Raw genomic sequence first — 53,473 nt, 5'->3', positions numbered from 1 at the left:
GCCGAGCACGGGCCGGCGGTACTGGAGTTCGAGCGCGCGAACCGCGCGTACTTCGCGGCGTCGGTGCCCGACCGCGGGGACGCCTACTTCGCGGAGTTCGAGGAGCGCCAGCGCGGGCTGCTGGCGGAGCAGGCGGCGGGCGTGTGCCTGTTCCACGTCCTCGTGGACGGCGGCGGGCAGGTCCTGGGACGGGTCAACCTGGTCGACGTGGAACACGGGGAGGCCGAGCTCGGCTACCGGATCGCGCGCGAGGCCACCGGGCAGGGGCTGGCGACGGCGGCCGTGCGGGAGGTGCTGCGGCGGGCCCGGACGGAGTACGGACTGCGGCGGGTCCGGGCCAGGACGACCCTGGACAACGCCGGGTCGCGGGCCGTGCTGGCGCGCACCGGCTTCGCGGAGACGGCGGAGCTGGAGGTGGGCGGGCGGCCGGGGCTGGCGTTCGTACGGGACTTGGGGCCCGCGGCCGCCGAATGACGTGCCGGCCGAAGCCCCCCGCGCCCCCTCGGCCGGACCGCAGCGCCCCCGCCCCCGCGCCCCCTCAGCCGGACCGCACCGCCTCCGCGTGGAGGGCCGTGGTGGTCAGCGCGTCGTGGTCGTCCCCGTCGAACGAGGACCACAGGGCCCCGGCCACCAGCAGCAGCGCGCCGAAGGCGAGGTAGACCGGGCGGCCGCCGAGGTGGTCGAACAGGAAGCCGGTGGCCAGGATGGCGGCGGCGCTGACGATCCGGATGACCGCGTCGACGAGACCGTGCCAGGTACCGAGCAGGGCCGCGGGTGCGCGCAGTTGGACGAGGAGCCCGGCCGAGCGCAGGTAGACCGTGAAGCCGAGGCCGAAGACGATGAGGCCGGCGGCGAGGACGGGCTGGAAGCGGCCGCACAGCGCCACGGTCAGGGTGCCGAGGCCGGCGAGGACCGGCGCCCAGCGCAGGCTGGTCCGGATCCCCTCGGGACCGCCCTTCGCCACCAGCAGGCCGCCCAGGACGGCGCCGATGGTGGAGAACGCCAGGAAGGCGCCGGCGCGGGAGGGAGACATGTCCAGCGTCTGCCGCATCAGGGACAGCAGCGACAGGATGACCGTGGAGAGGGCGAGCACGGTCAGGCCGTGGAAGAGCACGAAACGCCGCCACGCGGAGTGGGTGACGAGGGTCCCGGCGACGGTGCGGCGGGACACGGGCGGGAGGTCGGCGCCCGCTGCGGACTCCGTCGTGGACCCCGGCCGGTCCGCGGCCGGATGGCGGGCGACGACGGCGACGAGCGCGGCGAAGACGGCGAGCGCGAGCACCTGCAGGGCCGCGGCGGCCAGCAGGGCCTTGGAGCCCGGCAGCATCGCGATGGCGAGGCCGGCCACCACCGGGGAGAGGAGCTCGCAGGCCGACCGGACCGTTCCCCCGATGCCCTGGACGCGGACGAGGGTCGTGGGGTCGAGGATCCTCGGCAGGAGGACGAACAGGGCCATCTCGCCGAGGTGGTGGACGAGGTCGACCGTGGCGGCGGCGAGGACGATCGCCCAGAGGTGGGAGGAGAGGAACGCCGAGCCGAGTCCGATGACCCCGAAGACCGCGATCTTGACGAGGTACGAGGTGACGAGCACGGCCTTCGGGCTCCCCCGGTCCAGCAGCGGGCCGGCCGCGACCGACGCGACGACCTCGACCCCGTACCCGACGCAGTAGACCAGGCCCACCGTGCTGACGAGGCCGGAGAGGTCGAGGGCGAGGTTGGCGAAGGCGATGTCGTAGATGCCCTCGCTGAGCGAGCGGGCCAGCACGAGGGCGGCGAAGACGGCGAGCAGCAGGGTGAGCCAGCGCGCCTGCCCGACGGCGGAACCAGGTCCGAGGGCGGAACCGGATCCGACGGCGGAACCGGATCCGACGGTGCCGTCGGCGTCGCCGGTTCCCTTGGTGCCGTCGGTGCCGTCGGCGTCGCCGGTGGTCTGCTGAGTGGTGGTGGTCACTGGTAGGCCAGCTCTCGTACGACGTCCTCGGGCAGCGTGCGGCCCGGGGCTTCGAAGGTGGGCGGTAACGCGTCGCCGGGGACGGGGACGAACAGTTCGGGCAGGCCCGAGCGGGCGTCGTGCACCTCGTACTCGACTCGGTAGTGGAGGGTGCCGGCGCCGCGGGCGCGCAGCAGCACGCCGGGCGCGACGGTGACGACGGCCCGGGGGTCACGGGGGAACGGGAGGACCTGGGCGGCCCCGAAGGTCGGGGAGTCCGCGCGCCGGTCGACGAGCTGCAGTTCCACCTCGGGATTGTCGTACAGCAGGGGCGACAGCTTCAGGGTGAGATGGGGATGGGCGCTGAAATCCAGCGGCCATGCGTCCGAAAGGTCGCACACCATGGTGTCGGCGAGACCGTTTCCGACGTTGGCCCCGATGCCGTACGAGTCGTCGCGGATGGACTGGTACGAACCCGCCTCGACGGTGACGGTGGCCAGTTCGGACACCGGCAGCTCCGGCCGGTCGCCGGTCAGGTCCCGGTCGATGAAGTAGCGGCGGCGCTCGCCGGCTATCTCGGCCGTCGCGACCACACCCTGCTCGGTGGCCCCGCCCCGCCAGCTGCGCGACACGGCCTTGGCGACCAGGAACTGTGCGGCCGAGGGCAGTTCGGTGGTGTTGGCGGTGACGGCCGGCCGGGACCGGCGCATCTCCTCGACGGGGTGGGTGGCGTTGTCGTCGAGGGGGTTCCAGGGCGTGGCCGGGTCGGCCGGGGCGTGGAGGGAGTAGTCGTTGCGGGTCGTGACACCGCCGAGGTGCTCGAACCAGTGGGCGTAGCCGGGCGGGACGGCCAGCACGCACGAGCCGTCGGCCGGGACGTCGACCTCGAGCTTGCGGTCGTACTCCGGGGAGTCCGCGCGGCAGTCGTACAGGTGCACGGTGACCGGGCGGGCGCCGGCCGGGCCGTAGAAGGAGAGCCGGTCGTACTGCCCGAGGTGGATCGCGTACTCCTCGTAGGCGAAGTGGGGGCTGTGGACCATGTAGTGGTACGGCCGGTCGTTCCGCGTGGTGCGGATGCGCCGGGCGCCCGGGAGGCCGGAGCCGACCGGGGTGGTGCGGGTCCTGCTCATGATCAGCTGGGGTTTCGGCAGTGCGGTCATCGGCCGCCTTCCTTCCTGGAGTCGCCCGGGGCGGGTGCACCGTGGGTGCACCCGCCCCGCGCGGCCGTCCGGCCCGGCTCAGGCCGTTCGACCCGACTCAGGCCGTGCACGCGACCCGGCTCGGGCCGGGCGGCCCGGCTCAGAGAGTGGTGACGACGACGCCCTCGGGCAGGGCGGCCTTGAGCTCCTCGATGTCGCCGAAGGCGCGGGAGGTGATCTCCTCCTCGGTGTCCGCGTCGATCATGGCGGAGGCGATCTTGCCGAGGATGCTCTGGAAGTACTCCGGGGTCTCGAAGTACGGCTCCAGCGCGGAGGTCAGGCTCTCCAGGGCGGCGCGGGCGGCCGGGTCGGTGACGTCGCCCGACATCGCGGCGAGCTCGTTCTTCCAGGCGGTGGTCTCTGCGGTGGTGATGGACATGGCATTTCCTCTCAGTGGGTGAGTGACATCGCCTTGGCCTCCATGCGCGCCAGCGCGTGGAGAGCCGGGCCGGGCAGGTAGCGGTCGCCGTCCTGCTCGGGCCTGCTGGGGCCGGCTTCGCCGGGGTCCGCCGTGGTCAGGTCGCGAACGAGGGGGTGGTCCAGGTTCCACGGGGACAGGTCCAGGAGCTCCATCTCGGAGCGGACCCAGATGCGGCCGGTACCGGTGAACCGGTACCAGGTGCCGGGAGGGATGCGGACGCCGATGGTGGGGTCGCCGAGGCGTACGACGCGGTGCTCGCCGTCCGCCGTCACGACCTCGATGTCGGCCTCCTCGCTGCCCGCCATCCAGGTGACGGTGCGGCGGGAGTAGGCGTGCCGGGTGAACCGGCCGTCCTGGCCGTCGAGGGCGACCTCGAGCACGTCCGAGGTGCAGCTGTCGGTGGACGGCACGACGGTGAAGGACTCGGGTCCGGTGAGCACGAAGTTGTTGCGCCGCACCAGCCCGTGGTCGTCGGACTGCGGCTCGGCGGCGCGCCAGTCGGGGCGGATCGTCGCGTACGTCGTCCGGCCGCCCACGGAGACCCGGAAGCGGGCGGCGTAGGCGCCCCGGACCTCGGAGTTGGTCCGCTGGGACATGCGCGAGAGCAACAGGTGGGCGGCGACCGGGAGGCGGTGGCGGTTGGTGCGCACCACCGGGGCGCGCTCGGCCGTGCGCAGGAAGGACACCAGGTCGTTGTCCGGCTCCCAGTCGGGGTTGCGGTCGGCGTACCAGACCGGCTCGTCCCGGGTGACCACGCCGCCGAGTCCGTCGAGGGTGTGGGCGACGCCCTTGGGGATGATCAGGACGCGGTGCGGCGAGACCGCCATGTGGATGGTGATCTCGTCGCCGAGGCGCGGCGAGCCCTCCCGGCAGTCGATCAGGTGGACGGCGATGCGCTGGCCGTCGCCGAAGAAGGTGAGCCTGTCGTCCTGGCCGACGTGGATGCCGTACGTCGAGTACGTGAAGTCCTTCTGGTGGGTGACGTAGTCGGTGATGCCGGGGCCCTCGGAGATGCGGGCGACCCGGACGACGCCGGCGGTGGCGCCGCGGTCGGTCACGTGGGCGGTCTCCAGGCGCGTCCCGTCGAGCGGGAAGTCCACGGCGGTGACGTCGTCCGGCACTTCGAAGGTACCGATGTGCCGGCGGGGGGTGGAGCGGTCGAGGGCGGTGGCGGGCGGGGCCGCGTCAGCGGTCATGGGCATGGCGAAGTCCTCTCGGTGTCACGGGGTGTGGCGGCCGACGCGGCCGTGCATGGTCGGGGAGCGGAGCTCGGCGCTCGGTGCCCGAGCTCAGCGCCCAGCGCTCGGTGCGCTCGGCGCCTCGGCCCCCAGAGCTCAGGTGTCGTCGTCCGACAGGTGCCAGCCGTGCAGGCGGGGGCTCTGCCGGAGGGCGCGCAGACAGGCCTCACGACCGGCCAGGAGCGCCGTGGCCTCGCAGTCGGCGAGGAGGAACAGCACCAGGTCCACCCGCCCCGGGGCGCTGCGCGCCCACAGGTGCTCGATCCGGTCCGCGGGGGCGAAGGCGGCGGCCAGGAGTTCCTTGATGTCGGGCGGGGCCGGGCGGTCCGGCGGACGGCCGGACAGCCGATACGTGATCATGTACATGGATTCCGCGCCCACGCCGTCGACGGCGCCCCGCATCCCCCGCCGGCCTCACGCCTCCTGACGGCCGGTGCCGGTGCCGGAGGCGGTGCCGGTAGCGGCACCCGTCCCCGACCCGGGCCTCGTACCCCAGCCGTAGCCGTCGTCGTACGACGCGACCCGGACCTGCGGACCGCCCCAGCCGAACCCGTCGCCAGGGACCGCGGCGGCGCGCTGCGGGACGCCGTGTCCGCCCCCGCCGGCAGGGGCGATCGGAGCCGTGGCGCTCCGGGCGGCGGCGGTACCGGCCGTCCCCAGGGCCGCGACGAGGGCGGCGGTCGTCACCAGCAGCGCGATCCTGGGCATGGCACGGTTTCCTTTCAGGGCAAGGGATTCGAGGCGATCGACCCTCTTCCACCCGGAGTGCGGGGTGTTGTGGTCGATGCACCAAGACTGACCCGGCGCCAGGGCGGTGTCACGGGTTCCGGGGCGGCGCGAAGGCGCCTGGCGCGTTCGCGACACGGCCGCACGCCGGCCCGGAGACCTCCGCAAGAAGACGACTTGAACGCCCGCTCCGGGTGGGTGAGCCTCGTACCCACCGATGGTCCGGACCGGAGGCGGAGGTCGCACAGGATGCTGGAGTCACTCGGGCTGTCAGCCGACGCCGAGCGCGTCTACCGGGCGGCCCTCCACCACCCGGAACGCGGCGTGGTCGCCCTGACCGCCGTCACCGGGCTCGACGAACGGGCGGTGCGCACCTCGTTGGACGAACTGGCCGCCCTCGCGCTGCTGAAGCCGTCCGACGAGTTCGGCGGGCACATGCGGCCGGTGAGCCCGGAGGTGGGGCTGACCACGCTGCTGGCGAGCGCCGAGGCGGAGATCGCGGAACGCCGCGCGCAGGTGGCGACGGCCCGCGCGCAGATCGCGGCGATCGCCGCCGAGCACAGCACCACCCGCGCGTCCGACAGCGCCACCCGGCTCGAGGGCATCGACGCCGTCCGGTCCCGGCTCGAAGAGCTCCAGCGGACGACCGAGTTCGAGTGCCTGTCGCTCAACCCGGGCGGCGCCCACCGCCCCGACGCGCGCAGCGCCGCGACCCCCCTCAACGAGCAGGCCCTGCGCCGCGGCGTCACCATCCGCGCGGTCGCCCGCGACAGCTTCCGCAACGACCCCGACACGCTCGCGTACGCGCGCTGGCTCATCGAGCACGGCGGCCAGCTGCGCACCGTGCCGGTGGTGCCCGTCCAGATGATCGTCATCGACCGGCGGGTCGCCCTCCTCCCGCTCGCCCCGGAGGACCCCCGCCGCGGCGCCCTCGAGGCCCGCAGCCCGGGCGTCCTCGCCGCCCTGCACGCCCTGTTCGAGCAGTGCTGGTCGGCCGGCACCCTGGTGGGCGAGCGGCCGGCGGCCGACGACAACGGCTGCACCCCCGTGGAGCGCGCGCTGCTCGGGCTCGTCGCGGACGGCGACACCGACGAGTCGGCGGCCCGCCACCTGGGCGTGTCGCCGCGCACGGTCCAGCGCATGATGGCCAACCTCATGGAACGCCTCGACGCCGCGAGCAGGTTCCAGGCCGGGGTGATCGCCGTCCGCAGGGGCTGGCTCTGAGGGGTCAGGGGCGCGGCGCGGTGGCCGACTGCTCCCGCCAGCGGGCCCCGATGGTGCGGAGCATGTTCTCGTACACGCCGAGATAGCGGAAGGGCTTGATGCCGGCCATGTACACGTGGCCGAAGAAGCCGTTGGGCTTGACGAGTACGGCGAGCTGGCCGCGGTACCCGCCGGAGCCGTCCGGCACCCAGCCGAGGTGGAGGACGCCGTGCACGGTGCGGTTGGCGATCTCGGCCGCCCACTCGTCGTGCGTCTCGTACACGGTGTCGAAGCGGGCGTTGCGCGAGGGCGGCAGGTCCTGCGGGAGCCGGTCGCGCAGGTCCTGCGGGAGCCGGTCGCGCAGGTCCTGCGGGAGCCGGTCGCGCAGGCTGGGCACCCGGGCGCCGAGGCCGGTCTTCGGATCGTCCCAGCCGAACAGCGCCCCGAGCTTCCAGCGGATCGCGAACAGCGCCCGGGCGACCGGCGAGGTGATGAAGCCGTCCTCCGGGGAGCCCGGCTCGGCGGCTCCCGCCCCGGCGGAGCCGCCCTCGGCGGCACCGCCCCCGCCCGTGAACAGGCCGACCAGCCGCGGGAAGTCGTCGGGGCCGCCCGGGGTGGGCACGGCCCACACGTCCTCGAGCCGGAAGTCGGGTGCGATGGCGTGGATGCGCCAGGGCCGGGAAGTGTGCGCCGTGCTGGGAAGCCTCATGGCCGAGCCCCTGTCTATACGGTGGCGTATAGATCTACGATACGACTGTTATACGGCAACGTCTATACGGGTCCGTATGTCTGGTGGATCACAAGGAGGGACGGCATGGGCGTGACCCGTACGCCGCGCGGCGCGTGGATCGAGCAGGGGCTGGAGGCGCTGGCCGCGGCCGGGCCGGAGGCGGTGCGCATCGAGGTGCTCGCGCAGGCGCTCGGCGTGAGCAAGGGCGGCTTCTACGGGTACTTCCGCAACCGGGACGCCCTGCTCACCGAGATGCTCGACACCTGGGAGCGGGAGGCCGCCGAGGCGGTCATCGAGGAGGTCGAGGGGACCGGCGGGGACGCCCGGACCCGACTGGACCGGCTGTTCACCATCACGGCCGCGCCCGAGGGGCCGGCCCGGGGCGTGGAGGTCGAGCTGGCCGTCCGCGACTGGGCGCGCCGGGACGAGTCCGTGGCCGAACGGCTGCGCCGGGTCGACAACCGGCGGATGGAGTACCTGCGTTCGCTGTTCGGATCGTTCTGCGCGAGCGCGGAGGAGGTCGAGCTGCGCTGCATGCTGACCTTCGCCCTCCGCCTCGGCGGCCACCTGATCGCCGCGGACCACGCCGGCTTCAGCCGCGTGGAGGTGATGGAGCTGGCCCGCAGACGGCTGCTGGCGTAGCCGCGGGCGGGGAGCGGAGCGGGGCCGGCGGTCAGCCCTTGGCGGGGCGGTAGGTGGAGACCTGGACCCCCTGCGGGGAGGTGGTCGTGGAGACCAGCTCCAGGGTGCGCAGGCCGCCGTCCGCGGGGAAGATCGACTTGCCGCCGCCCAGCAGGACCGGCATGTGCATGAGGCGCAGTTCGTCCACCAGGCCTTCGGCGAGCAGGGTGCGCACGAGGCTGGGGCTGCCCATGACCAGGAGGTCGCCGCCCTCGGTGCCGTGCAGCTCGCGGAGGCGGGCGACGGCGTCGGCGGCCGGGATCAGGCTGGTGTTCCAGGTCAGGTCCGAGTCGGCGAGGGTGCCGGAGACCACGTACTTGGGCAGGGCGTTCATCCGGTCCGCGAAGGGGTCGCCGGCGCGGCCGGGCCAGGCGCCGGCCATGGTCTGCCAGGTGCGGCGGCCGAAGAGGAGGGCGTCGGCCTTGAACGCGGCCTCGGCGAAGGCGCCGCCGACCACCTCCGGGTCGAAGAAGGGGTGGGTCCAGCCGCCGTGGGCGAAGCCGCCGTCGACGTCCTCGTCGGGGCCGCCGGGGGCCTGCACGACGCCGTCCAGGCTGATGAACTCGCTGATGACGATGCGCATGTCGGTACGTCCTCTTCCGTTGCCGTGGCCTCGCGGCCCGTCCGCCCCGTTGCCGTTACACCTCTGTAGACCGGCGGAGGGTACGAGAATCATCGCCCGGCAGCGGATCCCCCTGTGTGAGGTGGGTCACATGCACGTGGAGCCCCCCGCGGGTGCGGCGCGGGGGGCTCCGGGTGCGCCCGTCAGGGCGCGGTCGGCGGTCCGTCCTGGCCCACGGGGGCGGGCAGGCCGTCCAGACCGGCGGGGGTGTGGGCCAGGCCGCTGGGGGCGAGCCAGTCGAACGGGGCGTAGACCGCGGGACCGAGGCCGATGCCCTCGGCGATCTGCTCGCGCAGGCGGTTGGAGGCGAAGCTGCCGATGACGTGCATCTGGGCGTCCCGGTAGTGGCGTTCGACCTCGTGGCCGGGGGTCAGGCCGGTGGCGCCGTGGATCTGGACGGCACGGCCGGTCACCTCGACCGCCATCTCGGTGGCGTAGACCTTGAGCATGCCGATGAGGTCGCGGGCCGAGCGGCCGGCGGCACGCTCGCTCGTGCAGCGGACGGCGAGCAGCCGCGCGGCGTCGATCTGGGCTCGGGAATCGGCGAGTTGGGCCTGTACGCCTTCCATGTGGGCCAGCGGGCGGCCGAAGGAGACGCGCTGCTGGGCGTGGCGCACGGAAGCCGCGAGGGCGTTCTCGGCGAGGGCGACGGCGCCGATCGAGTTCTTCAGCCAGCCCCAGGCCATGCCCTCGGAGAGTTCCTCGAAGGGGACCGGCAGCACGTCGGCGGCGGCCACGTGCGCGTCGTTGAAGACCATGCCGCCCCAGGGCATGGCGCGCAGGCCCATGCGCGGGATGTCGTAGCGGTGCACGCCGGGCTGGTGCAGGTCGACGAAGGCCAGGCACCACTCGGGGCCGTCGTCGCCCAGCGGCCGCTCCCGGCGGGACAGGACGACCGCCACGTCGGCGTCGGGGGCGTTGGTGATGCGGGACTTCTCGCCGGTGATGACGAAGCCGCCGTCGGACCGGCCGGGGGCCGGGCGGACGGTGGTGCGGAAGGTGCCGGCGTCGCTGCCCGCGGCGTTCTCGACGACGCCGAACGCGGCGAGCTTCTCGCCGGAGAGCAGCGCGGCGAGGAGCGGGGCGTGGGCGCCGCGGGGGTCGCCGTAGGTGGTGATCAGCTTGCCGCAGAGCAGGGCGGAGACGCTGGCGGCCCAGTAGGTGCCGGGGCAGGCCCGGGCCAGGGCCTCCATGGCGGCGGCCATGGCGGGGCCGTCGGCGCCGGTGCCGCCGAGCTCCGGAGGGTGGAACAGGCGGAGGTACCCGCTGGCGACCAGGTCCTGCCAGTTCTCGGCGGGTATGCGGCCGGTGGCGTCGGTGGCCGCGGCGCGGGCTGCGATGCCGGGGAAGGCGGCCGTCCTGGTGGTGCCGGTGGTGGTGAGGGTGCCATCGATGAGGGTGCTGTCGGTTCTGTCGGTGCCGTTGGTGCCGTTGGTTCCGTCGGTGCCGTCGGTGCCGGTCGCGGCCTCGTGTGCCGCGCCGTTCACGTACGTGGTGGTGGCGGTCATGGGCGTGGTCCTGTCAGCCGAGTCCGAGGAGGGAAGCCGCGATCACGGGGCGGAGCACCTCGGTGCCGCCGCCGGTGCCGGCGAAGAACAGCGCGTCGCGGTGGGCCCGTTCGATGAGCCGGTCGCCGTCGTCGGCGAGCGGGCCGGCCAGCCGGGCCGCGCCCTCGGCGACGGTACGGGCGGCCGCGGCCACGAACAGGCGGGCGGCCGCGGCGTCCTGGGGCGACGGGCGGCCGCCGGCGTCGAACTGCGCGGCGGCCCGGTAGAGCAGGCCTTCGGCCAGCTCGCAGCGGGTGGCCAGGTCCGCGAGGGTGAAGCGGGCGGACTGGGCGTGGGCCAGCGGCCGGCCGAACAGCTCCCGCTCGCGGGCGGTGTCGACGGCGTCGCGGGTCAGGGCGCGCATGACGCCCAGCCAGGGCGCGCTGGTGAAGACCCAGTCGAGGGCGGCCAGCAGCGGCTCGACCTCGGCGGCCGCGCCGCCGGGGGTGCCGAGCACGGCCGCGGACGGCGCGAGGCAGTCGGTGAGGACGAGGCGGCCCCAGGGGCAGGTGGGCATGGCGGCCGGGGCGTCCGCCTCGACGTGCAGGCCGGGCGTGGCGCGGTCGAGCACGAAGGCGGTGCGGCGGCCGTCCTGGTGGGCGGCGAGCACGAGGAAGTGGTGGGCCCGGGGGCCGAGGGCGACCAGGTCGAGGGTGCCGGAGAGAAGCCAGCCGTCGCGGGCGTGCGGGGCCGGCCAGGCGGTGACGGCCGGGGCGAGGGAGGTGCCCTGGGTCTGCCGCAGGGAGAGGCCGCCGAGCCACTCGCCGGAGGCCATGCGGGGCAGGTAGCGCTCGCGCTGCTCGGGGCTGCCGAAGGCCCGCAGGGGCACGGTGGCCAGGACGGCGTGCACGCCGAGGGCGAGGGCGAGGCCCGGGTCGCGGGCGCCTTCGCCCAGACCGTGCAGCAGGGCGCAGGTCTCGGAGGCGGACAGGCCCGCACCGCCGAGGGACGCCGGGACGAGGGCCCCGGCGGGCGGCGGTACGACGGCGGGGGCGTCCGGACCGGCACCCGCGGCCGGGCCGCCGCCCACCGCCGCACCGGCGACCACGGCCCGACCGCCCGCCGTCGCGGCGGCCAGGTCGGCGAACAGCCGGGCGTCCCACCGGCCCTCGCGGTCGCGGTCGGCGGCGGTGGGGCGGGCCACCCGGTCGGCGAGCTCCCGGGCCGCCTCGGCCGGCGACGGCCGGCCGGAGTCGGGGGAATGCGGAAACACCGTCGGGCCTCCTCTCTCTCCCTTTCGGGTCCGTTCCGTGGCCACCGCGGACGTGCGGTGGACCACCCCGAGGATTTCGAGAAAGGGGAATACGGCAAAGTGAATTCGCACAGCCGCACGGAGAATTCACACGGCTCACCGTGACTCACATTTCCGCACAGTCCTTGACAGTCTTCTGACATGCCAGCCGTTGTCCCGTCACCGCAGGTCACAGCAAGATGTGTGACGGCTCGCTCCGGATGAAGGAGAGAAGGCAATGGCATTAGCAGAGCACGGGGGCGGCATTCCGAAAATGCTTCCCCACCTGTCCGACGCGACCTTGCGGGACTCCGCCCACATGGCCGGCGTGGAGTTCGGCCCCCGGGACGCCGCCGTCATCGCCGACCTGCTGGTGAAGACCGGGATCGACCTGGTCGAGGTGGGCATGGTGTCCGGCCCGGGCTCGAAGGACGCCGACCTGATCGAGGCGGTCCACGAGACCGTGGGCCCCGAGCGGAGCATGACCCTGGTCGTCGTGCGCGACCGCCAGCAGGTCGCCACGGCCCTCGACGAGGCCGAGCGGCTGGGCGTGCGCCACGTCATGTACTCCATCCCCACCTCCGAGCAGCACGCGAAGCTCAAGCTCGGCTCGCCGAGCGCGAAGTTCCTGGAGGCGCTGGCCCGCTCCGCGATCGGGCAGGCCAAGGACCGCGGCTTCCACGTCACGTTCAGCGGCGAGGACGGCGCGCGCACGCCCAGGGAGCGCCTGGTCCCCTACGTGACCGCGGGCTTCGCGGCGGGGGCGGACCGGTTCCGGCTCGCGGAGACCGTCGCGTACCTCTCGCCCTGGCAGATGGAGGAGGTCATCGCCGACCTCACGGCGATCGACGGCTCCGAGATCGAGATCCACTCGCACAACATGCTGGGCATGGCCGTGGCCAACTCGCTGGCCGCGCTGCGGGCCGGCGCGAAGTGGATCTCGGTGACGGTCGGCGGCATCGGCGAGCGCGGCGGCAACGCGCCACTGGCCGAGCTGCTCACCTCGCTGCGCGTGATCCACGGCGACACCCGGTTCGACCTGTCGCACCTCACCGAGCTGTCCCGGGTGGCGCTGCGCGGCGCCGGGCTCGGCGAGGCCTTCCAGTCGGGGCCGACCACCCCGCACGCCTTCGCGTACGAGCTGCCGGGACAGCTCACGCACCCCGAGGCGTACGAGACCCTGCCGGCCGAGCTGGTCGGCAACTCCCGGGAGCTGCTGGTGCGCACCCGTCTGACGCCCGCGCTCGTGAAGTGGGCGCTGGCCGACTCGGGCGTCTTCGTCGACGTCGACCTCTTCACGCCGTGGCTCGCCGAGCGGCAGGAGCGCGAGGGGCGCCCGCTGCTCGACCGGGACGCGATCCGCAAGGCCGCCATCGACTTCCAGGCCGCCTGAGCACTCCGCACCGCCTCCCGCGCCACCCTCCCCACCCCCCACGCCCGCACCTTTCGTCCCCCACCCCGCCCCCCCCCTTCCCCGCCCCGCCCGCCGCACCGCCCTTCCCGCACGTCCGCACAGCCCTTCCCCACCCCGCACGTCCGTACCGCCTTCCCCACCCCCCACCCCTTCCGACATCGCCGTACGACAAACGGAGTTGCCACATGTCCACCGCCACCCTCACCGGCGTCTGCCCCGAGTGCGAGACCGACCTGACCGTCCCCCCGGTCGTCCAGGGCGAGACGTTCGCCTGCCCCGAGTGCATGCTCACGCTCCGCGTCGAGGACGTCGAGGACGGCCGGCTGAGCCTGTCCATGGTCGAGGTCCAGCTGCGTGACTGGGGCCAGTGAGATGGCCGAGACCGCCAAGAAGGTCAGAAAGGTCGCCATCGTCGCGGACCGGATCGCCTGGGAGGAGCGCGAGCTGATCCGGTCCGGCCCCGAGCACGGGCTGGACGTCGAGTGGGTCAACGACGAGTCCCTGTGCCTGGGCCACCCGGACGCCCCGTCCGTCAAGGACTACGACGCCCTGCTGGTCCGCAGCCGCAGTTACACCCGCGGCGGCCTGATCGCCTCGCTCGCCGAGGCGTCCGGGGCCCTGGTGCTCAACACCGCAGGCGCCATCCAGGCCTGCGAGAACAAGGCGGCGCTGCGCACCGTCCTGCGCAGCGCCGGGGTACCCGTGCCGGACTTCCGGCTGGTGCTGTCCCGCAAGGACTTCACCGAGGCGCTCGGCGAGATGCCCGTGCCGGTCGTCCTCAAGCCGGTCTTCGGCGGCATGGGCAAGCGGGTCACCCTGATCCGCGACACCGACACCGCCCAGTCCGTGTACGACTACGTCGAGGACCTCGGGCACGCCTTCGAGCAGGCCTGCCTCGTGGAGCCGTACCTGGGCGGCGGCACCTCGGTGCGCTGCCTGGTCGTCGGCCGCGAGCTGGTCGGGGCCGCCGAGTTCGCCAGCGGCGGCACCGACTGGCGCAACAACGCCGCGCTCGGCAACAGCAGCCGCGCCGTCGCGCACGACCCCGACGTCGTCAAGATCGTCGACGGGGTGGTGGACGTCCTGGGCCCCGGCATCTACGGGGTCGACCTCTTCCGCACGCCCGAGGGCTTCGTGGTCAACGAGGTCAACCACGCGCCCGGCTTCCGGGCCGTGGCCTCGGCCACCGGCGCGGACGTCCCGACGGCCGTCGTCCGCCACGTCCAGGAGCTGCTCGCATGATCCGTGCCGGAATCGTCGGCGCCTCCGGGCTCGCCGGCGGCGAACTCATCAGGCTGATCACCCAGCATCCCGACCTGGAGCTGACCTTCCTCGGCGGCTCCTCCAACATCGGCCGCCGGGTCTCCGAGATGCACCCCGGCCTGCGGCTGGACTTCGGGGGCCTGACGGTCCGGCCGGTCACGGAGGAGACCGCCGACGCGGTCGCCGACCAGGTCGACGTCCTGTTCCTGTCCACCCCGGCGCCGGTCTCGGCGGAGCTGGCGGCGCTGTTCGCCGACCGGGTGCCCGCGGTCATCGACCTCAGCGGCGCGTTCCGGATCCGCACCCCGGAACTGCACGACCGCTGGTACCCGAAGGTCAGCCGGCGTCCCGACCTCGTCGACCGCTTCGTGTACGGCGTACCGGAGCTGGTCGGCGACCGCTTCTCCGGCGCCCCGCTGATCTCACTGCCCGGCTGCTACGCCACCTCCATGACCCTGGGGCTGGCGCCCCTGACCCTGGGCCTGGGGCTGGACCTCAGGACCGTCGTGGTGGACGGCAAGTCCGGCTCCAGCGGCGGCGGCCTGAGCCTGCGCACGGCGGACCTGCACCCGCTCCGCAACGGGGCGATCGCCCCGTACGCGCCGACCGGGCACCGGCACGCCGGTGAGGTCCGCGACTTCCTGGAGCGCGGCAGGCCGGGTTCGATCGGGACGCTGAGCATGTCGGCGTACGGCGTCTCGCACGTCCGCGGCCTGATGACCAGCAGCTACGTGTTCACCGACGACCGGGTCGAGCTGCGCGAGCTGCAGCGCGCGTACCTGCGCTTCTACAAGAACAACCGGTTCGTGCGGGTGCGCCGCAACACCGAGACGCTCATCCCGGTGCCCGACCCGCAGGCGGTGCTGGGCTCCAACTACTGCGACGTGACGGTCCTGTACGACGAGGAGGACGGCCGCATCGTCGTGCTGTCCGCCCTCGACAACCTGGTCAAGGGAGCCGCGGGGCAGGCCGTGCAGGCCGCCAACCTGCGGTTCGAGCTGCCCGAGGAGACGGGCCTGACGATGCAGCCGGTGATGCCCGTATGAGCGAGACCCTGACCCGCCCCGACACGACCCTGGCGACGCTGGAGCGGACCGCCCCGACCGTGGTCAAGCTCGGCGGCAGCTGCCTCGACGCCCTCGCCGACACGTGGTGGGACGACCTGGCCCGGCACGGGCACGAGCAGCCGCTCGTCCTCGTGCACGGCTGGTCCAAGCCGCTCAAGCGGCTCCACCCGCGCTACAGCGAGCCGTCCGCCGTCCTGCGCGACCGGTACGGCAACCAGAGCCGGTGGACCACGCCCGAGGTCATCGCGGACATCAAGACCGTCAGCGCCGGCATGGCCGAGGACGTCTTCGCACGGCTGGAGCGGCGCGGCATCGCGGCCGAGCGGCTGCTGGGCAGCGAGGGCCTGGTGTTCGCCGGCGAGGGCGAGCGCTGGTGGTGGCGCGACAAGCAGCTGGTCGAGCTGGAGAACCTGGTCGGCCCGATCACCGCCGTGGACCCGACGGCGCTGAAGAACACCCAGCCCGGGCACGCCTACCTCGTCACCCCGCTCGCCAGGAACGCCGTCGGCCAGGAGGTCAACACCGACGCGGACCGGGCCGCGGCCGCCCTCGCCGGGGCCACCGGCGCCCGGGACCTCGTCCTGGTCACGGACGTGGCCCACCTGCTCATCGACGGCGAGCCGGTGCGCGAGATCACCGCCGAGGCGGCGGCCGCGTTCCGCGACAAGGGCGCCACCGGCGGCATGCGCAAGAAGCTGCGCGCCGCGGGCGAGGCCCTGGAGCGGGGCGTGGAGCGGGTGGTCATCGGCAGCGCGCCCGTCTCGGACCTGCTCGCCGGCCGCACCGGCACCGTCATCACGCGAAGCTGAGGAGTGGAGAGACCGTGGCGAAACCCCGTGTACTCGTCGTCAACAACGGGACCCTGTCCCTGAAGCAGCTGCGCACCCGCTTCGAGGAGCTGGGCTCGGACACCGACGCGGTCGACGCGGCGTCCGTACCGGCCTCGCTCGACGGCCGCTACCAGGCGATCGTGCTGAGCGGCACCAAGGTGCGGGCCTTCGACACCGACTACTACCGGCCGCTGATCGACCTGGTCATGGGCTCCGACGTGCCGGTGTACGGCATCTGCGGCGGCATGCAGATCATCGCGGTGGCCAACGGCGGCCGGCTGGCGGAGGGGCCGCAGCGGGTGGGCGGCTACGACGCCGAGGTCGACAAGACCGAGCCGCTGTTCACGTACGTCAAACCGACGGTGACCCTCTTCCACCGGCACACCCTGTACCTGCAGGAGGCCCCGGCGGGCTTCCGCTCCATCGGCCGCTCCGAGCACGCGCCAGTCGAGTTCCTGAGCTCGGACGACGGCCGGATCCTCGGCTCCCAGGCGCACGTGGAGTTCCGCCGGGACGGCCTGGAGGTCCTGCGCGGCTTCGCCCAGCTCTACCAGTGACCGCCGGCCGCCACACCCACACACGTACACACGTACCGAAGGACTTGACCATGAGTGCAGTGGAAGACACGCACGAGCCCGCGTTCACCGTGCACCTGAACGGCAGCGGCGGGCCCCTCAAGGGCTGGGTGGTGGTCGACTCGCTCGTCGACGGCCTGGCCATGGGCGGTACGCGCATGACCACGGCCGTCTCCGAGGAGGAGGTGGCCGGCCTGGCGCACGACATGACGCAGAAGTTCACCCTGGCGGGGCTGCGCATCGGCGGCGCCAAGGCCGGCATCGTGGCCGACGCCTCCAACTCCGAGGGCGCGGACCGGGTGGAGACGTTCCGCACCTTCGGCCGCACCGTCAAGCCGCTGCTGCACGGCGGCATCCACCTGGGCATCGACATGGGCGTCACCCCGGCCGACCGGGCGGTGTTCTTCGACACGGCCGGCTACGACCCGCGGTTCCGGCGCGGCGCCCCCGACATGCCGATCGACTGGCGCACGTACTACGAGCCCCTGATCGACTGCACCGGCCACGGCGTCGGGGTGGCCGCGCTCACCGCCCTGGAGGCGGGCGGCCGGGGCGGCCCGGCCCGGGTCGTGGTGCAGGGCTTCGGCGCGGTGGGCCGGGCGGTGGCCCGGTTCCTGGAGGACCGCGGGCACGTGATCGTCGGCGTCGCCGACGTGCAGGGCACCCTGCGCGCCGACCGGCTGCCGGTGGCCGACCTGGTCGCCATCACCGACGGCTTCGGCCGCATCGACCACTCCCGCCTCCCCGACGGCGTCACGGTCTCCACCGAGCCGGACGCCTGGCTGGACGTGGACGCCGACCTGCTGGTGCTGGCCGCGCAGAAGCACGCGCTGACCGCCGAGAACGCGCACCGGCTCAAGGCCGGCCTGGTGGTGGAGGGCGCGAACATCGCCTCCACCGAGGAGGCCAAGGAGAAGGCGGCCGCCGCCGGGATCGCCCTGGTCCCGGGCGTCATCGCCAACATCGGCGGGGCCGCCTCGGCCGCCCTGGCGGTCACCCGGGTGGTGCCCTTCGAGCTGGCGGCGCAGGCCCGCAAGGCCTGGGTGTTCGACTGGGTCGGCGACAAGGTCCGGCAGAACACCCGCGCCCTGCTGGAGATCGCCGCGGCCACGGCCGGCAACCCGCTGCCCGAACTGCTCGCGACCCGTCGTGGGGAACTGCTGCGATGACCACGACGACGACCTCCATCCTGGCCTCCTCCTCGGCCGCCGACCGCATGGCCGAGTACCGGCGGCGCGGCTGGTGGCGCGACGGGACGTTCCTCGACGACCTGCGCCGGCAGTCCCGCGAGCGGCCCCGCAAGCTGGCCATCGCCGGGCGGCGCCTGGACGAGGCCCGCACCGACACCCTCGACTACGCCGAACTGGCCCGGCTCACCGACCGGTTCGCCGGAGCGCTGCTGGAGCTGGACGTGCAGCGGGGCGACGTGGTCGCCGTCCAGCTGCCCAACCGGTGGGAGATGGTGCCGCTGATGTTCGCCTGCATGGCGGTCGGCGCCGTGATCTGCCCGATCGCGCCGGTCTGCCAGGAGGACGAGCTGCGCCACCGGCTCTCCCTCACCGGGGCGAAGGTGTGCGTCACCGTGCCGGAGTGGGAGGGCTACCCGCTGGCCGAGACGGTCGCCGGGCTGCGCGACGACCTGCCGCTCGAGCACCTGGTGGTGCTCGACGGCCAGGCGCCCGAGGGCGCGGTCGACTTCCAGCAGCACTTCGTCTCGGTGCACTGGGAGAAGACCCGGGCGGCGGACCTGGAGGGCCGGCAGCTGCGGCCCGACGAGCCGTTCGTGGTGCTGTTCACCTCGGGCACGACGGGCTTCTCCAAGGGCGTGGTGCACAGCCAGAACACCGTGCACTCGGGGGTGCGCGGCTACGTCGACACCTTCCTGCTCCGCGAGGACCTCGTGGTCGCCGTCACCACCCCCCTGGTGCACTACTCCGGCTTCGGCCAGGGAGTGCTCGCCGGGGTGATGCTCGGCGGCACGGTCGCCTTCCAGGACGGCCCCGACTTCGCGGGCCTGCTGGACCTGATCGAGCGGTACGGCGCCACGCTGCTCTACGGGCCCCCGCCGACCCTGTCGGGCGTGGCGCAGGCGCAGCAGGTCGACCCGCACGACGTCTCCAGCCTGCGGCACACCGTCACGGGCGCGGCACCCGTCCTCCAGGAGCTGGTGGACGAACTGCGCACGACCTTCGGCGCCCGCACGTACTCGGTGTGGGGCATGTCGGAGTTCGGGCCGGTCACCATCAGCCGGCTGGACTACAACCAGGACTGGGCGGCGCACAGCCACGGCCGGCCGATCGACTCCATGGAGATCCGCATCGACGTGTGCCACGACCCCACCAAGCGGGCCCCGGTGGGCCGGCTGCGGGCGCGCGGCGCGTCGCAGGCGCTCGGCTACTTCAAGCAGCAGGAGGCCTTCGACTCCGAGCTGACCGAGGACGGCTGGTTCGACACCGGCGACGTGGCGCGCGAGGACGGCCGCGGCGGCATCCGGATCCTGGGGCGGTCCCGGGACACGGTCCTGCGCGACGGGATCGTGGTCCCGATGGCCGAGCTGGAGGCGATCATCTCCCGGCACCCGAAGGTCACCGAGGCCGCGCTGGTCGGGCCGACCGGGCAGGTGGACGACCCCATCCTGGCCGTGGCCGTGCCGCGCGGCGGGCGCCGGCCCTCGCTCCAGGAGATCCGGGCGCACCTGCGCGACCACGGGCAGGACCCGCGGTTCTTCCCGGAGCGGCTCGAGGTCGTGGACGCGCTGCCCAAGACCCTGACGGGCAAGGTCCGCAAGGTCGAACTCAGGGAGCTGTACGCGGGCTGAGCCCGGCCCCGCTCCGGGTGCCGCGCCCTCGTGGCGCGGGCCCGCCCGGGAGCGGCCCGCGGCCGGCCCGGCCCTCCCCGCGGGAGCGGCCGGCCTCCGCGGGGCCGCTCCCGCACCCCAGACACCGGGGGGTGTTCCTCCCCCGTCCGCCCCCCGGTTCTCCCTTCCGTCCCTTCCCCGCCCCGATCCCGCCCCGATCCCGCCCCGATCCCGCCCCGATCCCGCCCCGCTGGAGGCCCGCAATGTCCACACCCGCGCCGGTGACCATGTCGGCGACCCTCGCCGCCGACGAGGAGCTGGAGCGTCGGCGCCGTGCCGGGGAGCGGGTCCTGTCGCTCGCCAGCGGCGAGATCGGGCTGCCGGTGCTGCCGGAGCTGCGGGCCCGGCTCGGCGCGGCGGCCGACCGCAACGCGTACGGTCCCGTCGCCGGCAGCCCGGAGCTGCGGGCGGCCGCGGCGGGCTACTGGGGGCGGCGCGGCCTGCCCGTCGACCCCTCCCTCGTGGTCTGCGGGCCGGGCACGAAACCGCTGCTGTTCGCGCTGATGCTGGCGGTCGGCGGCGACGTGGTGGTCCCGGTGCCCAGCTGGGTCAGCTACGCGGCGCAGGCCGCACTGGCCGGGGGCCGGGCGCTGCCGGTGCCGGTCCGGCCGGGCGAGGGCGGCGTACCGGACCCGGACCAGCTGCGGGCGGCGGTGGCGCGGGCCCGGGCGGCCGGGCGGCATCCGCGCAGCGTGGTGGTGACCCTGCCCGACAATCCGACCGGCACCGTCGCCGGGCCCGGCACCGTACAGCGGCTGGCCGAGGCGGCGCGGGAGCTGAACCTGCTCGTGATCTCCGACGAGATCTACTGCGACCTGGCCTTCGACCCGGCCGACCGGGCGGTCTCCCCCGCCGTGTTCGCGCCCGAGCGGACCGTGGTGACCACCGGGCTGACCAAGAACCTGGGCCTGGGCGGCTGGCGCATGGGAGTGGCCCGGCTCCCCGACAGCCCGCTCGGCCGCGAGACCCGCACCCGGCTGACCGGGATCGCCAGCCAGGTGTGGTCGAGCACCGCGGCGCCCGTCCAGGCGGCCGCCGCGTACGCGTTCGGCGAGCCGCCCGAGGTGGTCGAGCGGGTGGCCGCCTCGGTTCGGCTGCACGCGGCGGTGGCGCGGGCGGTGGCCGAGCGGTTCACGGCCGTCGGCGCGCTCCTCGCCCCGGTCGTGGCGACCTGCTACCTCTACCCCGACTTCGAGCCGCTGCGCGAGCGGCTGGCCCGGGTCCACGGGGTGCACTGCGGCGGGCAGCTGGCCGCCCTGTTCGCCGAGCGGTACGGGGTGGGGCTGCTGCCCGGCAGCGCCTTCGGCGAGGCGTCGGAGTCGCTGCGCGTCCGGGCCGCCACCAGCCGGCTGTACGGCGACACGGAGGCCGAGCGGACCGCCGCGCTGGCCGCGCCCGACCCGCTCGCCCTGCCCTGGATCAGGGCGTCCGTGGAGCGCGTCGGCGAGGTGCTGGCCGACCTCACGGCCGCCCCGTAGCGGCCGGTCCGTACCCCTGCCGCGCCCTGCGCCGCGTCCGCAGGCCCTCAGATCTTCACGTCCCCCTTTCGTCCCCGACCCAGGAGGTCCGGCCCGTGTCCACCATCCTCTTCGAATGCGAGTACCGGGGCCGCCGGTACGCCGGCCTCGGCATGCCGGTCCCCGGTGAGAGCACGACCTTGTACGCCGTGTCCGACGGGCAGTTGCGCGCCGCGCTGGTCGCCGGCCAGGGGCCCGAGGCGCTGGCCGCCGCGGTGACCGCCGTCACCGAGACGGTCACCGTGACCGCGGGCGACCCCGAGCTGCGGTTCCTGCCGCCGCTGCTGCCCACGGAGACGAACGACGCGCTGCTGACGGGCTTCATGGGCACGCACCGCTCCAAGTTCCCGGAGCCGCCGGCGCCGGACGAGGAGTTCAACGCCCCGAACTGGCTCATCAAGGGCTTCGGCTCCTGGCTGCGCGTACGGGGCGAGGAGCTGACCGTGCCCGCGCAGGCCGTGGCGCTGCTGGAGGAGCCGGAGGTGGCCCTCGTCTTCGTCAACGACGAGGAGGGCTACCCGCGCTACGCCGGCTACTCCTTCGGCAACGACCTCAACGACATCGGGCTGCACCAGCGGAACCCGTGGGGCTGGACGCCGTACGCGAAGCTGTGCGACACGTCCATGACGCCGTGGCTGTTCCTCGGGGAGCCGCCGCGTACGGTGACCGGGACGATCACCATCGAGCGCGACGGGGAGCCGGCCTGGCAGGGCGACTTCTCGTGCGGCGGGGACGCCGTCTTCCACCGGGTCGCGGACATGGTGAACAACCTGTTCTCCTACCCGGCGATGCGCCGGCCCGGGCTGGTGAACTACCTGCTGCTGGGCTCCGACAAGGCCAGCTGGCACGCCGGGTACCGGATCGCCGACGGCGACCGGATCGTGATCGACGTGGCCAGCCACGGGGTCGAGCTGGCCAACACCGTGCGGTTCGCCGAGCCGCTCGCGGACGTGATCGGGCCGGTGGCGGTGCCGGAGCCGGCCTCCGTCTGAGTCAGGAGGCGGCCGGCTGCCGCTGCGCCTCGCGGACGGCGTCGAGGTAGCCGGAGATGGCGTCCCGGTTGCGCACGAGGCACGCGATGCGCTCGTCCATCCGGTCGCGCTCGCGCTCCAGCGCGTCGACCGTCTCCTGCGCGGCGCCGGAGATCCGGATCTCGCGGGGCCGGTCGAGGCAGGGCAGCACCTGCCGGATGACCCGGGTCGGCAGCCCGGCGTCGAGGAGGCCGCGCACCTGCAGGACCCGGTCCACGCAGTCCTCGTCGTACTCGCGGTAGCCGTTCAGGGAGCGGGCGGCCCGGACGAGCCCCTGCTCCTCGTAGTAGCGCAGCAACCGGCGGGACGTACCGGTGCGTTCGGACAGCTCCCCGATGCGCATGTGACCCACTCCACACCAGAAGGTCTCTCTGAAGGTCTTGACCTTCACACTTATGTAAGGGTTTGAGCATACAGGCCATGACGACTTCACAGGAAACACTGACTGCGCCCTCCCCCAAGGGAGTTGACGACCGCAAGCTCCCCATGTCGCCGCTGCTGGCGCTGGCCACCGCGGCCTTCATGGGGATCCTCACCGAGGCGCTGCCCGCCGGCGTGCTGCCCGAGATGGCCCGTGACCTCTCGGTCAGCGAGTCCGCGACCGGGCAGATGCTGACCATCTACGCCATCGCCACCGGCCTGTCGGCGATCCCCGTGTCCGTCGCCACGGCCGGGTGGCGGCGGCGCAAGCTGCTGCTGGTCTCCGTACTGGCGTTCGCCGTGGCCAACCTGGTCACGGCCGTCTCCTCCAACTACGCGCTGACCATGGTGTTCCGCCTGGTGGCCGGTGTGGCCGCGGCGGTGGTGTGGGCCGAGCTCGTCGGGTACGCCCGGCGGCTGGCGCCGCCCCACCTGGTGGGCCGGGCCATCGCGATCACCATGGCGGGCATCCCGCTCGCACTCGCGCTGGGCATCCCCGTGGGCACGTTCCTCGGCAAGCTGCTCGGCTGGCGGCTGACCTTCGGCCTGGTCACCGCGGTGTCCGTGGCGCTGATCTTCTGGATCCTGGCGTCGGTGCCCGACGCACCGGGTCAGGAGGCCGGCAAGCGCGAACCGATCCTGAAGGCGCTGCGGCTGCCGGGCGTGGTGGCGGTGCTGTTCGTCGTCGCGGCGTACGTCCTGGCGCACAACGTCCTCTACACCTACATCGCCACGTTCCTCGACGAGTACGAACTCGGCGGCCAGCGCGACATCATCCTGCTGGTCTTCGGCCTCGCCTCGATGGTGAGCATCTTCATCACCGGTGCCCTCGTGGACCGCAAGCTGCGGTCCCTGACCATTGGCAGCACCGCCCTGTTCATCGTGGCGGCCGGCCTGCTGTGGGCGATGGCCGACAACGCGGTGGTGGTGTACGCGGCGATGATCCTGTGGGGTCTGGGCTGGGGCGGCGTGGCCACGCTGCTGCAGACCGCCGTGACCGACGCGGGCGGCGACCGCGGCCAGGCCCTGCTGGTCACCACCTGGAACTCCTTCATGGCCGGCGGCGGCGCGGTGGGCGGCATCCTGCTCGACCGGTTGGGTCCGACGTCCTTCCCGTGGAGCGTGCTGGCGCTGCTGGCGCCGGTCCTGCTGGTCGTGGTCGGGGCGCGGGCGCACGCCTTCCCGGCCAAGCGGCCGGCGACGGGCTGACACCCCTGCCCGTACCGCTCGAAGCGGCCCCCGGACGCCGGGGGCCGCTTCGCGTGCGTGTGGGGGGAGGGGGACGGGGACGGAAGGGGGCCGGGAGCGGGACGGGTCGGGGCCGGCGGGGCCGCCGCCATTCAGCCCCGGCCCATCCGGTAGCCGACGCCGCGGACGGTGATGATCCACGTGGGGGCGCCGAGCTTGGCCCGCAGGCTGCTCACGTGGGTGTCGATGGTGCGGCTGGAGTCGGCCCAACTGGTGTCCCACACCCGGGCCATGAGCTCCTTGCGGGACACCACGCCCTCGGGCCGGGAGGCGAGCAGGCACAGGAGCTCGAACTCCTTGCCGGTGAGGGCGACGGGCTCGCCGGCCAGCCGCACCTCGCGGGTCAGGACGTCGATGCGCAGCGGGTCGAGGCGGAGGAACCGGTGGGGCTGCGGGCGCGGTAGCGCCCGGCGCAGGACGGCCTCGATGCGGGCGGCCATCTCCCGGGCCCCGCAGGAGGTGACGACGCAGTCGTCGGCCCCGGCCTGGAGGGCGAGGACCCGGTCCATCTCGGTGTCGTGGGGCGTGACGGAGATGATCGGCTTGTTTCCGGTCTCCCTGATGGAGCGGCAGACCTCCAGACCGTCGATGTCGGGGAGGTCGAGGCCGAGCAGGACCAGGTCCGACTGCTCGTGCGAGCGGAGCGCCTTCGCGCCGGTGTCGACGCTGCGGGCGGCGTAGCCCTGCCGGCGCAGCTCGCGGACCCTGCTCTCGGCCGCGGTGTCGTCGTCCTCGACGACGAGGACGCGGGCACCTAATTGAGTCATTGCTCTCCCCCTTGTGCGCCAGTCGGTGCGAGGTGCGCGCGAGCGCGCCCCGAGCATGACTAAATAATAGTGTCTCTTTTTTTTTAACCGCCACCCGGTGTGGGAGGAACCTCCGCGCCGGGGGCCCGCCGAGCCGCCGGCCGCACCGCGCCGCAGGGAAGGAACATGGGGATGCAAGAGAGGGCCGCCCGGACGCGCCGGACCCTGGTCAAGGCCGCTGCCTGCGAGTTCGACCGCCACGGGTACGCCGGCTCGTCCCTGACGCGCATCGCGCGGACCGCCGGGATCTCCACGGGCGCCGTGACCTTCCACTTCCCGAACAAGGAGGAACTCGCCGAGGTGGTGCGCGCGCAGGGGCACGCGGCCACGCTGGCCGCGGTGGCCCGCGTACGGGCGTGCCAGGAGGACCCGCTGCGGTCCGTGGTCACCCTGACGCTGACCCTGGCCCGGCTGCTGGAGGACGAGGCCTCCGTCCGCGCGGCGGCCCGGCTGACGCGTGAACAGCCGGGCTGCGGGCCGCGGTGGACCGGGGCGTGGGTACCGGTGGTGCGCGAGCGGCTGCGGCCGCTGGACGAGGGTCCGGACGGCGGCGACGGGGCCACCCTGACCGCGCTGGCCGTGCACCTGGTCGCGGGGGTGGAGTGCGACGCCCGCAGCCGGGCCGGCCGCCCGGAGGTCCCGGGGGGACGGCCCGCCGCACGGCTGGCCCGGATCTGGGACCTGGTGCTGCGCGGGTACGACCGGGCGTGACCCGCGCGCCGGCGTCCGGTCAGACGGCGCTGCACCCGCCGTCCACGGGGATCGCCCCGCCGGTGACGAACGACGACTGGTCGCAGAGCAGCCAGGCCGCCGCACGGGCCACCTCCACGGGGTCGGCGAGGCGCGGCTGCACGGCCCGGGCCGTGGCTGCCTGCTCCAGCATCGGCAGCTCCCGGATCGCGTCTTCCATCAGCTCGGTGCGGGTGGCCCCCACCATCAGGGCGTTGACGCGGATGCCGTGCCGCCCGTACTCGGCCGCCGCGGCCCGGGTCAGCCCGAGGACGGCGTGCTTGGCGGCGACGTACGGGGCGCTGGCCCCGGTCGCGAACGAGCCCGCGGTGCTGGAGGTGTTGACGATCGCGCCGCCCGCCTCCTGGCCGAGCATGACCGGGATCTGCTGCTTCAGGCAGTTCCAGACACCCCGGACGTTGACGTCCATGGTCCGGTCGAAGACGGCGTCGTCCAGCTCGTGCAGCTCCGTGCCGATGGAGCCCCAACCGGCGTTGTTGAACGCCCCGTCCAGACCCCCGAACGCCTCCACCGCGCGGGCCACCGCGCGCTCGACGTCCGCCGGGGCGGTGACGTCGCCGGGCACCGCCTCGGCCCGGCCCCCGGCGGCCCGTATCCCGGCCGCGAGGTCGTCCAGCAGCTCCTTGCGGCGGGCCATCAGCACCACCGCCGCCCCTTCGGCGGCGAACAGCCGTGCGGCCGCCGCGCCGATCCCGCTGGAGGCCCCGGTGACCATGACGGTCCTGCCGCGCAGCATCCCCTGGCCGTGCTCCATCGTGTGTCCTTCCCCGTCGGCGTACCCGACTCAGATGCGAACAGGAGTTCCCGAGCGACACCGTACCGGGGCACCCTGACGGTGCCTCAGGCGCAGTCGGCCCGGGCCACGCGCCCGCGGCCCTCACCGAGCTCGATCCTCTTGACGGCACTGGGCACGGCGACGGCCTGCAACAGGCAGCTCCAGATCTCCTCGACCCGCTGCGGCAGGTCCAGGTGCCCCGACTCGACGTAGGAATGCATCTGCGCGCCGGTGCAGGCGTTCACGACGAGGCGGGCGAGTTTGCCGACGTCGGTGCCGGCGCGCAGCTCGCGCCGGGTCTGCGCCGCGCGCAGGTCCTCGAGGATGATCTCGGTCCACTGCTGGTGCGAGTTCTCCTCGGCCGGCGTGAACTGCTCCTGCTCCCACACCAGCCGCGCCCCGGCGCGCAGCACGGGGTTGTCGAGGAGCTGGTACGCCCAGGCGAGCGTGACGTCGACGGCGTGCTGGAGGCCGCGCGAGGCGTGCGGCGGGACGACGAGTTCGGGCTGCGCGGCGACGATGTGGCGGGCCAGCTCCTCCTTGTTGCGGAAGTGGAAGTACACCGCCCCCAGGGTCACGCCCGCCCGGTCGGCGACCTTCATGACGCTGGTGCCGGCGAAGCCGTTCTCCGCGAACACCTCCGCGGCGGCCTGGATCACTGCGGCACGCGTCCGCTCGGCCCGTTCCTGTTTCACAGCCCGCACGGCCATGTGTCACACCCCGCTCTTCAAGACGAGTCTTCACCAAAAGAAAAATGTTCTTTATTTTATGCCTGGGGATGAGCCGTCGGCAGGCACATCACCAGGTTCGGCACGACTTCAGCACACGGCCGGCACGTCGATCACCCGTGCTCGGCCCGTCTTCGGCACGTGATCAGGCACGACTCAAGCACGAACCCGGCACCACCCGGCGCGCACCGCAGGTTTGCGTGACCGGATCCGCACGCTCTTACAGGGGGATCGTCTTCATGTCAGCAAGTGCACGCACGAGAACGACGAGCACGCCGAACGCGGTGGGCCACACGGAAGGGACGGGCACGACGGGCGGGGCCCGGACCGGTTCCGCCGTCGCCGCCGACGCGGCGGGCGGGGGGTTACCCGGTCCAGGAGTCGAGTCGCTGGTCCGCAAGTCGCGCCGGCACGAGGCCCTGGTCTCCGGGTGGAGCGAGGTGTCGGACACCACGCGGCGCGTGACCGTCCGCTGGCCGCGCGACCACGCGTTCTACACCGTCGACGGGCGCTACAGCCCGTTGCTGTTCACCGAGAGCCTGCGCCAGGCACTGGCGCTCCTGACCCACGACGTCCACCACGTCCCGCTCGGCCACCGGCTCGGCTGGGAGCACGTCCACGCCACGGTCGACCCCGCCACCCTCGCGATCGACGCGGACCCGGGGACCGGAACTCGAGCCGGAGCCGGAGCCGGAACCGGCGTCGGCGCCCACGCGGACGCCGTCACCCTCCTCATCACCGACCTCTCCGTCCGGCGCCGCCGGATGGGCTCGGTCCACCTCGCCTCGCGCATCCACGCCTGGCGCGCCGGACGCCCCGTCGGCACCGCCGAGTTGGCGTACAGCACCCACCCGCCCGCCGTCTACGACCGGCTGCGCGGCCCGTACGCCCACGCCGGCCAGGCCTTCGCCCGGGCCCTGCCGCTGACCCCGCCGGTGGCGGCCCACCGGGTCGGCCGCAGCCACGACCGCGACGTCGTGCTCTCCCCCACGGACACCCCGTACCGGTGGCAGCTGCGCGTTGACGTCTCGCACGGCGTCCTCTTCGACCACCCGCACGACCACGTACCGGGGATGGTGCTCCTGGAGGCCGCCGTCCAGGCCGCCCACGCCTGCGCGGACGGCCCGGTGGTGGCCGTGGCGTTCGAGACGGAGTTCCACCGGTACGTCGAGTTCGACCGGCCCTGCCTGCTGGTGGCCGAGCCCGCCCTGCCCGACACGGCGGGCCGCGCCCGCGTCCGCGTCTGCGCCACCCAGGACGGCCGCCCGGTCTTCTCGGCAACGGTCTCCACGCTCCCCGTCCACTCCTGACGCGGTCCGCCCCTCCCCTGTAGGCCGGGGCGCGGGACCCGCACGGGCCCCGCGCCCCGGCCGGCCGGACCGACAAGGAAAGTTGCACAAATCCAGCTGCGCAAATCATCTTGTGCACCTACCCTATGGAGGTGACCACCGACGAACAGCACCCGCAGACACCACCGATGACGGATCCTCAGGTGCTACGGGCGATGACTCACCCGGTGCGGCTGCGCCTGTACGAACTCCTCGTGGCGGAGGGCCCGGCCACCGCGGCGCGGCTGTCGCGGTACGTGCCCGTCGCGCCCGGGTCCCTCAGCTACCACCTGCGCACGCTCGCGGCCTGCGGGTTCGTGGTGGAGGCCGAGGGGCCCGGCACGGACGGGCGCGAGCGGTGGTGGCGGGCCGTACCGGGCGGCATGCGGTTCTCGTCCGGGGACTTCGCCGGAAGCGCCGGCGGGCGCGAGGCCCTGGCCGCGGCCCAGCGCGTCCTGGCCGAGCGCCGCGCGGCGCGGCTGCGCGAGTGGGAGGCCGGCGGCCCCGCCCGCTGGGGCGAGAACTGGGCGGACGCGGCGGTCTCGTACGACGGCCTGCTGCGGCTGACCCCGGACGAGCTGCGGGAGTTCGGCACGGAACTCGACGCCCTGCTGGAGCGCTGGGGCGACCGGACCCGAGCCCGCGCCGCGGCCGGCACCACCCCCGAGCCGGACACCGAACAGGTCTTCGTCATCGCCCAGGCCTTCCCCTTCGAGGGCGGTACGGAAGGGTGAGCGCCCGTCGCGAGCGGGGGCCCGGCTTACCCGGTCCCGCCCGCTTCCTCTGCGGGCTGGGCCTCTCGCTCGCCGGGGACCAGATGTGGTTCGTGGCCCTCGGATGGACCGCCGCACGGTGGGAATCGCCCTTGCGGACCACGGCGGTGATGGCCTGTGCGTCGGTTCCGCGGGCGGTGCTGCTCCTCGTGGGCGGCACCCTGGCCGACCGCTACGGTCCGCTGCGCGTGGTCCGCGTCAGCCAACTGCTGCGCACCGCCCTCATGGCGGCCGCCGCCCTCGGCCTGTGGCTCGCCGGCGGGGCACCGCTCGCCCTGCTGGCGGCGACGGCCGTGGCGTTCGGCGTACTGGACGCCGCACACGTCCCGGCGACCTCGGCCGCACCGACCCGCCTGGTGCCCCGCGCGGAACTGCCCCGGGCCCAGGGTGCCGTCCAAGCGGTGCAGCGCACGGCCGGCGTCCTCGGCGCCCCGGCGGGCGGCGCGGTCACCGCCTTCGCCGGCCCCGCCGCGGCGACCGCGCTCGTCGCGGCGTTCTTCGCCCTGTCCCTGACCCTGCTCCGGCACGTGCGGGACCGGCCCGCGGCCCCACCGCCACGCCGGCACACCACACCGCGCGGCACGGCCGACCACACCGGCCGGCAGGCGGTCGCGGCAGGAGTCCGGTACGCGGTGCGCGAGCCGGTGGTCGGCCGAGTGCTGGTGGTGGTGGCGGTGCTGAACCTGGCGCTGGCCGCACCGCTCAACGTCGGTCTGGCCCTGCTGTCCGCCGAGCGGGGCTGGGGCCCCGCGGGCTACTCGGTCACGGTGTCGGCGTTCGCGGCGGGCGCGGTGGCGGGCGCGTTGTTCTCCGCACGGCGCGGCGGGCGCCCGCGAGCGGCCGCCGCCGGACTCGGCTGGGTGGCGGCGGGCGGGGCGTGCCTGGCCCTGTGTCCGCTCGCCCCGTCGCTCGTACCGGTGCTGGCCCTGACGGCGGCGCTGGGGTTCACCACCGGGCCCGCGACCGCCCTGCTCTTCGGTCTCGTGCAGGCCCGCACCCACGAGCACTACACCGGTCGCGTGTCGGCCCTCGCGGGCTTCGCCTCCCTCGGACTCGCGCCCGTCTCCTACGCCGCCTTCGGCTCCCTGGCCGGCGCGATCGGCCTGACCCCGGCCTTCGAGGCCTGCGCCGCCGCCACCCTCACCACCGCAGCCCTGACCTGGACGAACCGGTCCGTCCGCACCGCCACCCCGAACACCCCGGTCACACCGGGCACACCGGGCACACCGGGCACACCGGAACTCCGTGTCGTCCACGTCGAGGACGAGCGCGACTCCGTCGATCCCACCTGAAGGGTGTCGCAGGAGGTACCTCAGTCGGAGGGGTCCGCGGCGTCGTCCGGCGGGAGGTTGGGGACGTCGGCGGGGAAGAGGCTGAGGAGCAGTCCGTAGGCCTCGCCGTGGGCGGGGTCTGCGGGGTGGGGTTCCGCGGCAAGTGCGCGCAGGCGGAGGTCCAGTGCCCGCGCCTCGTCCTCGGTCAGCCAGAGGTGGCGCAGTGAGGTGTGCGAGATCCGGTCGGGGGCGTTCGGCAGCATCTCGCCGAGCGCTGCGTTGATGAGGAACTCCGGGCCGACCTCCGCCCCCCGGTCCAGCTTGAAGCTCTTGCCGGCCAGTGCGAAGTACTGCTCGGTGCCGCCGCGCACCCGACGGGTCTCCGTGAGCCGCACCAGGCCCGCCTCGCGCAGGACGCGTACGTGGTAGCCGATGGTGCCCTTGCTCATCCCCAGTGCCCCGGCGAGCTGGCGCAGTGTCGCCGGGCGCTGGCGCAACACGTTGACCATGCGTTGACGCATCGGGTGCCCCAGGGCCTTGAACTGCTCCGGCGAGCTCAGGACGAGGTGGCCCTCGTCGTCACGGCGCGCCTCGTCCTGGTCGGCGTCGTGTGCGGGCGTGGGCGGCTGGTCTTCTGCCATGCGTTGAAGTGTCTATGAATCTCGATGCTTTTGACAACTCCGGCCCGGTGCGCCAGAATCCTGCCTCAGGAAGTGGCGAGAAACCTCGCCACTTAAGTAGTGAGACTTCAGGAGTCCAATTGCCCCTCGCCACCGCCCGCGTCGCCACCACCCGCTCCGCGCGCTACATCAAGCAGCTCGTCTCGCACATGGGCCACAAGGTCACCACCACCCTCGGTCACGACGGCCGCGGCACGATCACCGTCGCCTCCGGCACCTGCACCCTCATGCCCACCCCGGACACGCTGGAGCTGACGGCCACCGCGGTCGACACCGAAGCGCTGGGCCGGGTCCAGGACGTCATCACCCGCCACCTGGTGCGCTTCGCCACCCAGGAAGAGCTCGCCGTCGAGTGGTCGGCCCCGATCGACGGCGCCGACCTGGAGCCCCTCGCCCCCGCCGTCAGCGACTACCTGTTCAGCCAGCACACCCCGGCCGACGAGGTCCTCGGCGGACTGGCCGCCGCCACCCGCGATGCCGTGGGCGAGGCCGCGCACATGCAGGTCTCCTCTGACGAGGGCGCCCTGCTCACCATGCTGACGAGGCTGACCGACGCCCACTTCGCGGTCGAGGTCGGCGTCTTCACCGGCTACTCGTCCCTCTGCATCGCCCGCGGCCTGGCCGACGGCGGCCGCCTGCTCGCCTGCGACGTCAGCGAGGAGTGGGCCGCGATCGGCCGGCCGTACTGGGAGAGGGCCGGCGTCGCCGACCGGATCGACCTCCGCATCGCCCCCGCGCTGGAGACGCTCCGCGCGCTCGGCGAGGAGCCGGTCATCGACATCGCGTTCGTCGACGCCGACAAGCCGGCCTACCCGGCGTACTACGAGGAGATCGTGCGCCGACTGCGCCCCGGCGGCCTCGTGGTGCTGGACAACGTGTTCCTCGGCGGCCGCGTCCTCGACCCCGCCTACCAGGACGAGCGCTACGTGGCCATGCGCCGCCTCAACGACCTGATCACCACCGACGACCGGGTGGACTCGGTCATGCTCCCCGTGCGCGACGGCGTCACCATCGCCCGCCGCCGCTGACGCGGCGGCCGACCGCCCACTCGGCTTCGAGGTCGAGCATGCCGGGCCGTGCTGCGCGCGGACGCGTCGGAGAAAGTTGACATGTCGGAGTTCTCCGACGCATAGTCGGGGTATGGCAGGAGTGGACGTGTTCAGTGCGCTGGCCAATCCGGCACGGCGCAAGCTGCTGGAGGCCCTGCGGGACGGACCTCGCGCGGCGGGTGACCTCGCCGGCGAGTTCGAGTTGAGCAGGCCTGCGGTGTCCGAGCACCTTGCGGTGCTCAAGAGGGCCGCCCTCGTACGGGAAGAGCCGCGCGGGCGCCACCGCTACTACCACCTCGAAGCGGCACCGCTCGCCGAAGTCGGCGCATGGCTCCACCCCTTCGAGCACTACTGGCGGGCCCGGATGGGCGCGCTGCGCGACCTGTTGGACGAGGAGAACCCGTGAGCACCGCCCCCGACCCGAACCACCCCGACACCATCCACTGCGACCAGTTCATCGCGCACCCGCCCGCGAAGGTGTGGCGCGCGCTGACCGAGCCCGAGCTGCACGCCAAGTGGTGGGCCGCGGGCGACGTGCGGCCGGTCGTGGGCCACCGCTTCACGCTGGACATGGGCCCCTGGGGCCAGCAGGCGTGCGAGGTGCTGGCCGTCGAGCCGGAGCGGCTGCTGCGCTACTCCTTCGCCCCCGGCTCGCTGGACACCACGATCACGTGGCGGCTCGAGGCGGAGGGGTCCGGCACCCGCCTGTTCCTGGAGCACGCGGGCTTCGACCTGGACTCCCCCCTCGGCAAGGCCGCCTTCGAGGGCATGGGCGACGGCTGGCCGAAGCTCCTCACCCGCATCGAGCGTGCCCTCACGGACTGAGGGGACCTCGAACCCTCGAACCTCGAACCCTCAAACCTCAAACCTCGAACCTCGAACCTCGAACCTCGAACCTCGAACCTCGAACCAGGGTGAATCCTTCCGTGCCCGCCGCGCCTCTCATGGGCGTGCGGACGAACGTGTCCGCCCCGCACCCCACCGGGAGGAACCCATGACCACCGCCGTCATCGTCGCCGCGGCCGCCGTGCTGCTGTGCGCGTGCACCGTCACGCTGCTGCGCCGCCGGAAGCGTCAGCGTGGCTGACCACCGCTGGCCCGGCGCGGTCCTGGTCGACGCGGCCCAGCGCGGCGACGTCGAGGCGCTCACCGCGCTGGTGTACGGCTCGTACCCGCACGTGCGCCGGTTCGCGCACTCGCTGTGCGCCACGCCCCAGGACGCCGAGGACGCCGCCCAGGAAGCGCTGATCATCCTCTACCGCAAGATCGGCATGCTGCGCGCCTCCGGGGCCCTGGCGTCGTGGATGTTCCGGATCGTCCGCAACGAGTGCCTGCGCCGCACCCGCTCCCTGGTCCACCCGCTCCACCCCCTCCCGGCGGACGGGCCCGGTCCCCTCGGCACGGCGGGCGGCTCCGACGCGCTCGGCGGCACCGCGCGGTCCGCCGAGGAGGACGCCCTGCTGCGCCTGGAGGCCGAGCGCGTCGCGGCGGCCGTCGCCGCCCTGCCGGACGACCAACGGCAGGTACTGGTCATGCGGGACGTCCAGGGCCTGCCCGGCCGCACCGTCGCCGACCGGCTCGGGCTGACCACCGCCGCCATGAAGTCCCGCCTGCACCGCGCCCGTTCGGCCGTGCGCGAGGCACTGCGCGACGCGCCGGCCGCCACGACGAAGGGAACCGACGTTGACGCCTGACGAGAAGACCGGGACGGCCCGCGGCGGCTTCGCCAGCCGCTCCGTCCCGCGGCATCTGGCCCGCGGGGCCCTCGGCTTCGGCGCTCTCGCCGGGTCCCTGGCCCTGCTGCCGGTCGCCGGCCCGGCGAGCCTGCTGCTCGCCCCGGTCGGCCTGGTCGCGCTGCGCGGCTGCCCGATGTGCTGGGCGATCGGCCTCGTGGAGACCGTCACGGCCGGGCGGCTGCGGCGGTCCTGCACCGGGGGCCCGGACGGCAGGTGCGAACTGACCCGCGCGGGGGCCCGGGTGACCTCGCCCTGACGGGGCGGACGGCACGGAACGCAGCACGGCAGGCCCGGCGGCACGTACGGCACGTACGGCACGTACGGCACGCAGCACGGCACTGCACGGCACGGCACGGCCCGGCACGGCGGGCGCGCGACCGGTTGAGGTCGCGCGCCCGCCGTGTGCTCCGGGCCGTTCCCCCCAGGTGGGGTGGCTTCGCGGCCGCGCCGTGGTGTGGGTCCTCTCGGTGCTTGACCCGGCAGGGCCTGCAGGCCCTGCGGCAGGCCCACCCCTGGGGCTCCGGGGCTTCGCCCTGGCCTCCGGCCACCCCAGGCCCGGGCCCGCCTCCGGACCAGCCTGCCCTACCGCCTCAAGCGCCTCCCCCACACACCACGGCGCGGCAACTCCCGCGAATGGGGGGCCACCCACCCCCGCCTGCCCTCAGGGCCGGGCGTAGGGGACCGTCATGATCTCCATGTTGTGGCCGTCGGGGTCGAGGAAGTAGGCGCCGCGGCCGCCGAAGAGGGTGTTGGGGCGGCCGGGGTCGGTGTGGGCGGGGTCGGAGTAGTAGGTGACGCCGAGGAACTCCAGGCGGGAGATCGCGGCGTCGAAGCCGTCCTCCGGGACCAGGAAGGCGTAGTGCTGCGACTGGATCGGCTCGTCGGTCTTCTCGTAGTAGTCGAGCGTGACGCCGTTGCCGAGGTCCACGGGCAGGAACGGACCGAACGGGGCGGCCACCGTCAGGCCCAGGACCGCGGCGATGAACTCGGCGGACAGGCGGCGGTCGGTCGCGTACACGGCCGTGTGGTTCAACTGGACGGCGGCCGTCGCTGCGGTCGCCGTGGCGGGGACGTGCGGGGGCTGCTGGGGAAGGGACATGTGTCGTGTGCTCCGTGCTCCGGTCTCGGATCGCTGGGTGGGGCGCCGCGGAGGGGCGCCGGGTGCGAGGACGCGGAGGGGACGGCGGGGCTCGGGCCCGCCCCGGGGTCACGCCGGGGCCGGGAACCTCACTCGTGCATGGCCCATGGCCGACCCGGCAGTCACGCGGACGAGCTTAACGATCAAGGGCGGACCGGGCAACGCCACCGGACCGCACACGGGTTCGGCGCCAGTACGACACCGCGAGGGCGACCGTGAGGGGGCCCCAGAAGAACTGGGGGAAGTACAGCAGGCCCACGACGAGGTGACCGGTGCGGGTCATGTCGGCGTGCGGGAAGGTCCACCACCACGGGAGGCCGGCCCAGAGGAACGTCAGGACGAGCCCGCCAAGCAGCGCCGGCAGGGCCGCGGCCAGGGGGCGGACGCGCCGGCCGCCGATGAACGGCAGCCAGTGCGGGACGGTTTCGCCCCACGGGCGGACCAGACCGAGGGTGAGCAGCGCGATCAGCTCCGAGCCCACGCTGAGGGAGAGCATCACGGCCTTGGCGGACGGGGTCTCGAAGGGGACGAAGCCGGCGGCGGTGTAGCCGGCGGGGAAGCCGAGGACGAGGGCGAGGCGCCACAGGCCGCCGGGCAGGACCAGGAGCGTGAGGGAGTGTGCGGCCCGGACCGCCCAGCGGGGTGCGGGCGCGGTGGTCGCGGGCGACGCGGAGCGGGTGGTGGCCGCGGGGGCGGGCTGCGTGGTCATGCGGTCATCGTGGCCGGGGCCCCGGGGTCGGTGCGTCCGGCTGGACGGTGGTCCCGGCGGTACGGGCTCCCCCGTGCGGGGGAGCCCGTACGCCCCTCCGGGAGGAGCACCGCGGCCGGACCGTCACGCCGCCGCCGCGAGGCCCACGGGGCGGGCCCGGGCGGTGCGCGGCGGCCAGGGGATCAGGGCGGGCGGCCGCAGTTCGTGCGAGACGAAGGCCGTCATCGCCCAGGGGGCGTCCTGGCGGGTCGGCTCCAGCCGCGTGTGCCCGTACCAGGGGTCGGGGCCGTGGCCGTCGATGCCGTGCAGGAACACGGAGCCGTCGGCGGGGAAGGTCAGGCCGACGTCCCCGGCCCCCTCCGTCAGGCCCCGGCCGGTGGCCTTGACCGCCGCCTCCAGGAGGGTCCACGCGTGGAAGAAGGTCTCCGGCGAGGCGGTGCGCGGCATGGCCGGGTAGACGAAGGCCAGGACGTCGAGGTTGGTGGTCTCGGGGCGGACGAGTTCGACGTCCACCCCGATGGGTCCGCTCTCGGTGGCGCCCAGCAGCAGCAGGCCGTCGGAGCGGGACCAGCTGATGTGGGTGCCGGGGTGGTCGGGCAGGTGGGGTTTGCCCGCGGGGTCGTAGTGGATGCGCAGGCCGTGCGGGTCGGTGCCGAGGCGGTCGGCGAGCAGCCGGCGGACGGCGAGCCGGGCCCGGAAGAACCGGTGCGCGGCCCGGGCGTGCACGAACTCGGCGCCGCGGCGCAGTTCGTCCTCGGTGAGGCCCTCGGGATAGTTCGCGGTGATGTCGGTGGGGGCTGTGCGGTCGAGGTCGACCAGCCAGGCGTCCATGGGGCGCCGTCCTTTCCTACAGGGTGAACGCCCTGGTGGCGGAGCGGGAGGGGTCGCCGGGGCGCAGGTGGAGCGTGCCCGCGGCGGGGTGCAGGACGGCTGCGGCGACGGTGCGCTCGGCACGGATGTCGCCGCGGTCGGGTACGCAGATCGGCGGCCGGGACAGCAGGGCGAAGTGGTCGCCGGGGACCGCGTCGGAGGGCAGCTCCGCCAGACCCTCGGTGGCGGCCTTGAGGCGGCGCAGCGAGGAGTTGCGGGCGAAGACGTTGAGTTCGTCGCGCGGGACGAAGTCCGGGTGGAGGAAGTGGTTGGTGTGGACGGCCGTCCTGGCGGCGGCAGCGCCGTCCCGCGGCGCGGCCGCCTCCGTCACCCGCAGCTCGCCGCCGAGGAGTTCGACGTACAGCGCCCGCTCCGCGTCGCACAGCATGAGCGAGCGGGAGCTGGCCAGCGGGAGGCCGGCCAGGACCTCCAGGGCCTCGGTGACGCTGCCGGCGGTGTCGAGGAGGTGCCGGATGGCGAGGTACGGGGGCACGCCCGGGCGCCAGTCGCCGCCGAGGACGAGGTTGAGGCCGACGGCCAGCCCGTCGCTGTTGACGCCCAGGTAGCCGAGGAGGCCGGCGAAGCTGAGCACCAGGGAGCGCCGGGGCGAGCCGGCCGGGGCCAGCCGCAGCACGCTGATGTGGTCGTCCAGGTCGCCGTTGAGGTCGACGGTCTGGGCGAGGACGGGCGCGCCGGTGCCGATGCGCGCGTAGGTCGTGCAGTCCCCGGCCGTGGGGATCTTGGAGTAGCCCATGATCTCGCGGCGCAGCTGGAGCAGCCAGGCCTCGTCCTCGGTGAGGCGGGCGCCGGCGGCGAGGCCGGCCACCTCCTCGGCGAGGGCGGGCAGGGCGGCCGTGATCGCGGTGCGGTACGCGGCGATGCGCGGGCGCAGCGCCTCGTACGTGAACGGGGTGGTGGTCAGGTGGTTGAGGCGGGCCAGGCCGTCGTCGAGGAATCCGCGCAGCGGGGCGGCGAGCGCCTCGCCGTGCGCGCGGCCGAGGTCGTACGGGCTGCCGGCGGCGTCGATGAAGGTGACCGGGTCCGCGCCCGCGGGGGCGGCGGCCGCCCCCGCGGCGGCGCCGGCCGCCGCGGGGGTCACCTGTGCGGTGTCGGTCATGCGTGCGCCACGGCCTGCTTCGGGCCCACGGCGAGCGCGGCCCGGACCTCGGGCCATTCGGCGCGCAGGACGCTGTAGAAGATCGCGTCGCGGCGGCGGCCGCCCGGCATGTAGTTGAAGGAGCGCAGCACGCCCTCCTCGGTGGCGCCGATGTTGCGCAGCCCCTTGCGGGCCTGGACGTTGAGGACGTCGGTCTTGAACTCGACGCGTTCGGCGTCCAGGACCTCGAAGGCGTGCGCCAGCAGCAGGGCCTTGGCCCAGTGGTTGATGCCCTTGCCGCGGAAGTCGCGGCCCAGCCAGGACCACCCGATCTCCAGGCGGCGGTCGGCCTCGACGAGGTTGCCGTAGCTCATGCTGCCGGCGATGCGGCCGGTCGCCTTGTCGACGATGGTGTACACGGCGCGGCGGCCGGCGGCGTGGTCGGCGAGGTTGGTGGCGAAGAAGGTCTCGAAGTCGGCGTCGGTCTCGACGGCGGAGACGAAGTAGCGCCAGATGTCGGGGTCCATGGCGACGGCGCGGATGCCCTCGCGGTCGGCCTCGGTGACGGGGCGGACGACGACGTGCTCGTTCTCGAGGCGGGCGGCGGCGTGGGTGGTCCAGGAGGCGGTCATGGTCAGGCTCCGGTGGTGTCGCTGTGGCGGGTGAGGGCGGCGGCGACGTGCCGCAGCGTGATCATGGCGGCGAGGTCGTGCTCGGTGAAGTGGGCGAGGTCGACGCCGGTCTCGTCGCAGACCTCGGTGAGGAAGAGGACCTTGTTCAGGGAGGTCAGTCCGTAGGCGGCGACCATGTCGGCGTCCAGGTCGAGGTCCTCGGCGGCGACCGGCGGGGTCAGGACGAGGGAGAGCTGGTCGCGGGCGGCGGCCTCGATCGCGGGGGCGACGGTGACCTCGGCGGCGGTGTCAGGCATGGATACCGGTCTCCTGGTTGAGCAGCTGGGTGGCGTAGGCGGCCCGGATCTGCGGGCGCTTGGGCTTGTACTGGGAGGTGAGGAGGTCGTTGTCGATGGTGAAGGGCTCGTCGGCGACGACCACGCGGCTGATGTGCTCGTCCGCGGCGGTGGCCGCGTTCACGGCGGCCAGGCGGGCGGCGATGGCGTCGTGGTCGGCCGGCACGGCGGCCGGCGAGACCACGGCGACCAGGTCGGTCTGGGTGGGGCTGAAGAGCACGCACTCGTCGATCGCCGGATCGGCCTTCATCAGCTCCTCGACGGGCCGCACGACGACCTTCTTGCCGTTGTCGAGCACGATGACGTCGTCGGCGCGGCCGTGGACGAAGAGGAAGCCGTCCTCGTCGAGGTGGCCGAGGTCGCCGGTGCGGACGGTGCCGTCGGGGGCGAAGACCTTCTCGGAGTCGCCCGGGCGGGCGTACAGGTAGCGGGTGTTGACGGGGTGGGTGCTGCGGACGTGGATGACCCCGTCCGGGTCGATCAGCACCTCCTTGCCGGGCAGCACCTTGCCGACGCTGCCCTCGCGGTGGGCCCCGGGGTGGTTCTTGGTGACGATGCAGGTCTCGTTCATGCCGTAGCCCTCGTAGAGGGGCAGGCCGGCCTCGGCGTAGAAGCGGTGCACGTCGCCCGAGGCGGGGGCGGAGCCGGTCCACAGGTAGCGGATCCGGTCGCCGAAGAGGACCTTCGCCGTGTCGGACACCGGCGTCCCGTCGGCGGCCCGCCGGTGCCGGGCCTCGATCTGGCGGCGGGCGGTCTCGAAGAACGCCGGTACGCCCATCACGACGGTGGGCCGGGTGCGGCGCAGCGCGGCGAACGCGGCCTCGTACGTGCTGATGGTGAGGTCGTGGCCGTGCAGGAGGGCCGAGTAGACCCAGTAGCGCTGCTGGAGCAGGGAGAGCGGCAGGAACACGAACAGGTGGTCCTCCGGCCCGTGCCCGAAGATCTGCTGCACGGCCGCCAGCGAGCTGTCGATGCTGCCCGCGGTGGCCCCGAGGCCCTTGGGCACGCCGGTGCTGCCGGAGGTGAACTTGATGGTGGTGACGTCCCCGGGCGCCCAGGTGACGGGCGGCGGACCGGCCGGCGGCGGACCGGCCTGCTGGGGCCCCTCCGGGAGCGTTCCCTCCGGCCCTCCCTCGTCCGCCCCGGGCTCGGTCAGGTCCCAGACGTCCGCGGTGGGCACCGCGCCGGGTACGCCGGCCGCGTCCTGGTCGGTGAAGAGCAGGTCGAGGTCGTACGCGTCCATGAGCGCGGCCGAGGGGGCGAACTTGCCCGGCTCCAGCCCGGCGGTCTCGGCCTTCAGCCGCAGCGCGGCGAGGTCGAGCAGCACCCACTCCAGGCTGTTGGCGGCCAGGACCCCGATCCGCGAGCCGCGGCCGACGCCGCGCTCGCGCAGCCGCACGGCGAGGCGGCCCGCGCGCTCGTACAGCTCGGTCAGCGCGATCGTGCGGGTGCCGTCGAGGCGCACGACGGTCAGGGTGCCGGCCGTCGGCGGGGTGGTGACGAGGCGTTGGACGGCGGATCCGGCGGCGGCCGGGTCGTGCGCGGCGGCCGGTGCTGCCGAAGGGTCGGAGGCCGGAAGGTCACCGGCGGCCGGGTGGGCGGTCGTGGCATCGGGCGCGGCCGCCGTGGCGGGCGCGGCGTCGATCGTGGTCATCGGGGTGTCTCCGGTGCGAGGTGGGCGGCCATGGCGCGGACCGAGTCCATCTCGGCGAACTGGTCGAGGGTGACGGTGGTGCCGAAGCGCTTGCGGGTCGCGGTGAGGATGCGGGCCGCGGCGATGGAGTCGCCGCCGAGCGAGGCGAGGGTGTCGGTGACGCCCAGGTCCGGGCGGCGCAGCACGGTCGACCAGATCTCGGCGAGCAGCTTCTCGGTCTCGGTCTCGGGCGGGACGGAGGCGGCCTCCTCCGCGGGTGCGGCGTCGGCGGTCTCGGCGCCCAGGGCGGCGAGCTTCGTACGGTCGACCTTGGCGTTCTTGGTGAGCGGCAGGGCGTCGTGCCACAGCACGACGGTCGGGATCATGTAGTCGGGCAGGTCGGCGCGCAGGGCCTGGCGCAGTTCGCCGGCGTGCGGGCGGGCCGGGCCGGCCGGGACGAGGTGGGCGACGAGCTGGTCGCCGCGCGGCCCGGGGCGGGCGGCGACCACGGCCTTGGCGACGGCGTCGAGGGCGGCGAGCCGGGTCTCGACCTCGCCGGCCTCGATGCGGTAGCCGTTGACCTTGATCTGGAAGTCGCCGCGACCGAGGATCTGGATCTCCCCGTCGGGCAGGTAGCGGCCCAGGTCGCCGGTGCGGTACAGCCGCTCGCCGCGGGTGTCGTCCCGGTAGAACTTCTCGGCGGTGCGCGCCTCGTCGCCCCAGTAGCCGCGGGCCAGGCCGGTGCCGGCCGCGACGATCTCGCCGGTGACCCAGTCGGGGCAGTCCAGCCCGTCGCGGTCGAGGACGTAGGCCCGGTTGTTGGCGTTGGGGTGGCCGTACGGGATGGACTCGGTGCCGTCCTCGTCCTCGCGGACGGGGTGCAGGATGTTCCAGATGGTGGTCTCGGTGGGCCCGCCGAGGGAGACCACCTCCAGGCCGGGGACCAGTCGGCGCAGGGCCGCGGGCAGGGCCGGCGGCAGCCGGTCGCCGCTCATCATGACCAGGCGCAGCGCGGGCGGCGCGGTGCCGTCGGCGACGGCCTGGTCGTGCATCAGGTTGACGATGGCCGGGACCGAGTTCCACACGCTGATGCCGAACTCCGCGGCCAGCTCCAGCCAGTGGCCGGGGTCCACGGCCCGGTCCCGGTCGGGCATGACCAGGGCCGCGCCGGCCGCCAGCGCCCCGAAGACGTCCCAGACGGACAGGTCGAAGTTGAAGGCGCTGATGGCCATGAACCGGTCGTCGGGGCCGATGCCGAAGCGCTCCTGGCAGTCGGCGACGACGTTGGCGACGTTGGCGTGGGTGACCATGACGCCCTTGGGGGCGCCGGTGGTGCCGGAGGTGTAGAGGACGTACGCGAGGTCCTCCGGGTCCGAGCCGGGCAGCCGGGCCGGGACCTCGGCGGGGGTCGCGCCCGGCTCGTGGGCGGTGAGGTCGAGGGCGGCGATGCCGCGCTCGGGGTCGCCCTCCTGCCAGCCGGTGTTGGTCAGCACGCAGCGGACCCGGCCGTCGGTGAGCATGTAGTCGCGGCGGGACTCCGGCAGGGCCGCGTCCACGGGCAGGTAGCCGGCGCCGGCCAGGACGGTGGCGAGGATGCCGGTGATCTGCTCGGGGCCGCGGTGCATGACCAGGCCGACCAGGTCCCCGCGGCCGACGCCGTGCGCGCGCAGCCAGGTCGCGGCGCGGGCGGCGCGGTCGAGGAGCTCCCCGTACGTCAGGACGCCCGCGGTGGTGAGGACGGCCGGCGCGTCGGGGGTGCGGCGGGCCTGCGCGGCGATGGCGTCGCCGAGCATCTCGGGGGCGCGCGCCACGGCCGTGTCGTTGGCCGCGTCGCGGCGGGCCCGCTGGGCGGGCGGCAGCAGGTCGAAGGCGTGCCGCTGCCAGGCGGTCTCGTCCGCGAGCGTCCCGAGCAGTTCCCGGTAGCCGTGCGCGAGGTCGTCGAGCAGGCCCTCGGGGAAGAGCTCGTCGAGGCCGTCGAGCTGGACGACGAGGGCGCCGCGGCGCTCCATGGCGAAGGCGTTGAGCCAGACCTGCGGGGTCTGGGAGACGGTGAACACCTCGGGGCCGAACAGCTCCAGGGCGGAGCCGTCCACCTCGGTGCTGGCGTGCCCGATGGCGCTGTTGAAGGTGAACGGCATGCGGGCGCCGGCCACCCCGCCGCGCAGCCGGGAGAGTTCGGCCATGACCTCGACACCGGAGTGGTGGCGGTGGTCGATGTCGGCGTGCAGCCGCTTCTGCAGGGCCCGGGCGCGCTCGGCGAACGGGCGGCCGCGGTCGACCTCGGCCTCCACCAGCAGGGTGTCGGAGAACTGGCCGATGGCCTCGAAGATCCGCGGGTGCACGGGGGGCCGCTGGGCGATGGTGGTGGTGAGGGTGAACCGCTCCCCCGCGCCCCAGGTCGACAGCGTCTCGGCGTAGGCGGAGAGCAGCACCGCCGAGGGGGTCAGGCCGAGTGCCGCGCCCCGCTCCTTGAGCCGGCCCCAGGCGGCGGCGTCGAGCTCGACGGTGCGCTGGCTGAACCGGGACCGGGTCAGGGCCGCGGGGCTGGTGCGCAGCGGCAGGTCCGGGTGCGGGGCCAGGTCGGGGACGCGCTCGTTCCAGTACGTCTGCGAGCGGCGGGCCGGAGCCTTGCCGCGGGCCGCCTCGCGGGCCTCGACGTACTGCGCGTACGGCAGTTCCTCGGGGAGCTCGGCGCCCGGGCTCTGGTAGGCGTGCCACCAGGCGCGGAAGAACAGGAACATGCTGATCCCGTCCATCACGAGCCCGTCGTGGCCGACGTGCAGCACCATCCGGTCGTCGGCGAGGACGGTGACGTCCACGGCGAGGAGCGGGCCGCCGTCGGCGGCCAGCAGCCGGTGGGAGCGGGCCTCGCGCAGCTCGGCGCGGGTGCGCTCCTGCTGCGCGGGGTCCTGGTCGCGCAGGTCGAGGCGGCCGATCGGGACGCGGGCGGCGGCGGCCGGGACGGTGACCTGGCGGTCGTCGGCGAGGAAGCGGGAGCGCAGCGCGCTGTGGGCGGCGACGACGGCGTCCAGGGCGGTCTGGAGGCGGTCGAGGTCCCAGTGGCCCTCGATCTCGTGGTAGACGTGGCTGGCCACGTCGCCGATCTCGAAGATGCCGGAGCGGCCGAGGTAGTAGCCGCGCTGGAGCGGGGTGAGGGGGAATCCGGGGCCGAGTTCGGCCTCGGCGGCCAGGTGCGCGACGAGGTCGGCCTTGGCGGCCTTGATGCGGCCGATGAACTCGCCGTCCATCCGCTCGCGGGGGCCCTGCAGGCGCAGGTCGCCGTCGACGAGGCTGACGGACAGGCCGCGGTCGGCGATGTCCTTCAGCACCGCGTGGTGGTCGACCGCGCCGTGGGTGTCGTGGCGGTCCATCAGTGCTGCCCTTCCGTGAGGGCGGCCACGGCGGCCGGCTCGGCGCGGTCGGCGAGGACGGCGGCCAGTTCGGCGACCGTGCCGCCGTGCAGCAGCTCGTCCATGGACAGGTCCACGTCGAGGGCGTCGAGGATCTGGTACTGGACCGTGACGGCCTGCAGGGAGCCGGCCGCCAGCTGGGTCAGGGTGCGGTCGGCGATCGGCTCGTCGCCCTCCAGGCGCAGCGCGGCGCGCACGGTGGCGGACAGCCAGTCGGTGAGCGGGGCGGTGCCGGCGTCGGCCGCGGCGGCCGTCGGGGTGAAGAAGACGGCGTCGGCGAGGGCGACCTCGGTGCCCGGGGTGAGGAGTTCGACCGTACGGGGCCACGCCGAGGGGGCGTCGCCCGTGCCGAGGGCGGCGGCGAGCCGGGCGGCGAAGCGCGGCATGACCGGGGTGGCGGCGTGTGCCAGCAGGCGGGCGGCGGCCAACTCCAGGGCGATGGCGGTGCGGTTCTCGTTCTCCCAGCCGGCGGTGTCGGTGAGCAGGCCCTCGGCGCGGGCGAAGCGGACCGTGTCGGCGACGATGCCGTCGAGTTCGGCGGCGGCCTGGTTGAGGGAGAAGGCGTCGCCGGAGAGGGCGCCGGTGACGGCCGTCAGGCGGGCGCCGAGGCGGGCCAGGAAGGCCTGGTGCTCGGGGGTCCAGTTGCCGGCGTCGGGGGCGCGGCCGCCGTGGTGCTTGGCGACGCGGGCGCCGAGGTCGTTCAGCCAGGCCTGCCAGGTGCCGATGAGGGTGTCGTCGAGGGTCTTCTCGTACGCGGCGCGCTGGAAGTTGGTGCGCAGGCCTTCGGGGCGGGTGGCGGACAGGAAGAAGCGGACGGCGTCGACGGTGTCGGGGTTCAGGATCTCCTTGCCCCAGATGGCGTGCCGGCGGCTGGTGGAGAACTTCTGGCCCTCCAGCAGGTAGAACTCGTTGACGTGGTAGTCGATGTCGGGCTGCCAGCCGGGGAACGCCAGCTTGTACAGCACCGGGTAGAGCACGGAGTGGTAGAAGCTGTTGTCGTAGCCGAAGAAGTGGACGATCTTCCAGTCGGCGGCCGGCTCGGCGGCCCGCCAGTCGCGGCCCAGCCGGCCGCCCAGGGACTGGATGCCGTGCAGGAAGCCGTAGCTCATCTCGGGCCACACCCAGATGACCTGGCCCTCGGTGTCGCCCTCGCGGGGCTCGACGCCCCACTCGGAGGGGTGGGTGATCGGGATGTCGAGGCTCGGGCGGGCGAAGAGCCGGTCGGCCAGCTCGCGCAGCCGGGCCGGGACGCGGCCCAGCTTGTGGTGGTCGCGGACCTGGCCGGAGAAGGTGTGCAGGGGCAGGGTCCAGCGGGCGGAGGTGCCGCGCACCGGGGCCGCCTGCGCGGCGGAGCGGGGCTCGGCGAGGTCGGCGACGGTGTTGGGCTCGCCGCACTCCTCGCAGATGTTGCCGGAGGTGCCGTTGCCGCAGCCGGGGCAGCCGCCCTTGACGTCGACCTCGTACAGGTAGCGGCCGGTCGCGGCGTCGAAGAGGGCGTCGTGCTCGGTGACGGACACCTCGCCGGAGGCGACGACCTTGCTGAAGAAGTCCTGCAGGCCCTCGCGGTAGGCGGGGTCCTGGTCGGTGACCGTGTACTGGTCGAGCGGGATGTCCATCAGCCGCAGCGTCTCGGCGATCTCGGCGCTGTAGTGGGCGGCGGTGTCGGCGGGGGTGCGGTCCTCGGCGCGGGCGGCGCCGACGACGTAGCTCTGGTAGTCGTCGCTGCCGGTGAGGTGGTAGGCCTCGGCACCGTTCATGCGCTGGAAGCGGGTGAAGGCGTCGGCGCCCAGGTAGGGGCCGGAGAGGTGGCCCAGGTGCAGGTCGCCGTTGGGGGTGGGCGGGGTGGAGAAGACGAAGACGGGGCGGTCGCCGAAGCCCTTGCGCTCCGCGTTGCCGGCGGAGGTCACGGCCCGCTCGGCGTCGCGCCAGTACTGGGTGAAGAAGACCAGGTCGGCCTCGCCCGTGTTGGTCAGGACGTGGGTCTCGAACGGCTCGAAGAGGATGACGGTGCCGGGGGCGGCCGGGTGGGTGGCGCCGTCGACGACGAACTCGCCGGTGCCGGAGACGACGACGAACAGCTCGGTCTCGTCGTGGTGGTGGCGCTCGGAGGTGACGCCCGGGGCGACCCGGCCCCAGCCCGCGCCGGTGCCCAGGCCCTCGACGGAGCTCATGTCGATGCCGAACGCCTGCTCCAGCACGTCGGCGTCGTAGCTGGCGATGATCATGTCGTGGCCTTTCGCTGGCGCGGGAGGGTCGGGATCAGGTCGGCGGCGCGGGCCGCGAGGGCGGGGGCGAGGCGGTACCCGGAGCCGCTGGCGGCGCCGGCGAAGACCACCCGGCCGTCGGCGAGGGGCTCGACGAGGGCCGTGTTTTCGGGGCCGTACGCGTCGCAGAACACCCGGCCGGAGACGCAGGCGGCGGCCAGCTCGGGGGCGTACCCGCCGAGCAGGGCGAGGGCCTCGTCGAGGTGGGCGGCGGAGACGGCGGGGTCGACCGCGGCCGGGTCGACGTCCCACTCCTGGCAGGTGTAGCTGAAGAGCCAGTGGCCGCGGTGGTGGAAGGGCAGCAGGAAGGCGTCCTCGTCGTGGAAGACGATCGCCCGGTCCTCGGGGGTCGGGGGTACCTCGACGTGCAGGGCGACGATCTTCTTGACGCGGGCACCCAGCGGGGCGACCAGGTCGGCCCAGGCGGGCTCGGCGAGCCAGGGGCCCGGGGCGAGCACCACGTGCCCGGCGGTCAGCTCCGCGCCGCCGGTCAGGGTGAGGCGGACCCCGTCGGGGCCGGGGTCGAGGGCGGTGACGGCCACGCCCTCGCGGAAGGCCGCGGCCGGCCGCAGCTCGGCCGCGAGGGTCTGGGTGAGGGCGTGGACGTCGGCGTACTGGCAGCCGTCGCCCTCCCACAGCCCGTACCCGGCGGGCAGGGCGGGCACCTGCGGGGGCAGGGCGTCGATCGGGCGGAGCCCGGCCTCCGGAAGGTAGGCCTCGCGGAGCGCCGGCTCGCTCGCCAGCGGCGCGAGCACGCTCATTCCCAGGGGATGGATGGGCAGCTCGGGCCGGGCGGCGTGCAGGTCGGCGTAGAACCGCTCGCTCTCGGCGGCCAGTTCCCGGGTGGTGGCGCTCGCGCCGCGCGGGAAGTGCAGGCCGGCGGAGCGGCGGGTGGCTCCGGAGCCGACGAGGTCCCGGTCCAGGAGGGTGACGGACGTGCCGGGGGCGCGGGCGAGGACCTCGCGGGCGGTGAGCACCCCGAGGATGCCCGCGCCCACGATCGCCACGTCCGTGCGCCCCGGTCCGCGCGGCGGTGCGGGAGGGGTGGCTCGGCCGGTCATGCGCTCCACCGCTCGTCGCGCGGGGCCGACTTGGAGGACCACTCGATGAAGGAGGCCAGCTGCTCGTCGCTGCGCACGCCGATCAGCCGGTCGGCGATGCGGCGGCTGCGCCAGGCGTTGAGGCTGAGGTTGGGGTCGGCGAGGCCGCGCTGGCCGCGGACGCCGTTCTGGACGAAGATCCGGCGGTCGGCGGGGCCGTCCCAGCGGACGGCGTAGTCCTCGTCGACGCGCAGCTCGTCGCCCTCGCGCTCCAGGCGGTCGGCGACCGGGGCCAGGAAGTCCATGGCGGCCGGGCGGTAGCCGGTGGCCCAGACGATGACGTCGGCCTCGAACTTCTCGAGGGAGTCGGACTCGCCGTTGTGGCGGGCGCTGACCTCCCAGCCGCCGACCGCACCGGGGCTGACGTCGAAGACGTCCCGGTCGGGGTGGAGGGCGACCAGGTCGTCGTTGTCGTCGACGAAGCGGTGGACGTAGATGGCCTGGTAGATCTCGCGCAGGGTGGACTCGGAGATGCCGTCGCTGGTGAGGATGTGGCGGGTGTTGAGGTGGTGGCGCTGCTCGCGGGGCAGTCCGTAGAAGTAGTCCGCGTGGCTCGGCATGTAGAAGTCGTTGGTGAACGGCGAGTCGTCGATCGGGAAGTAGTTCTGCCGGCGCGATATCCACGAGACCCGGCGCGGCAGTTCCGCCCCGGAGCGGGAGATCAGGTCCAGGAAGGCCTCGGCACCGGACTGGCCGCCGCCGATGACGACCACGCGCTTGCCGCCCAGGCCGTGGGCGCGCTCCAGGTAGTCGGCCACGTGGAACTGGGTGGCGCCCGGGTCGTCCGCGCCCTGCGGGGGGATCCAGGGGCGGCTGCCGATGCCGACCACCACGTTGTCGGCGGTGGCGGTGCGGCGGTCGGTACGGATGGTGAAACGATTCGCCGCATCGTCGAAGGCGACCTCCCGCACGGTCTCGCCGAAGGCGACGTTCTCGTTGCGGCGGCTGGCCCAGGCGAGGTAGTTGCGGAACTCCCGGCGCGGCACGTCGTCGAAGCGGGCGTTGAGGAAGTGGTAGACCCGGCCCTTCTCGTGCAGGTAGGAGAGGAAGGAGAAGGGGCTGCTCGGGTCGGCGAGGCTGACCAGGTCCTTGAACTGGGACACCTGGAGGGTGGTGCCCGGGATCTGCTGGCCGTCGTGCCAGGTGAAGGACTCCTTGCGGTCGATGAAGAGGTTGGGTACCTCCGGCCGGCCGTGCAGCAGCGATGCCAGGCTCAGATTGGCCGGGCCCACGCCGACGCCTATGCAGCGGTAGTGGGCCGCACTGGACCGGTTGTTCTCGTGCCCCATGGTTCGGACCTCTCATGTGGTGAAGCGGTGACGGGTGTGGGGAGGGAAGGACGGGCGTTCGTGGCTGGGGTCGTAGGGGTTCAGTGCGCGCGGGGACGTGCGGGCGGGCGGGGGGTGCGTACGGCGATCAGGCCGCAGACCGTGGCGAGCAGCGAGCAGCAGCCGACCAGCGGCCACACCAGGGCGCCGGTGGTGACGAAGAGCCAGCTGCCGACCATCGGGCCGAGGGCGGAGCCGAGGCCGAACATGAACTGGAAGCTGCCGATGTAGCGCGAGCGGAGCGCCTCGGGGCCGGCCTTGGCCGGATAGGCGAAGACGGCGGGGCCGCCGAGGATCTCGCCGAGGGACCACACGAGGGTGCCGATGACCACCGCGGCCGGGCCGATGGGCAGCCCGTAACAGGCGACTCCGGCGCCGACGAGGGCGAAGCCCAGGCCGACGGTGATCTTCAGGGGCCAGCCCTGGGAGAGCTTGGTGACCAGCAGTTCGAAGGCGATGACGATGAACCCGTTGAGCGCGACCGCGAAGGTGTACCAGAAGAGCGCCATGCCGGCGTCCTTCATGTAGAGCGGCAGCGTGGACAGGTACTGCATGTAGACGGCCGAGTGGAAGAAGGCCGCGGCGAGGTAGAGCAGGAAGCGGCGGTCGCGCAGGACGGCCGCGTAGCCGCCGGCGGCGGCCGGTGCGGCGCCGTCCCCGGCGTCCGCGGTGCGGGCCGCGGTCCGGGCCGGCAGGGTGGCCCGGGCGACCACGGCGTACAGCAGGGCGATGGCCGCCTCGCCCCAGAAGAGCAGCGTGTACGACTGCCCGCCCGCGTTGTAGAGCGCGTAGCCGACCAGGGGTGCGGCGGTGGCGCCCACGTTCAGGCCGAACCGGTACATCGCGAAGACCATGACCTGCCGGTCGCCGTCGGTCTCGTCGGCGAGCAGCGTCGCCGAGGCCGGCCGGAACAGCTGGGCACCGAGGCTGACCAGCGCGACCGCGGCCAGCAGCAGCCCGTACGAGGGCAGGTAGAGCAGGGCCGCGGTGAGCACGGCGGTGCTGCTCATGGAGACGGTGGTGGCGCCCCGGATGCCCAGCCGTTCGGCGAGGGAGCCACCGACGAGGGAGCCGGCCACCGCGCCGGCGCCGAAGACGCCGAGCGCGATGACGGTCCGGCCGTCGGAGTAGCCGCGGGCGGTGAGGAACAGGACGAGGAAGAGCTGGAGGAAGCCGCTGAGCCGGTTGACGAGCACCCCGGCGAGGACGGTCTTCACCGCGGGGCTCGAGTTCCGGAAGGTGGCCCAGACGGTGGGTCGCCCGGCAGCGGGGGCCGGGTCCTGCCGGCGGCCGCCGTCGGCGGCGGCCGGCGGGGCCGCCGGGAGCGACCCGAGCGACCCAAGCGACTCGGGTCCGCGGACGTCCTCCTCGGCCTCCGGGCCGGCCGCCGGGGCGGTGAGGTCAGCGCTCATCGTCCACCACCGGGTCGACGGTGACGGTCACGGCGGCCCGCACCCGGCGCTCCAGCTCGTCCAGTTCCGCGGGGGTCGGCGCGTCGATGAGGAACGTCACCGCCCGGTCGTCGGAGCTGGCGAGCGGCGTCAGGCGGGCGCCGGCCTCCTTGAGGACGAGCAGGGCGCGCAGCGCGCCGGGGTCGTCGGCCGCGCCGGGCACGGTCTCGGGCCACATGCCGCCGTTGCCGCCGACCCACCGGGGCGTCACGCCGGGCCAGTCGAGCGCGACGGTGCCGAGGGCGCCCTCCTCGTGCTCCAGGTAGACCTGGCGGGCGTAGCGGGCCGGGGCCGGGTAGGCGGCGGGCTCGCCGAGCGCGATGCGGACGATCTCCGGCTCCATCGGCTGCCCGGTGGCCAGGTGGTAGAGGGCGAGCAGGCCGTCGCCGGGGGTGCGGGCGGCGACTTCCATCAGGTACGGGCGGCCGTCGTCGCCGGTGCGCCACTCGGCGTGCGCGATGCCGTCGCGGAAGCCGAGGGAGGCGAGCATCCGCAGGTTGGCGGCGAGCAGCTCGGCGTGGCCGGCCGGGTCGGCGCTGGGCACCGAGTGGGCGAGCTCGACGAAGGTCCGGTCCCCGGACTCGGTGGTCTCCTTGCGGGTGACCGAGGTGAAGACCACCTCGCCCTGCTGGACCAGGGACTCGACCGAGTACTCCTGGCCGCTGACCTTCTGCTCGACGAGGATCGTCTCGTGGTCGGGGTACTCCCGCAGCAGCGCGCGCAGCGCGTCGGGCCCGTCGACGGCGATCACGCCGGAGCTGGAGTGCCGGGTGGCGGGCTTGACGACGACCGGGTAGCGCAGGGCGGCCAGGTCGGCGTCCTCGCGGGTGCCGGGTGCCAGGACGAGGGAGGCGGGGCTGAACTCGTCGAGGTACCAGCGCTGGAGGTACTTGCTGCGGCACACGCGGGTGGCCCGCAGCCCCGGGCCGGGCAGGCCGAGCGCGTCGCACAGCAGGCCGGTCTGCTCGACCAGGGTCTCGCCGACCGCGTAGGCGCCGACCAGGGTGTAGCGGCCGTGCCAGGCGCGGGCCCGGGCGATGAAGGAGGGGGTGAAGGAGCCCTCCTGGTCGAGGGAGCCGTCGACGTAGGCGATGTCGTCGATCAGGGCGGCCGGGTGGGCCGGGTCCTTGCGGGCGGCGGTGGCGGCCTCCCGGTAGCTCTCCGGGGTGATGAGCAGGATCTTCAGGCCCCGGGCGGAGAGCTCCTCGAGGTAGCGGGTGTTGCGGCAGACGACCCAGAAGGCGCCGGTGAGGACGAACGCCTCGGGGGCGGGGGCGGATATGCCGGAGTCGGAGAGCGGGGCGGGCGCGGTGCGGGTCATGCCGGGGCTCCAGATGAGGGATCGGTCGGGTGGTCGTCGAGCTGCTCGTGGACGGTGGCGCGCAGGCCGCGGTCGGCGAGGAAGGCCAGCCAGCGGCCCGTCTCGTCGGGGGACCCGGCGGCCCGCCGGAGCCCGGCGGGGAGGGCGCCGTCGAGGATCCGGGTCACGCCGTGGGCCAGCGGGAGGGAGACGCAGCGGGCCATGGCCGACTCGTCGGCCCCACCGGTGAGGTCCAGCCGGTGGCTGCCGGACCAGCGGCGGCCGTCCTCGGTGCGCAGTTCCAGCGCGACGGAGAGCACGACGCGGTCGCGGTCGTCGGCGGTGGCCGGGTAGCGGGCGGCGAGGTCGGCGGCCAGCGCGCGGACGGCCTGCTCGTCGCCGGTGGCGACGGTCTCGAAGACCGGCTTCCAGGCGGCGGACCAGCCCTGCGAGCGCATCGTGCCGCGGACGAAGGTCTCCGTCCGCCAGCCGGCCGGGAAGCCGTACTGGCCGATGAAGGGCAGGCTGTCGCGGTTGGGGTAGACCTCGAAGGGCTCGCCGTCGAGGAGGAGGGGGCGGACGGCCTCCCACGGGTGGACCGCGGTGCGCTCGGCGCCGTCGTCCACGTAGCGGGCGGGCGAGCCGAGGGCGGCCAGCACCCCGTACGGGGCCCAGCTGAAGCGGTAGCGGAACTCGTTGGGCTCGGCCGGCAGGCCGCCGCAGAAGGACGTGAAGACGGCGGTGGCGGGGGCGTCCCCGAGGGCCGCCCGGGCCCGGGCGACCAGGTCGTGCGCGTACAGGTGGTCGATGCCCGGGTCGAGTCCGGCCTCGGTGAGGACGACGGTACGGGTGGACGTCCGTGCCCGCTCGGCCAGTTCGACGAGCTCGGGGGAGGTGTAGCTGGTGCAGGCGAAGTGCGCGCCGGCGGCCAGCGCGGTGCGCAGGAGTACGGGGTGCTCGGCGGCCGGCAGCATCGAGACGAGCACGTCGCCGGCGGCCACCTCGGCGGCCAGGGCCTCGGGGTCGTAGGCCCGTACCTCGGCGCGGCCGGCCAGGCCCAGGGCGGCCAGCCGCTCGGTGGCGCGCTCGGCGGTGCGGTCCCACAGCAGGACGCGGGCGGCGCGGTCGCAGACGAGGCCGAGGCCGGAGGCGCCGGTGGACAGGCCGGTGCCTATCCAGTGGACGGTGCCGGAAGCCGGCGCGGGGGTTTCAGCGGACACGGGTGGCCTCCTCCAGGGGGGCGGTCGCGGTCTCGAACAGGCGCAGGGCGCGGGCCCAGACGGGGTCCCACCCCTCGACGGGGGCGGCGGCGTCCGTCAGGCGGGCCAGGTGCGGGGCGAGTTCGGCGGAGAAGGCGCGGCTGGCCTCCACCGGCAGCAGGGACGGCAGGTTGTCGATGGCGATCAGGTCCAGCGGGGCGGGCCCGCCGCGCAGCGCGCGGACCGGGTCGGCCCAGGTCGTGGTCTCGTCGTAGACCGGCAGGACGTTGCACTCGGAGGTGACGTCGCAGGTGACGTCGGAGACGAGGGAGAGCCGGCGGGCGGGCTCGTCCAGGTCGGCCGGGGTGAGGAAGGGCGGCACCGGACGGACCGTCAGCACGGTGTTGACCATGAGGTCGTGGGCCAGCAGCGCGGGGCGGTCCAGGTCGCGGGTCTCGGCCACGTCCCAGCGGGTGGGGTCCAGGCCGGCCCGCTCCAGTGCGTCGCAGGCACCGCGGCCGCTGCGGCCGAGCGCGCCGACCACCAGCGCGCGGGTGTCGTCGTCGGCGGCGTCGGCGGCGAGCAGCGCGTCGAGGGCCGGGCGGGCGGTGGGGACGAGCGGGGCGGTGAGCCGGCCGCGGCGGTGCAGGACGGCGAGGGCGGCGCCGATGTAGCCGGCCCAGTAGCCGAAGGCGGCCACCCGGCGGCCGTCGTCGTCGGTGAGGTACTCGAGGTCGAGCAGGGCGCCGCCGCCGGCGGTGAAGCGGCCGAGCAGCGCGTCGGCGCCGGCCTGGCCCTTGTAGGCGTGGGCGAAGTAGATGTGGCGGTGGTGCAGTGCGGCCGGCCCGTCGGGGAGTTCCTTGAGGCCGAGTACGTAGGCGTCCCCGGGGGCTCCGGTCCAGCTGCCCGCCGGCGCGGTGGCGCAGCCGGCGGCGGCGTAGTCGGCGAGGGGGAAGGCGCGCTGGTCGGAGTCCTCGACGGTGATGCGCACGCCCTGCCGGACGAGGGTGGCCGCGTCCTCGGGGACGAGGGGGGCGCGGCGTTCGGTGGGACGGGCCTCGTGGCGCATCCAGAGGTGCGGGCGGTCCGACATGAGGGGGTTTGTCCTGTCTGGAGGCATGCGGGTGGGCGGCACCCGTGCCGGGGCGGCGGCGGGCGCGGTCTGCGGAGGGCTGCGGGGAGGGGTGGTCTGCGGGGGGGGTGCGGGGGGGTGGCGCGGGGGGGGGGGGGGGGGGGGGGCCCCCCCCCCCCCCCCCCCCCCCCGGGGGGGGGGGGGGGGGGGGGGGGGGGCCGCGCCCCCCCCCCCCCCCCCCCCCCCCCCACGGGGGGGGGGGGGCGCGGCGCGCAGCGCCGGCACACGCC

Annotated in this window: 53 protein-coding genes (1 of these 53 cut by a window edge); 23 read left to right on the top strand and 30 right to left on the bottom strand. The window is 74.2% G+C overall.

Annotation, left to right across the window (positions count from 1 at the left end; all coding sequences use genetic code 11):
* Positions 1–474, top strand: partial view of a GNAT family N-acetyltransferase gene (locus ACIQCH_RS31010; RefSeq protein ID WP_402586356.1) — the 3' portion only. The gene continues 45 nt to the left of window position 1, outside the view; the window shows 474 of its 519 coding nt (coding positions 46–519); its start codon lies beyond the left edge, outside the window; it ends in the stop codon at positions 472–474.
* Between the two features lie 64 nt (positions 475–538).
* Here ACIQCH_RS31010 and ACIQCH_RS31005 read toward each other — a convergent pair whose 3' ends face one another.
* From ACIQCH_RS31005 to ACIQCH_RS30980, 6 genes are all read right to left on the bottom strand, one after another.
* Complete coding sequence (locus ACIQCH_RS31005; protein ID WP_402586354.1) at positions 539–1,951, bottom strand: MFS transporter; 1,413 nt, start codon at positions 1,949–1,951, stop codon at positions 539–541.
* Complete coding sequence (locus tag ACIQCH_RS31000) at positions 1,948–3,090, bottom strand: hypothetical protein (protein ID WP_402586352.1); 1,143 nt, start codon at positions 3,088–3,090, stop codon at positions 1,948–1,950. Before ACIQCH_RS31000 ends, ACIQCH_RS31005 begins: the two co-directional genes overlap by 4 nt.
* Before the next feature lie 139 nt (positions 3,091–3,229).
* The gene (locus ACIQCH_RS30995) at positions 3,230–3,508 is read right to left on the bottom strand and encodes a hypothetical protein (protein ID WP_030200827.1); all 279 of its coding nucleotides are present in this window, start codon (positions 3,506–3,508) and stop codon (positions 3,230–3,232) included.
* A gap of 11 nt (positions 3,509–3,519) precedes the next feature.
* A complete protein-coding gene (locus ACIQCH_RS30990) occupies positions 3,520–4,752 on the bottom strand; it encodes a hypothetical protein (protein WP_402586350.1) in 1,233 nt (410 codons plus the stop codon).
* Positions 4,753–4,884: 132 nt separating this feature from the next.
* The gene (locus ACIQCH_RS30985; RefSeq protein ID WP_402586349.1) at positions 4,885–5,148 is read right to left on the bottom strand and encodes a hypothetical protein; all 264 of its coding nucleotides are present in this window, start codon (positions 5,146–5,148) and stop codon (positions 4,885–4,887) included.
* Between the two features lie 54 nt (positions 5,149–5,202).
* Positions 5,203–5,496, bottom strand: a complete 294-nt coding sequence (locus tag ACIQCH_RS30980) for a hypothetical protein (protein WP_402586348.1) — start codon at positions 5,494–5,496, stop codon at positions 5,203–5,205.
* A gap of 267 nt (positions 5,497–5,763) precedes the next feature.
* On the opposite strand from ACIQCH_RS30980, the gene ACIQCH_RS30975 reads away from it, so the two are divergent.
* A complete protein-coding gene (locus ACIQCH_RS30975; RefSeq protein WP_402586346.1) occupies positions 5,764–6,738 on the top strand; it encodes a LuxR C-terminal-related transcriptional regulator in 975 nt (324 codons plus the stop codon).
* Between the two features lie 4 nt (positions 6,739–6,742).
* On the opposite strand, the gene ACIQCH_RS30970 is transcribed toward ACIQCH_RS30975, so the two are convergent.
* The gene (locus ACIQCH_RS30970) at positions 6,743–7,426 is read right to left on the bottom strand and encodes a DUF2867 domain-containing protein (RefSeq protein ID WP_402586345.1); all 684 of its coding nucleotides are present in this window, start codon (positions 7,424–7,426) and stop codon (positions 6,743–6,745) included.
* A 105-nt stretch (positions 7,427–7,531) separates the two neighbouring features.
* Between ACIQCH_RS30970 and ACIQCH_RS30965 the strand changes: the two genes are divergently transcribed.
* Positions 7,532–8,089 (top strand): TetR/AcrR family transcriptional regulator, encoded by a 558-nt coding sequence (locus ACIQCH_RS30965; RefSeq protein WP_402586343.1) that lies wholly within the window; start codon positions 7,532–7,534, stop codon positions 8,087–8,089.
* A 31-nt stretch (positions 8,090–8,120) separates the two neighbouring features.
* On the opposite strand, the gene ACIQCH_RS30960 is transcribed toward ACIQCH_RS30965, so the two are convergent.
* From ACIQCH_RS30960 to ACIQCH_RS30950, 3 genes are all read right to left on the bottom strand, one after another.
* A complete protein-coding gene (locus ACIQCH_RS30960) occupies positions 8,121–8,711 on the bottom strand; it encodes a dihydrofolate reductase family protein (protein ID WP_402586341.1) in 591 nt (196 codons plus the stop codon).
* Between the two features lie 182 nt (positions 8,712–8,893).
* Positions 8,894–10,258, bottom strand: a complete 1,365-nt coding sequence (locus ACIQCH_RS30955; protein WP_402586339.1) for an acyl-CoA dehydrogenase family protein — start codon at positions 10,256–10,258, stop codon at positions 8,894–8,896.
* 13 nt (positions 10,259–10,271) lie between these two features.
* A complete protein-coding gene (locus tag ACIQCH_RS30950; protein ID WP_402586337.1) occupies positions 10,272–11,510 on the bottom strand; it encodes an acyl-CoA dehydrogenase family protein in 1,239 nt (412 codons plus the stop codon).
* Positions 11,511–11,802: 292 nt separating this feature from the next.
* On the opposite strand from ACIQCH_RS30950, the gene ACIQCH_RS30945 reads away from it, so the two are divergent.
* From ACIQCH_RS30945 to ACIQCH_RS30900, 10 genes are all read left to right on the top strand, one after another.
* Positions 11,803–12,921 carry an isopropylmalate synthase gene (locus ACIQCH_RS30945; protein ID WP_402586371.1) on the top strand — a complete coding sequence of 373 codons (1,119 nt, stop codon included), beginning with the start codon at positions 11,803–11,805 and terminating at the stop codon, positions 12,919–12,921.
* A 206-nt stretch (positions 12,922–13,127) separates the two neighbouring features.
* On the top strand, positions 13,128–13,313 hold the full coding sequence (locus tag ACIQCH_RS30940; protein ID WP_402586336.1) for a lysine biosynthesis protein LysW: 186 nt from the start codon (positions 13,128–13,130) through the stop codon (positions 13,311–13,313).
* 1 nt (position 13,314) lies between these two features.
* Positions 13,315–14,184 carry a RimK family alpha-L-glutamate ligase gene (locus ACIQCH_RS30935; protein WP_402586369.1) on the top strand — a complete coding sequence of 290 codons (870 nt, stop codon included), beginning with the start codon at positions 13,315–13,317 and terminating at the stop codon, positions 14,182–14,184.
* A complete protein-coding gene (argC, locus tag ACIQCH_RS30930) occupies positions 14,181–15,251 on the top strand; it encodes an N-acetyl-gamma-glutamyl-phosphate reductase (protein WP_402586334.1) in 1,071 nt (356 codons plus the stop codon). Before ACIQCH_RS30935 ends, argC begins: the two co-directional genes overlap by 4 nt.
* The gene (locus ACIQCH_RS30925) at positions 15,248–16,081 is read left to right on the top strand and encodes an acetylglutamate kinase (protein WP_402586332.1); all 834 of its coding nucleotides are present in this window, start codon (positions 15,248–15,250) and stop codon (positions 16,079–16,081) included. The genes argC and ACIQCH_RS30925 overlap by 4 nt, the downstream gene beginning before the upstream one ends.
* 14 nt (positions 16,082–16,095) lie before the next feature.
* Complete coding sequence (locus ACIQCH_RS30920) at positions 16,096–16,659, top strand: type 1 glutamine amidotransferase (protein ID WP_402586330.1); 564 nt, start codon at positions 16,096–16,098, stop codon at positions 16,657–16,659.
* A 50-nt stretch (positions 16,660–16,709) separates the two neighbouring features.
* Complete coding sequence (locus tag ACIQCH_RS30915) at positions 16,710–17,846, top strand: Glu/Leu/Phe/Val dehydrogenase dimerization domain-containing protein (RefSeq protein WP_402586328.1); 1,137 nt, start codon at positions 16,710–16,712, stop codon at positions 17,844–17,846.
* Positions 17,843–19,495 (top strand): AMP-binding protein, encoded by a 1,653-nt coding sequence (locus ACIQCH_RS30910; protein WP_402586326.1) that lies wholly within the window; start codon positions 17,843–17,845, stop codon positions 19,493–19,495. Before ACIQCH_RS30915 ends, ACIQCH_RS30910 begins: the two co-directional genes overlap by 4 nt.
* Positions 19,496–19,737: 242 nt before the next feature.
* Complete coding sequence (locus tag ACIQCH_RS30905) at positions 19,738–21,012, top strand: pyridoxal phosphate-dependent aminotransferase (RefSeq protein WP_402586324.1); 1,275 nt, start codon at positions 19,738–19,740, stop codon at positions 21,010–21,012.
* Between the two features lie 95 nt (positions 21,013–21,107).
* Entirely contained in the window at positions 21,108–22,043 is a 936-nt protein-coding gene (locus ACIQCH_RS30900) for a fumarylacetoacetate (FAA) hydrolase (protein ID WP_402586322.1), read from the top strand.
* A 1-nt stretch (position 22,044) separates the two neighbouring features.
* Here the strand turns inward: ACIQCH_RS30900 and ACIQCH_RS30895 are convergent, their stop codons facing one another.
* Positions 22,045–22,425, bottom strand: coding sequence for a MerR family transcriptional regulator (locus ACIQCH_RS30895; RefSeq protein WP_402586320.1), 381 nt, complete (start codon positions 22,423–22,425; stop codon positions 22,045–22,047).
* A gap of 77 nt (positions 22,426–22,502) precedes the next feature.
* On the opposite strand from ACIQCH_RS30895, the gene ACIQCH_RS30890 reads away from it, so the two are divergent.
* Entirely contained in the window at positions 22,503–23,711 is a 1,209-nt protein-coding gene (locus ACIQCH_RS30890; RefSeq protein ID WP_402586318.1) for an MFS transporter, read from the top strand.
* A gap of 131 nt (positions 23,712–23,842) precedes the next feature.
* On the opposite strand, the gene ACIQCH_RS30885 is transcribed toward ACIQCH_RS30890, so the two are convergent.
* On the bottom strand, positions 23,843–24,517 hold the full coding sequence (locus tag ACIQCH_RS30885; RefSeq protein ID WP_402586316.1) for a response regulator transcription factor: 675 nt from the start codon (positions 24,515–24,517) through the stop codon (positions 23,843–23,845).
* 171 nt (positions 24,518–24,688) lie between these two features.
* Between ACIQCH_RS30885 and ACIQCH_RS30880 the strand changes: the two genes are divergently transcribed.
* Positions 24,689–25,267: a TetR family transcriptional regulator gene (locus ACIQCH_RS30880; RefSeq protein WP_402586315.1), complete on the top strand. Its 579-nt coding sequence runs from the start codon at positions 24,689–24,691 to the stop codon at positions 25,265–25,267.
* Between the two features lie 19 nt (positions 25,268–25,286).
* On the opposite strand, the gene ACIQCH_RS30875 is transcribed toward ACIQCH_RS30880, so the two are convergent.
* Both ACIQCH_RS30875 and ACIQCH_RS30870 read right to left on the bottom strand, forming a co-directional pair.
* Positions 25,287–26,021 carry an SDR family NAD(P)-dependent oxidoreductase gene (locus ACIQCH_RS30875; protein ID WP_402586367.1) on the bottom strand — a complete coding sequence of 245 codons (735 nt, stop codon included), beginning with the start codon at positions 26,019–26,021 and terminating at the stop codon, positions 25,287–25,289.
* A 125-nt stretch (positions 26,022–26,146) separates the two neighbouring features.
* Positions 26,147–26,791 carry a ScbR family autoregulator-binding transcription factor gene (locus ACIQCH_RS30870; RefSeq protein ID WP_402586313.1) on the bottom strand — a complete coding sequence of 215 codons (645 nt, stop codon included), beginning with the start codon at positions 26,789–26,791 and terminating at the stop codon, positions 26,147–26,149.
* Positions 26,792–27,048: 257 nt separating this feature from the next.
* Here ACIQCH_RS30870 and ACIQCH_RS30865 point away from each other — a divergent pair, with 257 nt between their 5' ends.
* From ACIQCH_RS30865 to ACIQCH_RS30855, 3 genes are all read left to right on the top strand, one after another.
* A complete protein-coding gene (locus tag ACIQCH_RS30865; RefSeq protein ID WP_402586311.1) occupies positions 27,049–28,119 on the top strand; it encodes a ScbA/BarX family gamma-butyrolactone biosynthesis protein in 1,071 nt (356 codons plus the stop codon).
* 131 nt (positions 28,120–28,250) lie between these two features.
* Positions 28,251–28,871 carry a helix-turn-helix domain-containing protein gene (locus ACIQCH_RS30860; protein ID WP_402586309.1) on the top strand — a complete coding sequence of 207 codons (621 nt, stop codon included), beginning with the start codon at positions 28,251–28,253 and terminating at the stop codon, positions 28,869–28,871.
* Positions 28,868–30,202, top strand: coding sequence for an MFS transporter (locus tag ACIQCH_RS30855; protein WP_402586308.1), 1,335 nt, complete (start codon positions 28,868–28,870; stop codon positions 30,200–30,202). The genes ACIQCH_RS30860 and ACIQCH_RS30855 overlap by 4 nt, the downstream gene beginning before the upstream one ends.
* A 20-nt stretch (positions 30,203–30,222) precedes the next feature.
* Here the strand turns inward: ACIQCH_RS30855 and ACIQCH_RS30850 are convergent, their stop codons facing one another.
* Complete coding sequence (locus ACIQCH_RS30850) at positions 30,223–30,822, bottom strand: ArsR/SmtB family transcription factor (RefSeq protein ID WP_402586306.1); 600 nt, start codon at positions 30,820–30,822, stop codon at positions 30,223–30,225.
* A 119-nt stretch (positions 30,823–30,941) separates the two neighbouring features.
* Here ACIQCH_RS30850 and ACIQCH_RS30845 point away from each other — a divergent pair, with 119 nt between their 5' ends.
* The 5 genes from ACIQCH_RS30845 to ACIQCH_RS30825 all read left to right on the top strand — a co-directional run bounded on the left by ACIQCH_RS30845 (position 30,942) and on the right by ACIQCH_RS30825 (position 33,902).
* The gene (locus tag ACIQCH_RS30845) at positions 30,942–31,889 is read left to right on the top strand and encodes a DUF2218 domain-containing protein (protein ID WP_402586304.1); all 948 of its coding nucleotides are present in this window, start codon (positions 30,942–30,944) and stop codon (positions 31,887–31,889) included.
* A gap of 112 nt (positions 31,890–32,001) precedes the next feature.
* The gene (locus ACIQCH_RS30840; protein ID WP_402586302.1) at positions 32,002–32,316 is read left to right on the top strand and encodes an ArsR/SmtB family transcription factor; all 315 of its coding nucleotides are present in this window, start codon (positions 32,002–32,004) and stop codon (positions 32,314–32,316) included.
* On the top strand, positions 32,313–32,735 hold the full coding sequence (locus ACIQCH_RS30835; RefSeq protein WP_402586301.1) for an SRPBCC domain-containing protein: 423 nt from the start codon (positions 32,313–32,315) through the stop codon (positions 32,733–32,735). Before ACIQCH_RS30840 ends, ACIQCH_RS30835 begins: the two co-directional genes overlap by 4 nt.
* 254 nt (positions 32,736–32,989) lie before the next feature.
* The gene (locus ACIQCH_RS30830; protein ID WP_402586300.1) at positions 32,990–33,604 is read left to right on the top strand and encodes an RNA polymerase sigma factor; all 615 of its coding nucleotides are present in this window, start codon (positions 32,990–32,992) and stop codon (positions 33,602–33,604) included.
* Complete coding sequence (locus ACIQCH_RS30825; protein WP_402586298.1) at positions 33,594–33,902, top strand: hypothetical protein; 309 nt, start codon at positions 33,594–33,596, stop codon at positions 33,900–33,902. The genes ACIQCH_RS30830 and ACIQCH_RS30825 overlap by 11 nt, the downstream gene beginning before the upstream one ends.
* A gap of 405 nt (positions 33,903–34,307) precedes the next feature.
* On the opposite strand, the gene ACIQCH_RS30820 is transcribed toward ACIQCH_RS30825, so the two are convergent.
* From ACIQCH_RS30820 to ACIQCH_RS30750, 15 genes are all read right to left on the bottom strand, one after another.
* Positions 34,308–34,745 carry a VOC family protein gene (locus tag ACIQCH_RS30820; RefSeq protein WP_402586296.1) on the bottom strand — a complete coding sequence of 146 codons (438 nt, stop codon included), beginning with the start codon at positions 34,743–34,745 and terminating at the stop codon, positions 34,308–34,310.
* A 175-nt stretch (positions 34,746–34,920) separates the two neighbouring features.
* Positions 34,921–35,493: a hypothetical protein gene (locus tag ACIQCH_RS30815; protein WP_402586294.1), complete on the bottom strand. Its 573-nt coding sequence runs from the start codon at positions 35,491–35,493 to the stop codon at positions 34,921–34,923.
* A gap of 123 nt (positions 35,494–35,616) precedes the next feature.
* The gene (locus ACIQCH_RS30810) at positions 35,617–36,324 is read right to left on the bottom strand and encodes a 4'-phosphopantetheinyl transferase family protein (protein ID WP_402586292.1); all 708 of its coding nucleotides are present in this window, start codon (positions 36,322–36,324) and stop codon (positions 35,617–35,619) included.
* A 16-nt stretch (positions 36,325–36,340) separates the two neighbouring features.
* Positions 36,341–37,480, bottom strand: a complete 1,140-nt coding sequence (locus ACIQCH_RS30805) for a C45 family autoproteolytic acyltransferase/hydolase (protein ID WP_402586291.1) — start codon at positions 37,478–37,480, stop codon at positions 36,341–36,343.
* On the bottom strand, positions 37,477–38,091 hold the full coding sequence (locus tag ACIQCH_RS30800) for a GNAT family N-acetyltransferase (RefSeq protein WP_402586289.1): 615 nt from the start codon (positions 38,089–38,091) through the stop codon (positions 37,477–37,479). The genes ACIQCH_RS30805 and ACIQCH_RS30800 overlap by 4 nt, the downstream gene beginning before the upstream one ends.
* 2 nt (positions 38,092–38,093) lie before the next feature.
* Positions 38,094–38,387, bottom strand: coding sequence for an acyl carrier protein (locus ACIQCH_RS30795; RefSeq protein ID WP_402586287.1), 294 nt, complete (start codon positions 38,385–38,387; stop codon positions 38,094–38,096).
* Positions 38,380–40,080, bottom strand: a complete 1,701-nt coding sequence (locus ACIQCH_RS30790; RefSeq protein WP_402586286.1) for an AMP-binding protein — start codon at positions 40,078–40,080, stop codon at positions 38,380–38,382. Before ACIQCH_RS30790 ends, ACIQCH_RS30795 begins: the two co-directional genes overlap by 8 nt.
* Complete coding sequence (locus ACIQCH_RS30785; protein ID WP_402586284.1) at positions 40,077–43,430, bottom strand: amino acid adenylation domain-containing protein; 3,354 nt, start codon at positions 43,428–43,430, stop codon at positions 40,077–40,079. Before ACIQCH_RS30785 ends, ACIQCH_RS30790 begins: the two co-directional genes overlap by 4 nt.
* On the bottom strand, positions 43,430–45,694 hold the full coding sequence (locus ACIQCH_RS30780) for a class I tRNA ligase family protein (RefSeq protein ID WP_402586282.1): 2,265 nt from the start codon (positions 45,692–45,694) through the stop codon (positions 43,430–43,432). Before ACIQCH_RS30780 ends, ACIQCH_RS30785 begins: the two co-directional genes overlap by 1 nt.
* Positions 45,691–46,794, bottom strand: coding sequence for an NAD(P)/FAD-dependent oxidoreductase (locus ACIQCH_RS30775; protein ID WP_402586280.1), 1,104 nt, complete (start codon positions 46,792–46,794; stop codon positions 45,691–45,693). The genes ACIQCH_RS30780 and ACIQCH_RS30775 overlap by 4 nt, the downstream gene beginning before the upstream one ends.
* Positions 46,791–48,122 carry a lysine N(6)-hydroxylase/L-ornithine N(5)-oxygenase family protein gene (locus ACIQCH_RS30770; RefSeq protein ID WP_402586278.1) on the bottom strand — a complete coding sequence of 444 codons (1,332 nt, stop codon included), beginning with the start codon at positions 48,120–48,122 and terminating at the stop codon, positions 46,791–46,793. Before ACIQCH_RS30770 ends, ACIQCH_RS30775 begins: the two co-directional genes overlap by 4 nt.
* Positions 48,123–48,202: 80 nt before the next feature.
* Positions 48,203–49,573: an MFS transporter gene (locus tag ACIQCH_RS30765; protein WP_402586277.1), complete on the bottom strand. Its 1,371-nt coding sequence runs from the start codon at positions 49,571–49,573 to the stop codon at positions 48,203–48,205.
* Complete coding sequence (locus tag ACIQCH_RS30760) at positions 49,563–50,933, bottom strand: acetyl-CoA carboxylase biotin carboxylase subunit family protein (RefSeq protein WP_402586275.1); 1,371 nt, start codon at positions 50,931–50,933, stop codon at positions 49,563–49,565. Before ACIQCH_RS30760 ends, ACIQCH_RS30765 begins: the two co-directional genes overlap by 11 nt.
* On the bottom strand, positions 50,930–52,132 hold the full coding sequence (locus ACIQCH_RS30755) for a saccharopine dehydrogenase family protein (RefSeq protein ID WP_402586273.1): 1,203 nt from the start codon (positions 52,130–52,132) through the stop codon (positions 50,930–50,932). Before ACIQCH_RS30755 ends, ACIQCH_RS30760 begins: the two co-directional genes overlap by 4 nt.
* The gene (locus tag ACIQCH_RS30750; RefSeq protein ID WP_402586271.1) at positions 52,122–53,204 is read right to left on the bottom strand and encodes a saccharopine dehydrogenase; all 1,083 of its coding nucleotides are present in this window, start codon (positions 53,202–53,204) and stop codon (positions 52,122–52,124) included. Before ACIQCH_RS30750 ends, ACIQCH_RS30755 begins: the two co-directional genes overlap by 11 nt.
* Positions 53,205–53,473: the final 269 nt, after the last annotated feature.

This window comes from Streptomyces sp. NPDC093225, from assembly GCF_044753805.1.
Lineage (GTDB): Bacteria > Actinomycetota > Actinomycetes > Streptomycetales > Streptomycetaceae > Streptomyces.
This window is presented reverse-complemented; position numbering and strand designations above follow the sequence as displayed.

What these genes read in the sequence shown, in the direction of transcription:
- ACIQCH_RS30840 (WP_402586302.1), top strand. Translation starts at nt 32,002, where the DNA reads ATGGCAGGAGTGGACGTGTTCAGTGCGCTGGCCAATCCGGCACGGCGC.
- ACIQCH_RS30875 (WP_402586367.1), bottom strand. Translation starts at nt 26,021, where the DNA reads ATGGTCACCGGGGCCTCCAGCGGGATCGGCGCGGCGGCCGCACGGCTG.
- ACIQCH_RS31000 (WP_402586352.1), bottom strand. Translation starts at nt 3,090, where the DNA reads ATGACCGCACTGCCGAAACCCCAGCTGATCATGAGCAGGACCCGCACC.
- ACIQCH_RS30780 (WP_402586282.1), bottom strand. Translation starts at nt 45,694, where the DNA reads ATGATCATCGCCAGCTACGACGCCGACGTGCTGGAGCAGGCGTTCGGC.
- ACIQCH_RS30905 (WP_402586324.1), top strand. Translation starts at nt 19,738, where the DNA reads ATGTCCACACCCGCGCCGGTGACCATGTCGGCGACCCTCGCCGCCGAC.
- ACIQCH_RS30940 (WP_402586336.1), top strand. Translation starts at nt 13,128, where the DNA reads ATGTCCACCGCCACCCTCACCGGCGTCTGCCCCGAGTGCGAGACCGAC.
- ACIQCH_RS30760 (WP_402586275.1), bottom strand. Translation starts at nt 50,933, where the DNA reads ATGACCCGCACCGCGCCCGCCCCGCTCTCCGACTCCGGCATATCCGCC.
- ACIQCH_RS30805 (WP_402586291.1), bottom strand. Translation starts at nt 37,480, where the DNA reads ATGACCGACACCGCACAGGTGACCCCCGCGGCGGCCGGCGCCGCCGCG.
- ACIQCH_RS30880 (WP_402586315.1), top strand. Translation starts at nt 24,689, where the DNA reads ATGCAAGAGAGGGCCGCCCGGACGCGCCGGACCCTGGTCAAGGCCGCT.
- ACIQCH_RS30985 (WP_402586349.1), bottom strand. Translation starts at nt 5,148, where the DNA reads ATGATCACGTATCGGCTGTCCGGCCGTCCGCCGGACCGCCCGGCCCCG.
- ACIQCH_RS30765 (WP_402586277.1), bottom strand. Translation starts at nt 49,573, where the DNA reads ATGAGCGCTGACCTCACCGCCCCGGCGGCCGGCCCGGAGGCCGAGGAG.
- ACIQCH_RS30935 (WP_402586369.1), top strand. Translation starts at nt 13,315, where the DNA reads ATGGCCGAGACCGCCAAGAAGGTCAGAAAGGTCGCCATCGTCGCGGAC.
- ACIQCH_RS30925 (WP_402586332.1), top strand. Translation starts at nt 15,248, where the DNA reads ATGAGCGAGACCCTGACCCGCCCCGACACGACCCTGGCGACGCTGGAG.
- ACIQCH_RS30960 (WP_402586341.1), bottom strand. Translation starts at nt 8,711, where the DNA reads ATGCGCATCGTCATCAGCGAGTTCATCAGCCTGGACGGCGTCGTGCAG.
- ACIQCH_RS30785 (WP_402586284.1), bottom strand. Translation starts at nt 43,430, where the DNA reads ATGGACCGCCACGACACCCACGGCGCGGTCGACCACCACGCGGTGCTG.
- ACIQCH_RS30955 (WP_402586339.1), bottom strand. Translation starts at nt 10,258, where the DNA reads ATGACCGCCACCACCACGTACGTGAACGGCGCGGCACACGAGGCCGCG.
- ACIQCH_RS30965 (WP_402586343.1), top strand. Translation starts at nt 7,532, where the DNA reads ATGGGCGTGACCCGTACGCCGCGCGGCGCGTGGATCGAGCAGGGGCTG.
- ACIQCH_RS30810 (WP_402586292.1), bottom strand. Translation starts at nt 36,324, where the DNA reads ATGGACGCCTGGCTGGTCGACCTCGACCGCACAGCCCCCACCGACATC.
- ACIQCH_RS30885 (WP_402586316.1), bottom strand. Translation starts at nt 24,517, where the DNA reads ATGACTCAATTAGGTGCCCGCGTCCTCGTCGTCGAGGACGACGACACC.
- ACIQCH_RS30790 (WP_402586286.1), bottom strand. Translation starts at nt 40,080, where the DNA reads ATGACCACGATCGACGCCGCGCCCGCCACGGCGGCCGCGCCCGATGCC.
- ACIQCH_RS30895 (WP_402586320.1), bottom strand. Translation starts at nt 22,425, where the DNA reads ATGCGCATCGGGGAGCTGTCCGAACGCACCGGTACGTCCCGCCGGTTG.
- ACIQCH_RS30865 (WP_402586311.1), top strand. Translation starts at nt 27,049, where the DNA reads ATGTCAGCAAGTGCACGCACGAGAACGACGAGCACGCCGAACGCGGTG.
- ACIQCH_RS30750 (WP_402586271.1), bottom strand. Translation starts at nt 53,204, where the DNA reads ATGTCGGACCGCCCGCACCTCTGGATGCGCCACGAGGCCCGTCCCACC.
- ACIQCH_RS30910 (WP_402586326.1), top strand. Translation starts at nt 17,843, where the DNA reads ATGACCACGACGACGACCTCCATCCTGGCCTCCTCCTCGGCCGCCGAC.
- ACIQCH_RS30795 (WP_402586287.1), bottom strand. Translation starts at nt 38,387, where the DNA reads ATGCCTGACACCGCCGCCGAGGTCACCGTCGCCCCCGCGATCGAGGCC.
- ACIQCH_RS30975 (WP_402586346.1), top strand. Translation starts at nt 5,764, where the DNA reads ATGCTGGAGTCACTCGGGCTGTCAGCCGACGCCGAGCGCGTCTACCGG.
- ACIQCH_RS30770 (WP_402586278.1), bottom strand. Translation starts at nt 48,122, where the DNA reads ATGGGGCACGAGAACAACCGGTCCAGTGCGGCCCACTACCGCTGCATA.
- ACIQCH_RS30995 (WP_030200827.1), bottom strand. Translation starts at nt 3,508, where the DNA reads ATGTCCATCACCACCGCAGAGACCACCGCCTGGAAGAACGAGCTCGCC.
- argC (WP_402586334.1), top strand. Translation starts at nt 14,181, where the DNA reads ATGATCCGTGCCGGAATCGTCGGCGCCTCCGGGCTCGCCGGCGGCGAA.
- ACIQCH_RS30915 (WP_402586328.1), top strand. Translation starts at nt 16,710, where the DNA reads ATGAGTGCAGTGGAAGACACGCACGAGCCCGCGTTCACCGTGCACCTG.
- ACIQCH_RS30850 (WP_402586306.1), bottom strand. Translation starts at nt 30,822, where the DNA reads ATGGCAGAAGACCAGCCGCCCACGCCCGCACACGACGCCGACCAGGAC.
- ACIQCH_RS30815 (WP_402586294.1), bottom strand. Translation starts at nt 35,493, where the DNA reads ATGACCACGCAGCCCGCCCCCGCGGCCACCACCCGCTCCGCGTCGCCC.
- ACIQCH_RS30980 (WP_402586348.1), bottom strand. Translation starts at nt 5,496, where the DNA reads ATGCCCAGGATCGCGCTGCTGGTGACGACCGCCGCCCTCGTCGCGGCC.
- ACIQCH_RS30945 (WP_402586371.1), top strand. Translation starts at nt 11,803, where the DNA reads ATGCTTCCCCACCTGTCCGACGCGACCTTGCGGGACTCCGCCCACATG.
- ACIQCH_RS30990 (WP_402586350.1), bottom strand. Translation starts at nt 4,752, where the DNA reads ATGCCCATGACCGCTGACGCGGCCCCGCCCGCCACCGCCCTCGACCGC.
- ACIQCH_RS30820 (WP_402586296.1), bottom strand. Translation starts at nt 34,745, where the DNA reads ATGTCCCTTCCCCAGCAGCCCCCGCACGTCCCCGCCACGGCGACCGCA.
- ACIQCH_RS30970 (WP_402586345.1), bottom strand. Translation starts at nt 7,426, where the DNA reads ATGAGGCTTCCCAGCACGGCGCACACTTCCCGGCCCTGGCGCATCCAC.
- ACIQCH_RS30800 (WP_402586289.1), bottom strand. Translation starts at nt 38,091, where the DNA reads ATGACCGCCTCCTGGACCACCCACGCCGCCGCCCGCCTCGAGAACGAG.
- ACIQCH_RS30775 (WP_402586280.1), bottom strand. Translation starts at nt 46,794, where the DNA reads ATGACCGGCCGAGCCACCCCTCCCGCACCGCCGCGCGGACCGGGGCGC.
- ACIQCH_RS30890 (WP_402586318.1), top strand. Translation starts at nt 22,503, where the DNA reads ATGACGACTTCACAGGAAACACTGACTGCGCCCTCCCCCAAGGGAGTT.
- ACIQCH_RS30870 (WP_402586313.1), bottom strand. Translation starts at nt 26,791, where the DNA reads ATGGCCGTGCGGGCTGTGAAACAGGAACGGGCCGAGCGGACGCGTGCC.